At 32.8% G+C, this 57,671-nt stretch carries 47 protein-coding genes and 1 pseudogene (2 of these 48 cut by a window edge); 14 read left to right on the forward strand and 34 right to left on the reverse strand.

Annotated features, from left to right (window positions below):
• The 19 genes from BOW55_RS02115 to BOW55_RS02205 form a co-directional block, all read right to left on the reverse strand.
• Position 1, reverse strand: a 1-nt sliver of a protein-coding gene (locus BOW55_RS02115) for a glycoside hydrolase family 2 protein (protein ID WP_241686447.1). The gene continues 1,910 nt to the left of window position 1, outside the view; only 1 of the gene's 1,911 nt is visible here; its start codon straddles the left edge of the window (only 1 of its three bases is visible, at position 1); its stop codon lies beyond the left edge, outside the window.
• 518 nt (positions 2 to 519) lie between these two features.
• A complete protein-coding gene (locus tag BOW55_RS02120) occupies positions 520 to 2,034 on the reverse strand; it encodes a SusD/RagB family nutrient-binding outer membrane lipoprotein (RefSeq protein ID WP_129022766.1) in 1,515 nt (504 codons plus the stop codon).
• 16 nt (positions 2,035 to 2,050) lie between these two features.
• The gene (locus tag BOW55_RS02125) at positions 2,051 to 5,140 is read right to left on the reverse strand and encodes a SusC/RagA family TonB-linked outer membrane protein (RefSeq protein ID WP_241686448.1); all 3,090 of its coding nucleotides are present in this window, start codon (positions 5,138 to 5,140) and stop codon (positions 2,051 to 2,053) included.
• A gap of 298 nt (positions 5,141 to 5,438) precedes the next feature.
• Positions 5,439 to 6,440: a LacI family DNA-binding transcriptional regulator gene (locus BOW55_RS02130; protein WP_129022767.1), complete on the reverse strand. Its 1,002-nt coding sequence runs from the start codon at positions 6,438 to 6,440 to the stop codon at positions 5,439 to 5,441.
• A gap of 312 nt (positions 6,441 to 6,752) precedes the next feature.
• Positions 6,753 to 7,721, reverse strand: a complete 969-nt coding sequence (locus tag BOW55_RS02135) for a type I phosphomannose isomerase catalytic subunit (RefSeq protein ID WP_129022768.1) — start codon at positions 7,719 to 7,721, stop codon at positions 6,753 to 6,755.
• Positions 7,722 to 8,020: 299 nt separating this feature from the next.
• The gene (locus tag BOW55_RS02140; protein WP_129022769.1) at positions 8,021 to 10,123 is read right to left on the reverse strand and encodes a glycoside hydrolase family 97 protein; all 2,103 of its coding nucleotides are present in this window, start codon (positions 10,121 to 10,123) and stop codon (positions 8,021 to 8,023) included.
• Positions 10,124 to 10,293: 170 nt separating this feature from the next.
• Positions 10,294 to 11,169, reverse strand: a complete 876-nt coding sequence (locus BOW55_RS02145) for an AraC family transcriptional regulator (RefSeq protein WP_129022770.1) — start codon at positions 11,167 to 11,169, stop codon at positions 10,294 to 10,296.
• Between the two features lie 192 nt (positions 11,170 to 11,361).
• Positions 11,362 to 13,302 carry an oleate hydratase gene (locus BOW55_RS02150; RefSeq protein ID WP_129022771.1) on the reverse strand — a complete coding sequence of 647 codons (1,941 nt, stop codon included), beginning with the start codon at positions 13,300 to 13,302 and terminating at the stop codon, positions 11,362 to 11,364.
• 308 nt (positions 13,303 to 13,610) lie between these two features.
• On the reverse strand, positions 13,611 to 15,653 hold the full coding sequence (locus BOW55_RS02155; RefSeq protein WP_129022772.1) for a thioredoxin family protein: 2,043 nt from the start codon (positions 15,651 to 15,653) through the stop codon (positions 13,611 to 13,613).
• 146 nt (positions 15,654 to 15,799) lie between these two features.
• On the reverse strand, positions 15,800 to 18,610 hold the full coding sequence (locus BOW55_RS02160) for a pitrilysin family protein (RefSeq protein WP_129022773.1): 2,811 nt from the start codon (positions 18,608 to 18,610) through the stop codon (positions 15,800 to 15,802).
• Between the two features lie 12 nt (positions 18,611 to 18,622).
• Positions 18,623 to 20,005, reverse strand: a complete 1,383-nt coding sequence (locus BOW55_RS21200; protein ID WP_241686450.1) for a TlpA disulfide reductase family protein — start codon at positions 20,003 to 20,005, stop codon at positions 18,623 to 18,625.
• A gap of 27 nt (positions 20,006 to 20,032) precedes the next feature.
• Positions 20,033 to 21,505 (reverse strand): aspartyl protease family protein, encoded by a 1,473-nt coding sequence (locus BOW55_RS02170; RefSeq protein WP_129022774.1) that lies wholly within the window; start codon positions 21,503 to 21,505, stop codon positions 20,033 to 20,035.
• 6 nt (positions 21,506 to 21,511) lie between these two features.
• Positions 21,512 to 22,432 (reverse strand): thioredoxin fold domain-containing protein, encoded by a 921-nt coding sequence (locus BOW55_RS02175; RefSeq protein ID WP_129022775.1) that lies wholly within the window; start codon positions 22,430 to 22,432, stop codon positions 21,512 to 21,514.
• Positions 22,433 to 22,455: 23 nt separating this feature from the next.
• Positions 22,456 to 23,946: a PKD-like family lipoprotein gene (locus tag BOW55_RS02180; RefSeq protein ID WP_129022776.1), complete on the reverse strand. Its 1,491-nt coding sequence runs from the start codon at positions 23,944 to 23,946 to the stop codon at positions 22,456 to 22,458.
• Positions 23,947 to 23,980: 34 nt separating this feature from the next.
• A complete protein-coding gene (locus BOW55_RS02185; protein ID WP_129022777.1) occupies positions 23,981 to 24,742 on the reverse strand; it encodes a DUF4843 domain-containing protein in 762 nt (253 codons plus the stop codon).
• 26 nt (positions 24,743 to 24,768) lie between these two features.
• Positions 24,769 to 26,214, reverse strand: coding sequence for a RagB/SusD family nutrient uptake outer membrane protein (locus BOW55_RS02190; RefSeq protein ID WP_129022778.1), 1,446 nt, complete (start codon positions 26,212 to 26,214; stop codon positions 24,769 to 24,771).
• Positions 26,215 to 26,224: 10 nt separating this feature from the next.
• Positions 26,225 to 29,605, reverse strand: coding sequence for a SusC/RagA family TonB-linked outer membrane protein (locus BOW55_RS02195; RefSeq protein WP_129022779.1), 3,381 nt, complete (start codon positions 29,603 to 29,605; stop codon positions 26,225 to 26,227).
• A gap of 112 nt (positions 29,606 to 29,717) precedes the next feature.
• Positions 29,718 to 30,869, reverse strand: a complete 1,152-nt coding sequence (locus BOW55_RS02200) for a FecR family protein (RefSeq protein ID WP_129022780.1) — start codon at positions 30,867 to 30,869, stop codon at positions 29,718 to 29,720.
• Between the two features lie 170 nt (positions 30,870 to 31,039).
• The gene (locus BOW55_RS02205; RefSeq protein ID WP_164974991.1) at positions 31,040 to 31,630 is read right to left on the reverse strand and encodes an RNA polymerase sigma-70 factor; all 591 of its coding nucleotides are present in this window, start codon (positions 31,628 to 31,630) and stop codon (positions 31,040 to 31,042) included.
• Positions 31,631 to 32,039: 409 nt separating this feature from the next.
• Here BOW55_RS02205 and BOW55_RS02210 point away from each other — a divergent pair, with 409 nt between their 5' ends.
• The 3 genes from BOW55_RS02210 (at position 32,040) to BOW55_RS02220 (ending at position 34,218) form a co-directional block, all read left to right on the forward strand.
• Entirely contained in the window at positions 32,040 to 32,918 is an 879-nt protein-coding gene (locus BOW55_RS02210; protein WP_129022782.1) for an AraC family transcriptional regulator, read from the forward strand.
• A 72-nt stretch (positions 32,919 to 32,990) separates the two neighbouring features.
• Positions 32,991 to 33,821: an NmrA family transcriptional regulator gene (locus tag BOW55_RS02215; RefSeq protein WP_129022783.1), complete on the forward strand. Its 831-nt coding sequence runs from the start codon at positions 32,991 to 32,993 to the stop codon at positions 33,819 to 33,821.
• 4 nt (positions 33,822 to 33,825) lie between these two features.
• Complete coding sequence (locus tag BOW55_RS02220) at positions 33,826 to 34,218, forward strand: DUF5367 family protein (protein ID WP_129022784.1); 393 nt, start codon at positions 33,826 to 33,828, stop codon at positions 34,216 to 34,218.
• A gap of 51 nt (positions 34,219 to 34,269) precedes the next feature.
• Here the strand turns inward: BOW55_RS02220 and BOW55_RS02225 are convergent, their stop codons facing one another.
• The 3 genes from BOW55_RS02225 to BOW55_RS02235 form a co-directional block, all read right to left on the reverse strand.
• Complete coding sequence (locus BOW55_RS02225; protein WP_129022785.1) at positions 34,270 to 35,709, reverse strand: glycosyltransferase family 2 protein; 1,440 nt, start codon at positions 35,707 to 35,709, stop codon at positions 34,270 to 34,272.
• A gap of 425 nt (positions 35,710 to 36,134) precedes the next feature.
• Positions 36,135 to 36,551, reverse strand: coding sequence for a lipocalin family protein (locus tag BOW55_RS02230; RefSeq protein ID WP_129022786.1), 417 nt, complete (start codon positions 36,549 to 36,551; stop codon positions 36,135 to 36,137).
• A gap of 105 nt (positions 36,552 to 36,656) precedes the next feature.
• Entirely contained in the window at positions 36,657 to 37,628 is a 972-nt protein-coding gene (locus BOW55_RS02235) for a hypothetical protein (RefSeq protein WP_129022787.1), read from the reverse strand.
• A 344-nt stretch (positions 37,629 to 37,972) separates the two neighbouring features.
• Here BOW55_RS02235 and BOW55_RS02240 point away from each other — a divergent pair, with 344 nt between their 5' ends.
• The 8 genes from BOW55_RS02240 to BOW55_RS02275 all read left to right on the forward strand — a co-directional run bounded on the left by BOW55_RS02240 (position 37,973) and on the right by BOW55_RS02275 (position 44,473).
• Positions 37,973 to 38,170: a hypothetical protein gene (locus BOW55_RS02240; RefSeq protein ID WP_129022788.1), complete on the forward strand. Its 198-nt coding sequence runs from the start codon at positions 37,973 to 37,975 to the stop codon at positions 38,168 to 38,170.
• Between the two features lie 54 nt (positions 38,171 to 38,224).
• Positions 38,225 to 39,919: a tetratricopeptide repeat-containing sensor histidine kinase gene (locus BOW55_RS02245; protein ID WP_129022789.1), complete on the forward strand. Its 1,695-nt coding sequence runs from the start codon at positions 38,225 to 38,227 to the stop codon at positions 39,917 to 39,919.
• Between the two features lie 6 nt (positions 39,920 to 39,925).
• On the forward strand, positions 39,926 to 40,594 hold the full coding sequence (locus BOW55_RS02250; RefSeq protein ID WP_099719428.1) for a response regulator transcription factor: 669 nt from the start codon (positions 39,926 to 39,928) through the stop codon (positions 40,592 to 40,594).
• 140 nt (positions 40,595 to 40,734) lie between these two features.
• A complete protein-coding gene (locus tag BOW55_RS02255) occupies positions 40,735 to 41,790 on the forward strand; it encodes a type I restriction endonuclease (RefSeq protein ID WP_129022790.1) in 1,056 nt (351 codons plus the stop codon).
• 80 nt (positions 41,791 to 41,870) lie between these two features.
• Entirely contained in the window at positions 41,871 to 42,236 is a 366-nt protein-coding gene (locus BOW55_RS02260; RefSeq protein ID WP_129022791.1) for a DUF4359 domain-containing protein, read from the forward strand.
• Between the two features lie 42 nt (positions 42,237 to 42,278).
• Positions 42,279 to 42,695 (forward strand): hypothetical protein, encoded by a 417-nt coding sequence (locus tag BOW55_RS02265; protein ID WP_129022792.1) that lies wholly within the window; start codon positions 42,279 to 42,281, stop codon positions 42,693 to 42,695.
• Positions 42,696 to 42,702: 7 nt separating this feature from the next.
• Positions 42,703 to 42,912 (forward strand): hypothetical protein, encoded by a 210-nt coding sequence (locus BOW55_RS02270; protein ID WP_129022793.1) that lies wholly within the window; start codon positions 42,703 to 42,705, stop codon positions 42,910 to 42,912.
• A gap of 208 nt (positions 42,913 to 43,120) precedes the next feature.
• Positions 43,121 to 44,473, forward strand: a complete 1,353-nt coding sequence (locus BOW55_RS02275) for a GH1 family beta-glucosidase (protein ID WP_129022794.1) — start codon at positions 43,121 to 43,123, stop codon at positions 44,471 to 44,473.
• 86 nt (positions 44,474 to 44,559) lie between these two features.
• Here BOW55_RS02275 and BOW55_RS02280 read toward each other — a convergent pair whose 3' ends face one another.
• Positions 44,560 to 44,916, reverse strand: a complete 357-nt coding sequence (locus BOW55_RS02280) for a hypothetical protein (RefSeq protein ID WP_129022795.1) — start codon at positions 44,914 to 44,916, stop codon at positions 44,560 to 44,562.
• Between the two features lie 1,063 nt (positions 44,917 to 45,979).
• On the opposite strand from BOW55_RS02280, the gene BOW55_RS02285 reads away from it, so the two are divergent.
• On the forward strand, positions 45,980 to 46,180 hold the full coding sequence (locus BOW55_RS02285) for a hypothetical protein (protein WP_129022796.1): 201 nt from the start codon (positions 45,980 to 45,982) through the stop codon (positions 46,178 to 46,180).
• A gap of 56 nt (positions 46,181 to 46,236) precedes the next feature.
• On the forward strand, positions 46,237 to 47,946 hold the full coding sequence (locus BOW55_RS02290) for an ATP-binding protein (protein ID WP_129022797.1): 1,710 nt from the start codon (positions 46,237 to 46,239) through the stop codon (positions 47,944 to 47,946).
• A gap of 81 nt (positions 47,947 to 48,027) precedes the next feature.
• On the opposite strand, the gene BOW55_RS02295 is transcribed toward BOW55_RS02290, so the two are convergent.
• Complete coding sequence (locus tag BOW55_RS02295) at positions 48,028 to 48,561, reverse strand: 5'(3')-deoxyribonucleotidase (protein WP_089053033.1); 534 nt, start codon at positions 48,559 to 48,561, stop codon at positions 48,028 to 48,030.
• 84 nt (positions 48,562 to 48,645) lie between these two features.
• On the opposite strand from BOW55_RS02295, the gene BOW55_RS02300 reads away from it, so the two are divergent.
• Positions 48,646 to 49,395 carry a DeoR/GlpR family DNA-binding transcription regulator gene (locus BOW55_RS02300; protein WP_089053032.1) on the forward strand — a complete coding sequence of 250 codons (750 nt, stop codon included), beginning with the start codon at positions 48,646 to 48,648 and terminating at the stop codon, positions 49,393 to 49,395.
• Positions 49,396 to 49,524: 129 nt separating this feature from the next.
• Here the strand turns inward: BOW55_RS02300 and BOW55_RS02305 are convergent, their stop codons facing one another.
• The 10 genes and pseudogenes from BOW55_RS02305 to BOW55_RS02340 form a co-directional block, all read right to left on the reverse strand.
• The gene (locus BOW55_RS02305; protein WP_129022798.1) at positions 49,525 to 50,595 is read right to left on the reverse strand and encodes a DUF2931 family protein; all 1,071 of its coding nucleotides are present in this window, start codon (positions 50,593 to 50,595) and stop codon (positions 49,525 to 49,527) included.
• Positions 50,596 to 50,625: 30 nt separating this feature from the next.
• Positions 50,626 to 51,645 carry a DUF2931 family protein gene (locus BOW55_RS02310; RefSeq protein ID WP_241686451.1) on the reverse strand — a complete coding sequence of 340 codons (1,020 nt, stop codon included), beginning with the start codon at positions 51,643 to 51,645 and terminating at the stop codon, positions 50,626 to 50,628.
• Positions 51,646 to 51,719: 74 nt separating this feature from the next.
• A complete protein-coding gene (locus BOW55_RS21205) occupies positions 51,720 to 52,082 on the reverse strand; it encodes a hypothetical protein (protein ID WP_241686452.1) in 363 nt (120 codons plus the stop codon).
• A gap of 189 nt (positions 52,083 to 52,271) precedes the next feature.
• Positions 52,272 to 52,718, reverse strand: a pseudogene (locus tag BOW55_RS21640) (phospholipase effector Tle1 domain-containing protein); the annotation flags it as partial.
• 17 nt (positions 52,719 to 52,735) lie between these two features.
• On the reverse strand, positions 52,736 to 53,125 hold the full coding sequence (locus BOW55_RS02320; protein WP_129022800.1) for a hypothetical protein: 390 nt from the start codon (positions 53,123 to 53,125) through the stop codon (positions 52,736 to 52,738).
• A gap of 4 nt (positions 53,126 to 53,129) precedes the next feature.
• Entirely contained in the window at positions 53,130 to 53,300 is a 171-nt protein-coding gene (locus tag BOW55_RS20760; RefSeq protein ID WP_164974992.1) for a hypothetical protein, read from the reverse strand.
• Positions 53,301 to 53,310: 10 nt separating this feature from the next.
• Positions 53,311 to 55,167: a phage baseplate assembly protein V gene (locus BOW55_RS02325; RefSeq protein WP_129022801.1), complete on the reverse strand. Its 1,857-nt coding sequence runs from the start codon at positions 55,165 to 55,167 to the stop codon at positions 53,311 to 53,313.
• Positions 55,168 to 55,179: 12 nt separating this feature from the next.
• Positions 55,180 to 55,572 carry a type VI secretion system tube protein TssD gene (gene tssD, locus BOW55_RS02330; RefSeq protein WP_129022802.1) on the reverse strand — a complete coding sequence of 131 codons (393 nt, stop codon included), beginning with the start codon at positions 55,570 to 55,572 and terminating at the stop codon, positions 55,180 to 55,182.
• A 341-nt stretch (positions 55,573 to 55,913) separates the two neighbouring features.
• On the reverse strand, positions 55,914 to 57,365 hold the full coding sequence (locus BOW55_RS02335; protein ID WP_129022803.1) for a TolC family protein: 1,452 nt from the start codon (positions 57,363 to 57,365) through the stop codon (positions 55,914 to 55,916).
• Positions 57,358 to 57,671: the end of an efflux RND transporter permease subunit gene (locus BOW55_RS02340; protein WP_129022804.1), read on the reverse strand. It continues 2,854 nt past the right edge of the window; 314 of the gene's 3,168 nt are visible here — the last part of the coding sequence; its start codon lies off the right edge, out of view — the gene reads right to left on this strand; its stop codon occupies positions 57,358 to 57,360. Before BOW55_RS02340 ends, BOW55_RS02335 begins: the two co-directional genes overlap by 8 nt.

Consider the following 57,671-nt stretch of genomic DNA (forward strand, 5'->3'; position numbering starts at 1 on the left):
TGTTTTGCGCATTTGCCACAAATGAAAAATTTGCCAGACAAATACTCAAAACCCAATAAAAGTTCTTTTTAAACTCCATTATAACTCAATACTTAATTATTATGCTTTTGCAACTTAATCGTTGGCAGTTTGAGAAGGAAAACTACGTTTCCACAATTCTCCCTCTCTTTTGGGCTTTTAATACGGAATAACAGTAACTAACAAAATATTCTGAAAATCATTTTCCCTTTTACAGCTGCCAAGTTTTATTTTTTAAATTGTTGATTTAGATTTACTACTACACTTCAATAATTAAAATATTTTAATCCTTCAATTATATGTTCTTTTTGAAAGTAATTCCATCTTTTTCAGCACAAGCTCTTTTGTCTTTTGCGAAAAAAAGGGTATTAAAACTATAGAACTAATTTGTGATACAAACCCTCTAATTTAATGAAAATTGAAATAGAAAATTAAAAATAAGCCGGGAGGTACTCATACTCCTCCCGAGCTTATTCAACTTAACTAACCAAAATTTTAAAACTACTTATCCCACCAAATTCTAGTTGTCATTAAATCCAACCCTTGGCGTTGTATTGCTTCTTTATAATTTGCATTATTAGTGATTAATTCTGACTGATCATAAATTAATCTTCTAGGAATTGTTCCTTTTGTTTCTCCCGTTGGATCATTAACTGGAACTAAAACTGGATATCCTGTTCTTCTGTATTCTGAAAATGCTTCAAAACCATTAAACAATAAAACAATCCATTTTTGAGTAATAATTTGTTCGATTTTTTGAGCTTCAGTTCCTGATGATTTAAAAGGATGAGCTGTCATGTAATCGTTGTATTCTGTAAGAGTAACTGCTGGTACTTTGTCTCCAAAAATAGTCAGTATCTGCATTGCAGCTCTTACTCCATCTTCATAATGCTTTTGTGCTGATCCGTTTACATTCCATCCTTTTACAGCTGCTTCAGCCAAAATAAATTCTACTTCAGCATAAGACATAATCAATGTAGGAGCGTCTAAACGTAATACTGTAGATGTATTAGGATCAGAGAAAAGTTTTTTGTCTCCGCCTGGAAATTCTCTTGCATCATTTGCAAGACCTTGCTGGCTTGCAGGAGAATTGTCTCCAGTTGCTTCAAGTTTTGCTAAAATTCTTAAACGTGGATCATTATTGTTTTTCAAATTATCAATAAACGTTTTACTGAATTTTGTATTTGCATCTCCTTTATTCAAGTCATTTATAACCCATGAAGAAGTAATTGGATTTGTTTTAACCCCTTGTGGTCCTGAATCATGTCTTAAAACTAAACTGTCATCATTTGATGTAAAAACACCTTTAGCAACAGCTTTCTCAACATACTGTTGTGCTTTTGCAGGGTTTACTTTAGATAAACGCATTGCAACTCTTAACATCATTGAGTTAGCTAATTTTTTCCATTTAGCCACATCACTTTGATAAAACAAATCAGCATTGCCTACAAATGCTTTATTTGCATCTAAAGCGTCACCTGCTTCATCCAATTCTTTTAAAAGATCATTGTAGATTGCCTCTTGAGTATCATATTTTGGAGCATAAACTCCACCGTTGTACCCTTTTCCAGCTTCAAAATATGGAATTTCTCCATAAGTATCTGTTAACTTTTGAAACAAGAAAACTTTCATGATTCTTAAAGCCTGAATAGCATTAGCATTTTCTGGTGTATCTTTTATAACAGATAATAACTGGAAAATTTGATTTAATCCTTTACCATACGTTTCTCCAAAAAGTGCTCCTGAATATTCAGATGAATAGGTATATTTTGACCCTGAACCACTTAAGGATGAAAATTGCTGTACAATTTGCGCAGCATAAATATTATTTCCTCTTGTATTAGAAAAGTCTTGTCCGTCAACATAAATCTCAGCAAGTGTAAACATAGATTTTACAGCTGGATCTGTCAAAGCATTTGGATTCTGATTCAATTCTTCGAATCCTTTGTCGCATGAAGCTAGTGTCATTGCACCAACAATTGCAACACAGAATATTTTTATAAATTTATTTTTCATCTTTCAATTTTCGTTATTAGAATTTAACATTAAGAGTTAAACCAAAATTTCTTGTCAACGGCATAGATGCTCTTTCAAGACCTTGTGCATTACTATTAGAGTAGTTAGACTCTGGATCAATGTTTGGCACTTTATCATAAATTGTCCATAAGTTATGAGCAGAAAATGCTAAACTAACCGATTGGAATGGTGTTTTTGCAAGATTTGCTTTTGGGAAATTATAGCTGAAAGAAACTGCTCTCAACTTGATAAAATCAGCATCGTACACAAAATTTGATGTCACCTCTGCATAACTTCTCCAGTAATCATATGCAGAAACTGTAGTATTTACAGGGTTACCGTTAACATCTGTACCGCTTACTGCAACTCCGCCTTCACGACCGCCAAGTGTTTGCTCTGTTAATCCGTAACGAGTTCCTAACTGGTTTGTCGCTGAGTAGATTTCTCCACCAAATTTAGCATCAACAAAAATCGAAAGTGTGAAATTTTTATAAGAGAAATCATTTGAGAATCCCATAGACAATGGTGCTACACCTTGTCCTGCATTTATTAAATCTCCTCTCATGAATCTGCCGTTTGTATCAAGTACAATATTTCCTTTAGCATCTCTTAAATAATCGTAAGCTTTGATTATTCCAAATGGCTGTCCTTTTTCTAAAACTACAGAAGCTTTTGAGTCTCTATTTCCTTCAAGTGTTTTTGTTGTAATTTTATCAGAAAGATTAAGTACTTCACTATCGTTGTAAGCAAAATTATATCCAACATTCCATGCAAAACTTGGTGTTTTAATAGCTTTTACATTGATTGCAAATTCAACCCCTTTGTTCAGGATTTCTCCCACGTTGATTTTTGTTGTTCTGTAACCAGATGCTTGAGAAATATCAGCATCAGTAATGTCGTTAGTTGTCTTCTTGCTGTAGAAAGTTAAGTCTGTACTCACTCTATTATTGAAGAATGTATTTTCGAAACCAAATTCGATTGTACTAACGTTGTAAGGTCTTAAACCTCTGTTTGGAACTGTATCTCCGTTTACTCCTAAAATTGGCTGACCTAAAGAATCTGTTTGTCCATCAGGTGCAGAATACGTTAATGCTAAAGCATAAGCGTCTGGCAAAGCTCCACCAACATTACCCCAACCTGCTCTAATTTTACCATAAGACATCCATTCTGGCAATTGAATAATTTCAGAATAAATTAAACTGGTACTTACAGATGGGTAAAAAGTACTGTTACTTGATGGATCTAAAGTTGAAAACCAATCTTGACGACCTGTTAAACTAACATATAAGAAATCTTTGTATCCTAAATCTGCAGAATAGAAAAGTGAGTTAACTTCGCTTTCTGAGAATAATTTTTCTGTTTTTTCAGGTTGTGTATTTCCGTAGAAATATTTGAATGGAACAATAAAATTATTTCCCTTCATTTTAATTCCGCTAAATCTGTTGTGTTGACGGTTAGCTCCAATGAAAGCATCTAATGAAAGGTTTTCTATTATATTACCTTTGTATCCTAAATAAGCAGAAGCATTATATTCTGTACGTCCTTCTACTCTATTCTCTAATGCACCTCCAGTTTTGTAGTTAATTCCTGTAGGTTCGATTTCAGTGTATTCGTAATTGATATCATCCATACCAATAACACCTTTTGCGTAAATTTTTTCAGTAATGTTATAATTTACTTTTGCAGAACCGATAAAACGTTTTCTAAGATCACTATTTAAATCTTCTTGCGTTGCAAAATATGGATTCGTTTGGTAAGTATTTGATCCAAAATAATCAGCTTCACCTCCATTTTCATCGTAACCATTACTTAACCATCTGATATCTGCTCCTGGATTTAAGAATGTTGTAGTATACGAAGCATTTCTTGGAGAATCGTTCAAATAAGGTCTATTTTGACTTTTCTCTGTAATATATTGTGCATTCGTTTCGATACTGATTTTTTTGTTCGGAGACGAGTTTAAACTTAAAGCCACGTTGTTTCTTCCAAAGTTTGTTCCTGGCAAAATAGACTCGTCTTTTGTATTTCCGAAAGACAATCTAAAATTTGTTGTTTCGTTTCCTCCAGAAATTGCTAAAGTATTACTGAAAGAATATCCAGTTCTGTAGAAGTTTTTTACGTTGTTTTTCCCATTTGCTTGATATGGTCTAGTAGTTCCATCAAGTGCAATAGTTGGTTTTCCGTCATATTTGTCTCCCCAAGCCAATACATATTTTTCTCTAAGCTCTGATAAACTGCCAAATCTTGAAGGGACTCCATTAATAGGCTCACCTGATCCGTATTGATCTTGCCAATCTAAAAGGCTTATTGGTGTATTGAATGTAGAGTTTGTACTAAAATCTACACCAAGACCAGTTCCGCTTTTTCCTTTTTTAGTTGTAATCAAGATAACACCATTTGATCCTCTGTACCCGTAAAGAGCAGAAGCGGCACTACCTTTAAGTACTGACATAGAAGCGATATCGTCTGGATTGAAAGAAGACATACCATCTCCTTTATCAGCTCCACCCCACATACCAGCATTACCTTGCTGAGTGTTATCGATTGGAATACCATCTACAACATACAAAGGCTGGTTTGATCCAGAAGCCGAAGTTGCTCCACGAATTACAACACGGCTAGAACCTGAAGGTCCAGAAACTGGCGCAGAAACGTTAACACCGGCAATTTTACCTTGTAATGCGTTTCCTAAGTTAATTTCTTTGTTTTTTGTTAGTTCTTCTCCTTTAAGTTCCCCAACAGCGTATCCTAAACTTTTCTTTTGTTTTTTAACACCAAATGATGTTACAACAACATCTTTTAATTCTTGTACATTTTCTAATAATACAACTGATATTTTATTTTCACCTGGCTGAAGTACTATCGTTTTTGATGTAAAACCTATTGAAGATACATTTAAAGTAACTGCTCCTTCTGGAACATTCATTTTAAATCTACCTTCTGTATCTGTAATTGCACTAAACGGTTTTCCTTGAACCTCGATAGATGCAGCAATAACTCCTCTGTTTTGTGCATCTGACACTACGCCTGTTATTAATCGATTTTGCGCCACAGCACCTAAGCTGCACAACAATACCATTCCTAACACTGCTAATATTCGTTTCATAAGCTTTTTTTTTGGTAATTGGTAATTTGTTTTGTTTTAACGTGATTGTTTTTAAATAATTAATAAAAATTTGAACTCAATTTTAATATTGCACTCATAAGGTCTACGCCTAACAAATACAATGCTTTAATAGCAACGTAAACATTCCTATAACTCTTAGCAATCGATATAGTGAACAGCTCAAAAAAATAACGCAATGATCGAATATTTTGACCTTAAATTACTAAAACGATTTAGTAAAATTCCTAAAAAAAAACGAATCGTTTTTTTTCTTTTTTTATGATTATGCTCTTAAAAATTAAACTGATTCTCTCACAATCAATTCTCCTTTTTTGAGACTTTTTTCTATTTCAAATTTCTCCATATTGGTCATCTGACTCAATAACAATTGTATTGATTTGACCGCAATATCGTTAATAGGCTGCGAAATAACTGTTATTTTTGGTGTATGAAGTTTAAAACTGTCATGATCATCAAAACTAATAACCGAAACATCGTCTGGTATCGTTTTTCCAACTTTTTTAAAAGCTTGTAAACCTGCAAGCCCCATATAGTTTGTTAAAAACAAAACGGCATCAATTTGCGGATTTTTTTCTAAAAAACTTACAATTGCTGCAACTCTGGTTTCTTCAGTGCTGTTGTACTCCATATGAAGCACCAGCGAATCATTATAAATACCAGCTTCTTTTAATGCATCTCGACATCCGTCTTCTCGTGATTTCATCTGAATCATTTCAGAAGTGATGTTTACAATAGCGATGTTCTTACGGCCTTTATCGATCAAAAATTTTGCTGCAGAATTTGACGCCTCATAATTATCCATTACGACATGGCTCACATTTTGTCCTGCAAAATATCGGTCAATTAATACTACAGGCTTTTTTAGTCTCAAAAGCAAATCAATACTGCTTTCAATATTTTGTGTCGGAGTAATAATAAATCCATCCACATTTGCCTGCAGTAAACTATGTATTAACTCCTCAGAACGTTCATCATTACCGCCTGTACTGCAATAAAAAACGCGATAATCAATATTTCTTGCTTCATCCTCTATCACCCGCGCAAGATCAGCAAAAAACTGATTCGAAATATCCTCAACAATTAACCCGATAGATCTCGTTTTACCCGTTCTTAGACTTGTCGCTATCATACTTGGTCGATAATTAAGTTTTTCAGCAACTTGCTGTACTTTTTTAATCACCGCCGGGCTTATTCCCATCTTCTCTCCTTTATCATTAATAACAAAAGACACCGTAGATATAGAAACCTCAGCTTCTGTTGCAATATCTTTAATAGTTATTTTTTTTCATTTAGAGAGTTAATTTTACATTAAGCTGTTATTAACGATATCACAAATATAACTAAAAATAGTTACTAAAACGATTTTGTAGATATTATTTTAAACAAATCATTATTTTAAAGCCAATAATAATCATATTTAACAGTAATTGTATGTGTTTTTAGCATTAATCGTTATTTTTAATCAGATAAAAACGGCATAATTTTAATATTAATATCCTTTTATTAAGAATCTTTACTGAATTTATGAACGGGCAATTTAACTCTTTTTTTTGGTTTGCAGTTATTTTAAATCAAATTAACACTTATAGTTTTACGAAATATAAACTTCTAAAATTGAAGCTTCTCCTTCTAACACATAATTACGCATTCCTGCAGGAATTAAAACGGTATCTCCTTTTTTATATTGATAACTTACATTTTCATATCTAATCTCAAAAGCTCCTTCAATACACATATAAACAGTAAAAGTTTCTCCATTTTTATTTCCTTCAATCTTGCCGTCTAGCGGAATAATATTAGTTGTAAAATAAGGACAATCTACAATTACATTCGATTGATTAGAAACCGTTTCGTATTTTTTATGTGTATCTACTTTATTGTAATTGATTGCATCAAGTGCTAAATCAACATGTAATTCTCTTGTGTTTCCTTGAGCGTCTTTTCGGTCAAAATCATATAAACGGTACGTAATATCAGATGTCTGCTGAATCTCTGCAACAACCAACCCTGCTCCAATTGCATGCACAGTTCCTGTTTCTAGAAAAAACACATCGCCTGCTTTTGCTTTTACATCGTCAAGAATCGAAACCAAAGTTTTATTGTTTAGATTTTCTAAATATTCTTCTTTGCTTGAATCTTCTTTAAAACCAACAATAATTCTTGCATCAGCATCAGCCTGCATAACGTACCACATTTCGGTTTTACCAAAAGAGTTGTGACGTTCTTTTGCTAATTTATCGTTAGGATGTACTTGTATTGATAAATCTTCGCGTGCATCTAGATATTTGAAAAGCAACGGAAATTGATTGCCAAATCGAGCATAAACGTTTTTTCCTAAAATATCATTTGGAGACTTATCAATAAGTTCTGTCAATGATTTTCCTTTTAATTCTCCATTTGCCACCACACTTACATCACCTTCTACTGTAGACAATTCCCAGCTCTCTCCTGTAATAGAAGAAACAATAGGTTTATTAAGAACCGTTTTTAATTTTTCGCCTCCCCAAATTCTTTCTTTCAAAATTGGTTCAAACTGTAAAGGGTACATTTTTGTATTCATTTTTTATATTTTTTACTTTTTATTTTTTTTCGTCACTAATTTACTTCGTCTATTCGCTGTGGCTCGAGTCACTAATTATCACTAATTAATTTGTACTTAACTTAAATCTGCTTAATCTGCGCGGAATCTTTTTTTTGCCACAGATTAAAAGGATTAAAATGATTTTAAAAAATCTGCTCAATCTGCCAAATCTGCGTGATTTTTTTTTCACAGATTAGAATGACTAAAAAAATTCCGTATTTATCTGCGTTTTCGCGATAGCTAATCCGTGTCATCCGCGTGTCATTCCTCCAACTTTTCTACTTTATAGAAATCGCAGCGCCGCCGCTTGATGCCAGTTTTTGTTTCAGTTTTGTTTTACTGTTTACTGTAACTTTTCGAATGTTGTACGATTGCGGATTAGTTTTGTAATCTGCCGTTTTTCCATCTTCATAAATTGTTGCTGTAAAGTTTTTTCCTGCTGGAAGAAAACTAAAATCAATTAAAGCTGTACGTGAATTTTCATCTGTAATTGCACCCACAAACCATTCTTGTTTGCCTTTTGTTTTTCTGGCAATAGTAATATAGTCACCAGGTTCAGCTTCTAGAATATAAGTTCGATCCCAATCTAAAGCAACATCTTTTATAAACTGAAAAGCGTCATTAAATTTTATATAATTTTCTGGTAAATCGGCAGCCATTTGCAACGGACTGTACATCGTAACATACAATGCCAATTGCTTAACAAGTGTTGTGCTCAATTTATTTTTCTTTGCTCCGTAAACAGATAAATCACCTTGAAAAATTCCTGGAGTATAATCCATTGGCCCGCCCATTAACCTTGTAAAAGGCAAAATTGTAGTATGATCCGGATGAATTCCTTCCATCGATTCAAACTCAGTTCCACGAGCTGATTCTTGCGCAAACCAGTTTGGATAAGTACGGTGTAAACCTGTTGGACGAACGGCTTCATGTGAATCTACCATAATTTTGTGCTTAGCAGCTTCTTGAGCTACATAAGTATAATGATTTACCATTTGCTGTCCGTCATGATGTTCTCCTCTTGGAATAATTGGTCCAACGTATCCTGTTTTTACAGCATTGTAGTTATTATCAACCATAAAAGTTAAAGCATCTTTCAACTGTCTTTCATATTCAGAAACAGATGATGTTGTTTCGTGATGCATGATGATTTTAACGTTTTTCTTTGCAGCATAATCGCTTAGTTCTTTTACATTAAAATCTGGATATGCTTTGGTAAAACTATAAATGTGTTCTTTTTTAAAAGCAGTATTATCTTCCCAGCCTTCGTTCCAGCCTTCTACCAAAACAGCATCAAAACCATTTGATGAAGCAAAATCTATGTATTCTTTTACATGTTTAGTATTCGCTCCGTGTGTATTATTTGGTTTTAACTTAGAAAAGTCTGTTTTCCCAATTACAACATCTTGATTGTCTGAATACGCCCAAGTTGATCCTCCGCCTGTAAAATATTCCCACCAAACACCAATATATTTTACTGGTTTTATCCAAGAAACATCTTCAAAAGCACAAGGTTCATTCAGATTTAAAATCATTTTTGAAGATAGAATATTTCTCGCATCATCGCTTACAACAATAGTTCGCCATGGCGTGAAACTTCCCGTTTGAATATATCCTTTATTACCAACTGCGTCTGGAACTAAATGCGAACTTAATGAATACGTTTTGTCATTTACATTAAGACACATTGCTGGGAAGTTTTTTAGCGCGGCTTCGTGAATATTAATATAAAGTCCCTCATTTGTCTTCATCATTAAAGGCGTTTGAGCGGCTAAGTTTTTAATTGTTGCTTGCGCAGCTAATGGAACATGTGTTGCATCATAAACCAAAGACTGCATTTCTGATATTTTTGAAGTATTGTAACTATATTCATTTGTATCATAATCGCCCGGAATCCAGAATAGTTTATGATCTCCTGTCAAATTAAACTCAGTTGTTTCTTCTTGAATAATAAAGTGGCGCAAATTGTCTTGCACCGGAAATTCATATCTAAAACCTAAACCATCATTAAACAAACGAAAGTAAATAGACATTTTTCGTTTGCTCTTTTCTTGCACAAGATCAACTTTTAATTCATTGTATTGATTTTGTATTTCTTTTTGCTCTCCTAAAACGGGTTTCCAAGTACTATTTTCTGACTGAAATTTCGTTTCGGTAACTTGAAAACCTTTATTCAATAAAATATCAGACTTTATAACAAAACCCATTTTGCTTTCTTGAATTACTGCTTTTTGTTTAAAATTTAAAGCATAAACTGGCGTTCCGTTTTGGTCTAAATGAAATTTCATTGTTAAGTTACCATTTGGAGACTTAAGGTCTTGCGCAGTAACAAATCCGACTAAAAACAATATAAAGAAGCAGCTAAAAAATGTATTTTTCATAAGATAATTTGAGAGAGTAAAAATTCCTAAATCGATTTAGTAAAAATAATAAAATAAATTAAAAAGCAATACTTTGTAGAAAAAAATAAATATAATGGAATAAAAACGCGGTTTAAATTAAGAATAATCTTTCGCGTAAAAAGTAAAAAAGAAATGTAATCTGTTGATTTCTATAAATTTTGAAGTCGGCGGTAATCTGTGGGAGAAATAGAAGAATGTTTTTTAAAAAAGCGTCCAAAAGCAGAAACTGAATTAAATCTAAGTCTATAAGCAATATCACTTATATTGATTGCTGGATTTCCTAATAATACGACGGCTTCTTTTAACAAATGGGCATCAATAATTTCGTGCGGCGTTTTGTCTACCGCTTTTTTGACAATCTGAATCAGGTATTTGTTTGAAATGTGCAATTTCTGAGCATAATAACTTACTCCCTTATGCTGCGTAATATTATTCATAACGAGATTAAGAAATTGGAAATAAGTATCTTTCGGATTATTAGCAATTGAAACTGTTTCAGGTGTTTCTTTTGGCAATAATTCTGCGGTTTCTAAAAGCAAATTGAATATAATGGTTCTTACAATTTCATCTTTAAACTTCAAATCGGCCTCAATTTTACTTTCAAGGTATTTCATTAATTTAATCAGCTTTTTGGCATCTTGCTCTTTGAGTTGAATGAGTTCAAATGATCTGTCTTTAAAAAAAGCCAATCTTTCAATGATAAAAGGATCAGATATATATTTAAGCAGAAATTCCTTTTCAAAAAACAGCAATTTCATCCTAAAGTCTTCGCTGTTATTATGAAAAGCAATAATGGTTGCTGGCCTTGCGATTAATAAAGTAAATTGTTTGATATAATGCTGATGTCCGTCAATGGCAATATCGATATCTCCTTCCGTGCAAATACACAACGAATAATAATCCATCCGAAAAGGCTTCTGAGGATATTCCATTTGTTTTTTGCCCGAAGAAACATAATAGGGTAAATTATTATCAACCTCAAAATAGGCCAATGTATCTCTTATTTTATCGTAAGGTTGATCCATCCTATATAAATCCTGCTTAAATATTGTTTTTGGAAAACTAATTTACGTATAAAAATAAGCATTTACTAGGTATAATTCCTTATAAAACTTGACCTTTTAATAATTAACTAAACTTAATTCATGCAAAAATGACGCTAAAGCAAAAGCCTTAACGTCATTTATTTGAATTATGCTATTATATACAATTATGTTTTAATCTCTGATTCCTCCTATCCAATGTTTTAATTTATTTAATTGTTCATTAAAGAAGGATTCGTGTTCTTGTCCGTCATCAGCATTTTCAACAAGCAGATGTTCGTAGTAAGTTCCTTTTAGAAATTTTCTTAAAAGTCCTTCGCCTACTATTGGCTCGTAATCATTTAATGATTGTGCTGCTTTAAGCAAATGACGAATATCGTATTGCAGCGGATTGATGTCCGGCACTTGTTTGTTTAGATTCAATAAGTCGTAAACCGCTATTCTGGCAGTTCGCACAGAACTTTCCATCGTAAATACAATATCATTATTGGTTTCTACAAATTGCCCTACTAATCCTAAATTGGTACAGCCTTCTGGCACTACTTGCGGACGATCGCCTTTTGCTCTCGGCATAAACATAGACGTGATGTATGGCATATAAGAACTTCTAACTATAGTATTTTCTATAATATTATCTAGTTGATCAATGATTCCTAAATGATATGCTAACTCAGCCAAAATCTCATTCCCCGTACATTGCGGCATTGTTTTTTTGACATAATCACCTTCTTTGTCCATAAAAAGGGCATAGACCCAAATTACTAAAATATCATCCGGCTGATCTGGAAAATGAGGTTGTCTGTTACAAGTAAAACTCATTAACCATTTTGAATCGCTGATGGTTACAATTCCTCCTGTTGCCGTTTTTCCTGAGTACGGATCGTTGACACAAAGTTCTTTTACTTTTTCTACAAAGGCAGAAGGTTTACAAGTAAGTGTAGCCGATTCCCAAGAAGATTTTGCAATATTACCACAGAATTTTTCAGGTTTCCCGAAAACTGGTGATTTAGCTGCCAGGTTTTTCCATAATTTCCAACCAGCACTTTGCCCGCTGGTACTGTTGTCTAAACCTATAATTGGAGCATTTTTATTGTCTCCATAAAAGGTATCTTCAGTCATAGAACCTGTTGTAGCAATTACATAATTATCTTTACCTACAGGAATTCTTTCTTCTTTTCCATTTTTTTCGGTAATAATAGCTTCCACCACCTTACCTTCGGTATTACTGTGAATATCTAAATCTTTAACGAGTGTGTTTAAGTCAATTTGTACACCTTTACTCTGAAGAAATCTTCGAAGCGGTGTAATAAAGGTATCATATTGATTGTATTTTGGAAAAACAAGACATGAAAGATCTTTCATTCCGTCGATTGCATGCAGAAAACGGTGCATATACAATTTACATTCTAATAAACTGTGCCAGTTTTCGAACGCAAACATAGTACGCCAAAAGAACCAAAAATTACTTTCTAAGAACGATTTACTAAAATAATCTTCGATGGTTAAATCGTCTAGATCTTCTTTCTTTTTAAGGAGCAATTTTATAATCGCAAGCTGATCTTTTTTCTCCAATCCAAATTTGCTAAAATCTTTAATTTGTCCTTTATTATGAATCAATCTCGCTTTAGAGTAATTAGGATCATTATCATTAACCAAACGGTATTCGTCTAATACGCTATACGGTTCAGGAAGTTCTAAAGCGGGGATGTCCTGAAAAATATCCCAAAGGTTTTCGTAAGTCATATCCATTTCACGTCCGCCGCGAATAATATAACCATCTGTAGTATTTCCGGCGCCATCAAGCGATCCGCCATCTACATGAAGCTGATCGAGAAAAATAATATTCTCACCCGGAACGTGACCGTCACGAATAAAATAATAAGCCGCTGCCATTCCTGCAATACCGCTTCCAACAATATAAATTTTACTGTCTTTATACGATTTTGAAGGAATTCCTTTGTTTCGCTGATAGTTTCCAATTTGATCTGAAAAAGGCATCGTTTTTTCAGGTGTGTTAATTTGAACCTCTTTACTAGAGTCCGGTTTGTGGTTCACATTTCCATATTCTTGAGAACCATTAAGTAATTTATCGAATTTTGAAGTGGTAGAACTCATAACTAATCTATTTTTGATTTACCCAAAGTTAAGACTAGCCTGAAGATAATGTGCATCCCGAAACTCGCTATTACTATCCCCAAATTCTTACTTTGTAAAACGCACTATAATTTAGTAATAACAATAAATTAAACCCGTTAGACGCAATTACTCTCAACACATAGTCCCGATAACTATCGGGACTATGTGTTAGATTATTATTTTTTACAATTACACTCAACGGGTTAAATTAGTATATAAAAACGTAGTACTGTACTAAAACTCCTTATGCATATTAAAATCTCTGTTCGATAAAAAAATTAACCAAATCAACTTTTCTTAAAATTAGAAATTCCAGTATTCAGCCATTCTAAATACTCATCAATATCAGGATTATAAGCTGAAGTTTCATTTAGCTTTTCTCCTTCATTATTCACCAATACATAAAAAGGCTGTGCATTTGTTTTATATTTTATAGTTTGAAATTCGCTCCATTTCTGACCAATATATTTTATTTTTTTACCAGTTAATTCAGAAACCTTTTGTTCATGTGAAGCTAATTCTCTTTTATCATCAACATATAAAGAAATCAAAACCAGATCGCCTTTTAGAATTTTCTGAACCTTATCGTCAGACCAAACGTTATCTTCCATCTTACGGCAATTTACACAAGCATGTCCCGTAAAATCAATCATAACCGGCTTACCCATTTTTCTAGCATACTGCATTCCTAAATCGTAATCTCTAAAAGCCATAATATCGTGAGGCCCCAGCTCAGCTCCTTCTGGCAGGTTTTCTGTTATTTCACGAGATTCGGAATTACTTAATCCATTCGGAATTTCGCTATAATGCATTGGCGGTGGAAAACCACTGATCATTTTTAAAGGTGCACCCCAAATTCCAGGAATCAGATAAATAGTAAAGGCCAAAACCAAAACTCCTAATCCAAGTCTTCCAACACTAATATTCGAAACCGGACTATCATGAGGAAGCTGAATTTTTCCGAATAAATAAAAAGTCAATGTCCCGAAAATTGCGATCCAAATCGCTAAAAAAGTTTCTCTTTCCAGTAAATGCAATTGCAAAACTAAATCGGCATTCGATAAAAATTTAAACGCTAAAGCCATTTCCAGAAATCCCAAAAATACTTTAACTGAATTCAGCCAGCCGCCAGATTTTGGAAGTGAATTTAACCAACCCGGAAATGCGGCAAATAAAGTAAAAGGCAATGCCAAAGCCAGAGAAAAACCAAACATTCCAACAAAAGGTGCAATCCCTCCGCGCGAAGCAGCTTCAACAAGTAAAGTTCCAACAATTGGTCCCGTACAAGAAAAGGAGACAATCGCCAATGCTAAAGCCATGAATAAAATTCCAACAACTCCGCCTTTATCTGCCTGCGAATCTACTTTGTTTGCCCACGCATTTGGAAGCATAATTTCGAATGCTCCTAAAAATGAAAAAGCAAAAAACATTAAAAGCACAAAAAATATAAGGTTAAACCACACGTTCGTTGAAAGTGCATTTAAAGAATCTGCACCAAAAAACCAGGTTACAACTGCGCCTAAAAAAATATAAATAGCGATAATTGAAATTCCGTAAAAAACAGCTTTTCTAATACCCTGAGACTTAGTTTTACTTTGTTTGGTAAAAAAGCTTACCGTCATAGGAATCATTGGAAAAACACAAGGTGTTAACAAGGCCGCAAATCCAGAGAAAAAAGACAGTAAAAAAATCGACCTTAAACTTCTTGATTCCGTTTCAGGCTGTTGTTTTTTCAGCTCTTTTTTGGGCGTTTTTTCAGCTTCTGTCTGAATTATTTCTTCTGTCTTTTCTTTTACAACAGTGGCAGAAGAATCAATCTCTGCTGTTTTAATTTCTTTCTTCGCATCACTTTCTATTAATGTTACTGCTTTCGCAGACGGACTAACGGTAAACTCCAGTTCGTCTGAACTTGGCGGAAGACAGTTTTCATCATTGCAAACCATAAATTCAACTTCTGCCTTTATGGTGAAAGGCTTTGATGAAAGTATTTTAACTCGCTGTCTAAAAGTGGTTTCTTTTTCAAAAAACTTAATCAGCATTTTAAAAATCGGATCGTTGATAGTTTTTCCTTTTTCTTCTTTTACGGCACCAATTAGCTGAAATTCGGGTGCTTTTGTAAAGGTAAAACGAGTAGGAATCGGACCTCCGTCTGAAACTTCCTGACTGTATAAATGCCAGCCTGATTCGATTATTGCTTTTGCCTGCAACTCGTATTCCGTATCGGAAATTTTCTCGATACTGGTTTTCCATTTTAACGGATTATAAATTTGAGCCTGTGTTATTATTGAAAACAACAACAAAAGACTCCCTAAAAATATGTTCTTGTTCATGGGTTATTTTTTTTAAAAAAAGAGGGTTGAATAGCAAAAAAACAACCCTCTTGACAATCCTCTATAACAACTAATTTGCTTACTAATTCAAAATAATAATTGATAGGGAAAACAATTAAACTCTATTATTAAAAAAACTGATGAAATTATTTTAATGGTTTGAAAACAACTTCGTAAGATTTTGCATTTTTAAAAAAAGTATTTGCAAAATCCTGAATGTCTTTTACTGTAACTGCATTTACAATATCAATGTAATTTTTTGGATCATCCATATTAATATTATTTTCAAAATAATTGGAAATTAGATCCATGCTGTTAAAATTAAAATTTTGCTGATCTGCTTTTGCTTTGATATAGTTCTTACTTGTTTTTTCAATATCTTCGTTCAAAATATCTCCTTTTCGGATTTTATCAATTTCCTGATATACAATTGGCAATAAATGTTCTACTTTATCTGCGTCACAATCAAATGCTATATTAAGATTAACAGTAGGTTTAGGAAGCTTCACTAAACTTCCACTAACCTGCGCTCCATATGTTCCTCCTTCTTTTTCTCTCAGGCTTTCAGTATATCTTAAAGTTAAAATATCACCTAAAAATGAAGCCAAAATTCTATTTTTTTGAGAGTAAGTAAAGTTGTCCTGAAACTTAATTTTAACGGAACTCTTTGGCGTTTCCATTTTTATAAAAACATCTTTGTCTATTTTATTAGAAACCCATTCAACTGTATTATCCTTAAACTTTTCTTTCCTTTTTATTCCAGGTATACTTGCAATATATTTTTCTAATAAAGGTTTTAAAACTTCAGGTTTAATATCACCCACAATATAAAATGTAAAATTGCTTACATCTGAAAAACGATCTAGATAGAAAGATTTCATTTTATCAAAAGATAAATCGTCTATAAATTGTTGGTTTACTATCCTAACTTCTGGATTATTTTTACCATAAACAGCAAAACTTAAACTGTCGCTCATTTTAGATGAAATATCATTTTGTCTGTTTTTTAAAGAATTTTGCATGTTTTGTTTAAACAAATTGTACTGGTTCTGATCAAATCTTGGTTTGACAAAACGTAAGTAAACCAATTGCATCATCGTTTCTGTATCCTTTGTATTTGCATTACCCGTAACTCTTTCTGACAAATTATCAATATCAGCCAAAACATTTACAATCTTTCCTTTTAGTACTTTTTCTAAGTCGGTACTCGAAAATGATGCAACACCTGACATCATTGCCAGATTTGCAGCACCAGCTATTGAGGGTATGTCTTTAGAGGAATATAAAGAAGATCCTCCAAAACTTTTTGCATTCAGCGTGACCGATTTTTTATTCTTATCAGCAAATTTATAATGCACTTTTATACCATTACTTAATATGTAAGTAGTTGCTCCAATTTCTTTCGCTTCTTTTTCAGAAACAATTTTGCCGGGTTTTAAATCTGCTCCATCCATAAGAGATTTAGCAACAAAAGCATCTACATAAGGTTGTAACGAAGCATCATTTTCTGCTTTCTCAATAATATCAAAAGCTTTTTCCTGATTCAGATTTTCTTCACCTTCTACACCTGTTACGGTTACCACTCGATTTTGTTTAGTGTATAATTTTAAAATTTCTTCTTGAAGAATTTTACTGTCCAGATTTTTCAAAATGTTTTTTGTCATTTCAAATTCTGCCGCAGGATCAGCAATAACTTCGTGATTTAAATAATCATCTTTCACCATTCCGATTACTTGTTTATGGGAAATCTCATTTAGTTTTTCTAAATAGTTTTCATAACCAGAAATGGTTTCGGTAACTGCTCTCTCTATTTCTCCTTTTGAAAAACCAAATTTGTAAGCACGAACCCATTCGTTCATCACAGCCGTAAAAGCTTCTGCTTGTTTTCCTGGTTTTGGGCTTATACTTAATACAAAAACATCATTTAAACGAGAATATTTTTGATATCCTATTTGTGCGCCTTTAAACGGGCATTCTTGTTTTTGAGCCATTTCTCCCAAACGGTTATTCAAAATAGAAAAAGCAATACTTCTTTGTGTTGATTTTTCTAAATCGACATAAGTTCCTGTTGGTTTTTCAGCATTATGGCGAATCATGAAGCTGATATTTGAAGCTGAAATTTCTTTATCTAAAGCCAATTTAAAAGTCGGTTCTACTCGTTCTGGAATGGCAATTTCAAAACGCTTTTTAGGATTTACCGGCGTCGGAATATCAGCAAAAAGCTTTTTTATTTTGGCTTCAATTTCGTCCGCATTAATATCTCCAACAATAGCTATTGCCTGTAAATCGGGACGATACCAATCTTTATAAAAATCTCTTAAAACTTGGTATTTAAAGTTCTTTACAATATCCATATCTCCAATCGGCATACGGTCTGCATACAGCGAATTGTTGTAATAATATGGTGCTAATTGATTGTAAATTCTTGCTCTTGCATTTTGTCTGGTACGCCATTCTTCAGTAATTACACCGCGTTCGGCATCAATTTCTTCATTGGTCAGAGACAAAAAGTTAGACCAATCGTGCAAAACCAATAAACAGGTATCAACAACGCCTCCGTCTTTTGACGGAATGTTGTCTAAGTTGTAAACCGTTTCGTCTGTACTGGTGTAGGCATTGATATTTTTCCCGAAAACAGCACCTTGCTTTTGAAGTGTATTCAGAATGCCTTTTCCTTCAAAATTTTTGGTTCCGTTAAACGCCATATGTTCCAGAAAATGCGCCAAACCTTTCTGCTGATCGTTTTCTAAAATAGAACCTACATTTTGAATGATATAATAACTTGCTGTATTTTTATTTACCTCAGTAGGGTAAATATAATACGTCATTCCGTTTGGTAAAACGCCCTTTTTTATTTTTTGATTGACTGCGATTGGATCTGTTGCTTTATAATTCTGTGCAAATGTCAAGCTTCCGATGAAAAGCAGTAAAACTGATATTTTTTTGGTGTACTTCATAAAGATTATGTATTAACTCTTCAATAATTTATCCAGTTGTTCTCTCAATTCAGGATTAGATGGACGCAAAGCATCGGCATTGATAATGTTTCCTTTTGTGTCAAATAACAAAAATCTCGGAATTGCATTTACATCGTAATTTTTAGCTACATCAGAACTAAAATCTTTATCTGCCATTAACTGAATTCCTTTTAATTGTTCTTTGGTAACAAAATCTTTCCATTTTTGTGCGTCTTTTGGTTTATCTAATGAAAGACTTACGAATACAATATTTTTTCCGTGATAATCTTCTTCAATTTTTTTCATGTGCGGAATTTCAGCCTTACAAGGTCCACACCAAGTTGCCCATAAATCGATGTACACATATTTTCCTTTGAAATCAGAAAATGAAACTGGTTTATTATTAATATCATTATATGTAAAATCCAGTCCTTTCTGACCTACATTTTTATGAAGTACTTTTTCATATTCTAATAAAAATGATTTGCTTGTCGCAGAAATCATATAAGGTTTTATGCTTGGTGCAATTTTTTCATATTCTTCAATTTTCATTCTTGAATTTGCTACTACATCACGTAAATACACATCTTTTAGCGCAGGATCTGTAATATGATCTAATGTTTCAACAATATCTAAACGCTTTGGAACTGCTGCACCGCTTACACTTACATAAAAGAAATAATTCGACATTAAAGCAACTCCGTTATGTAATTTTAACAAATCTGGATCTGTAAACTTTTTATCTGTCTGCCAAGTTTTTATAACCGCCGGACGATCGTCTTTATCTGGAAATGCAGTTCTAGGCATTCTGAAAAAAGTATAAGTAGATTCTTCAACGTCTGTTGCTAATGCTAGTTTTAATAGCTTATTAAAATTAGCATCTTTTGTATTTATTGTTTTAGAAAATTCATTTGCTTTTGCAACTCCTTTATCAAGCCAAGGATAAAAATCTACGTAAGTTACATTTCCTCCAAGTCTTGCAAATGGAGCAAATTCGTTATAAATTTCATTTGCTTTTTGAACCAGAACATTCTGACCCACATTTTTTCCAGTCAAAACATAATGTTCTTTATTAATAACCAAATTGATATCTAATTTTGGTTCTAAATACAAACGAATTAACTGACTTCTTGATTTAAATTGTCCATAATCAACATAATAAAAGCCAGCAGCTGAAACTGGTGTCATAAAGCCAAACTCCCCAAGCGGATTAACTTTTGCGGTCGCTGCAACGGCTGGCTTTCCATCTTCAACATTGTAAAGTGTAACTTCTTTAGCCTGAAAATCTGGAATCGAAATTGTTCCTTTAATTACAGCATATTCTGAAATGCTGCCTGCAAAACTCATTTGAACCGTAATAAAGGTCAAAATGAAATAAAAAATGTGTTTTTTCATGATAGTTTATTTGTTTTTTGATTGTTTTTAAATTGAAATACGCATCGACTGATCACCTTGTTCGATAATCAGGTCTTTACTTTCTTTATTGTCTTTTAGTTTTTTAAGATTTTCTGGTTTCAATAAATCTTTGGCTTCAAAATCATTAATCTGCGTGATTTTTGCTCCAATTTTGATTTTCTTCAAGTCTTCATTTTGCTGGTCTATAATTCGTTTTACTATAAGATTCTGATTTTCGTCAAAATCCAAATTAAGTCCGGCGATATAAAATGAAGGTCTCTTTTTAAAGTTTTTATTTGGTTCTAAATAAACGGTCTTATGGAGTATATCAATTGTAAAATTGAAACGTTTTATTAAATCAATTCCCAAAGATCCATCGGCAAAAGCCCAGTTTTTATTAGCTTCGTCATATTCTTGAACTGCAATTGTTACATCTGAAAAATTATTTCCGTTAATAACAACATTTGGTATTGCTCCGCCTACAATTTTAGTTTGTTTTCCTAAACTGTAATTAACAGATGTATATTCGGTTTTTAAACTGGCTTCCAGATTGTTTTTATGATTAAAAGGTCCGTACGCAATTAAGTCATAACCCGCGCCGGTATCAAAAGTAAAATTGCCTTCGACTGTTTTTTTATCTTCAAATGTCAGATTCATTTGTACGACCGGAAGCCCCGATTTATAATCAAAAACTAATGGTTTTGCTTTTCCCCAATAATTGAAATTTCCAAAATTGTACAAATCAATTGTCATCGTATCAAAATTGACAGACGTGATATAATTGCGCAGTAAATTGGCGCCAAATAATCCATCATAAACACCATGTTTTGGAAAAATAACAAGACCTTGATTTTTTAAAACCTGATCGCCAATGTAAATGGTATTGTCTGCGGAGTATTGTACTTGCTGACTTCCGCCAACCACAGATGCCGATTTGCTTTTTGTAACTACAACTCCTGCTTTATAAGCACTGTCTGGATTTAAAGCCATTCCGTCTGCGCCTGTATCAAACAGCATTAAAAATTCACGATCAGCTTTGTTTAACTTTATTTTTATGGCAATTCCGTTTTCTATAATTTCAAACGGAATGCTGGCCATTTTTTTTACCTCAGCATTTCGATCTACTCTGTATAATCCGTCAAAAAAAGTAACATAGCGTATTTTGTTTTCTTTATTGAAAACTATTTGTGTGGGTTTCTTTTCTTTTCCTTTGAAACAAAAATCAGCCGAAACAAAAGTTTCGTCTTTAATTGTTGCCGATTTTCCAATTTGGATAGAATCTAAAACAGGAAAAGCGTTAAAAATAGTATTTAAATAAAATTCATTTGAAGATGAATCTCCAGCGCCTACTGTAAATTCGGGCGCCAGAAGATTTTTTATATCATTATAATTTTTATTTTGAAAGGCTTTTTCAAAAGATTCAATAGATTTTTGAGCGCTGTTTTGAGCGCAAACTGAATATCCAAAAATCAATATTGAAAATAAAAATATCTTTTTCATTTCGATTTACTTTTGTAAAGAAGAAGGATTAACAACCACTTTTTCTACTCCAAAATCTTTCAATAAAATACCCTCAAATTTTGTCCAGTCTTCCGTAGAATAAAGTGGTTTCATTTCTTCAAGTAATTTTTTGAAAGCTGGTAAATCATTCGCTTTTTCGAATTCTTTTTTCTTACGCTGTAAAATGGTAAATACATGATTGGTCACACTTCCAGAACCGTAATCTTTATAAAGCTGTTTTGCATTCTTTAAATAAAAATCATCGTATTGACGTCCGATTCTTAAACCGCTAATAATAACGAAAGGAACTTCGGCACTTAATGAAGGCTGTGCTTTTAAATAGGCATCCGCAGTTTCAAAAGAAACATTTCTTTTTCCGTTCAAATAAGCCTCTTTGTAAAAATCAGGATACTCTTTTTCCTTGATTTCCGTACTGTACTTTTTGAAAATTCCTTTTTTAACTACTTCCTTTGCATTTTGCAGTAAAGTTGTGAATTGTTCTACGTTTTGAAAACCGCTTTCAATATCAATTACTTTTCCATCTGCATTCATAAATAAAAAAGTCGGAAATCCGGTAACACCATACTTCATACATAATTTTTTACCGATTTCTTCTTTAAGAATATCGGATTTGAAAGTCACAAAATCAGCACTTAAAATTGCGGCAACTTTAGGATTTGGAAATACGTCCTTGTCCATTTGCGCACAAGGCATACATCCGGTAAAATACAAATCGACAAAGATTAATTTTTTCTCTGTTTGGGCTTGTTTTTTGGTTAATTCCCAACTGTCGTCAGTTGATTGTGTCTGTGCTTTTAAGGCAATAGAAGAGTAGGCAAGCAGCAAAACTGCACTTGCGATTTTAAAAAAACGTTTCATAAGATGTGGTTTTAAGAAACCGAATGAAGAATGAATTTCGCTCTTCATTCGGTTTTATTTAAGGTTTTTAGTTATCTACCGCGGTATGCAACATCAACAATTTTGCATAAACCCTCGTATTTGTTTAATAAAATTAAATTGCCATTAACTGGAGGAACTTCATAGAGTTCTAACTTTCCTGTTGTTCCATAACTTCCAACAATCAAATATTTGGTTTTATTCGTCGCTCTTGGATTGAAATTGATATAGGTAATTTCTTCGGCTCCTTTATCCAGCATCAATTTAGCCGTCTGAGTTCCGTTATCATACTCATATAATTTACCTCCAACGGCATAAAACAAATATCCAGAATCTGGACTGACAGCAAATTTTGTGGCCTTACCAAAATCAGGCGCATTCAAAATTTCTTTGTAATACACTTGTGCCAAAGCTCTGTTGAAACGAAGCAAATTGAATTTTCCAGAAGTCAGGTTTTTCAAAACTGCAAAGTTCTCATCTTGATTAAAGGCAGAAGTGGTCATATAAACCAAATCAGAATTGGTATTATTCCAATCTAAAGCGGTGTCTGAACCTGTAACAGGAGGCATTGGCGCACATGTTCCTTTTGAAGTCGAATATCTTACAAAACGTCTAGCGGTCTGATCATAAAAAACTGGCGTTCCAAACGTACCTCCGTTCTCTGCAATAAATGGCGCTGCATAAAAAGTTTTAGTTTCAGATTCTAATTTGTTTTGGGGTAGACCGTATTTTATTTGCAATACCCTATAATAATAGTAAATATCTCCTTTACTATAAATCAAATTTTCTCCGCTTCCATTAGATTTCATAAAATCGACTCCAAAATTGGTAGGCAGCGATCCTCCTACGGTTTCGTACGCTAAATTTTGTGCTAGTGTCCATCCAAAAGAATCCGGATCTAATCTTGCCGTTCCGTTTTCTGTTGTAGTTACATAAATTCCATAAATTAATGGTGAAGATATAGGTTGATTAAAACATTCTACATCTACTGCTTTTCCTGTTAACTTAAGAGCTGAACCTGCAGCATCTAATACATCTGTAATAATACGCGGCGTTGCTACGCCAGGAAGAATTGATATCATATCCAGACGTGGTTTTCCGTCAACATCACCAATAATCATCCAACCTTCATAAATGGAAGAAACAACATTTAAAGTAAAAGGTTCATGCTTCCAGGTTATTCCGGTCACTTTGTCTTTTACAAAATAATAAACCGTATATTTTGCAGGTGGTAACTTTAATTCGGCATCAAAATTTTTATTTGTACCGATCACAGTTTTAGAGTCCATTACAAGTTTTACTGGATTGATAGCTACCCATTCATATGTATACCGGTCAGGATCAGTACTATCGTCTAAGGTCGCATTTAAATTTGGTGTAATTTTAAGTTTTTCACCCGTATAAGCGGTATACGATGCTTCTATTCCAGTTGCTTTGATTTCGTTAATTTGGTTATAATTGTAATTTCCCTCATCATCGGTACAACTGCAAACCAAAACAAGCAATGCCGAAAGAGCTAAATAAATTTTTATAATTTTTAACATTTTGTTATATTTTTTAGTTTAAAATAAATGCGTTTTAAGGAAAAATCATTTCTTTTCCATCCTCTTCATAAATAATATTTCCCGCTGCTTTTTGATCTGCCAGATAGCGTTTCATATAGTTTTGATAATACTGAATATCCGGAATTGACAATCCTGTTGATCCCAATTTCTGATTAAACATACTTGGATCTAAATGCATTAAATCGCACATTAAGAAAAATTTCTTTGCTGTAAAAACGCCTAAAAAACCTGCAAACCATCCTGGCGGCTGCGATAATTTATCATCAAATGTTAATTTGTATGAAATATGACTCATGGTTTTGTTGGTAAGCGAATTGATTACTTTGCTTTTCATATTAGTAGTAAACAATTCGTTTTCTTCTAAATTTAAGATCAGCAAAAAGCTATTCGTTTTCATATCAGCAGTTCTGAACACTTTCACTTCAATTGAATCAACTTCTTTGCCGGCATGCATAACAATATTATCCGGAAGCTTAAAATGAGTACCTTCTATAGCTGTACTTTTTGAATCGATTACAACTTTTACTTTTCTGTCGACATCACTTACCTTTCCCTGTACTCTAATGGGAATTTTGTAAATACGATCTACTACTGCTGCTTTATCCAGCGCAAAACTAAATCCTGTACTATCTGTAGTAATTAACATCCCATTTGCCGGAATTGCAAAAACAGATGGCGAAAAATAAATATTATCTGTATCGTGATAGGTTTCTATTTCTTCCTGATTGCATGAAGTAAATCCTAAAAAGAATAAAAATGCAAAGCTTAAAATCAATTTTTTTTCATGTTTATCTTTTTAAATTATTGAAAGTTGATTTCGGCATCCGGCAAAGGCACAACATATTGAAGTGCTCCCATTGCAATATTTCCAGAAGCTGCTGAGCCATTTGGTATTGCAGTGGTATTATTTCTTTTGTAATAAAAAAACAACTGCCCCTCACCCATAAATTCTTTCCTGTATTCTTTTGTTACTTCTGTTGCTAAAACTGCTGTAGCAGCCAGGTTTGTTAATCCTCTGTTATAACGAAGCGTATTTAGTAAAGCAATACCATCTGCGGGTACTGTTGCCGTTTCTGCTGCAATTAAATACATTTCTGAAAGCTTGAACATTGGAATTTGCAGGCGAAAAACCATTCTGCTGTCTGGCACATCTGCATATTTAAAAAATGTTTTTTGCGTTTTTCCACCCACAACAGGAATCTTCCAGCTTGGCAAGCTTCGGTAATCGTTATCATTTGACTCAAAAACGGTATTTAATCTGTTCAATAATGGAGAATAAATCATAGCATCTCCTAACTTAGAATCAAACAAATCTTCTTGTGTTTTATACAAAGTGTAATCACTTAAAGCAAAGAAGTTCTCTGAAGAAAAAATTTTGTCTGGATTTGCTGAATTTGTAGCATCTAAAAATGAAGTCCAAGGGAAAAACGTCGTCGATTTTGCAAAGGTAATCACTTCATTTGCAGCTGTCGATGCTCCTGTTTTATCTCCAGCGTATAAAAGTACACGTGCTTTTAAACATTTTACAGCAAGATAATTCATTCTCATACCTCTATTTTGAGAATAATAAGGATTTGCATCATAATCATTAGTGGCTTTGTACTTTCCTGTTGTCAGGATTGGGTCTTTTTGTAACAACGTCAATGCTGCATCAATGTCTGCCAATATCTTACTCATGGCATCTTTTGCTGACAAAATTGGATTATTTGAAGTCACAGGTGCGTCATAATAGGGTATTGAAGGCATAGAAGGATCTACTTTGTAAATTGGACCGTATAGTCTCAGCATATCAAAATGCAGCATGGCACGTATGGCAATTGCTTCACCTCTTAAAAGATTTGCTTTTTCCGGAGAAGCAATTCCACTATGTTCTTCCAAACTTTCCAAAAATTTATTGGCCGACAGAATTGTAGTAAACGCTTTTTGCCAAATCTCTGTGAAAACTTTTTTGGGATTGGCTTCTGCATAAGCGTATAAAGCCATTTTGGTTTTAGTATGCGAAGCCGGCATGTTATACTGCTGCCCTAAAATATCTACCGCATCCATAGTAAGCTGTCTGCCATAAAGCTCATCAGATGCAAGCATCATATAAAGTCCATTATGCACATTCTGCATTCCGGCTTCATCTTTAAATATTTGAGATTCTAAAATTTTATCCTGAGGCACCACATCCAGAAAATTACTGCAGCTTACTGCCGAAAATGCTATCAGGATTGATAATGCAATTTTATTAAAATACTGATTCATAATAATGGTATTAAAATGTTACGCTTAGACTTAAAGAAAAAATTCTTGAAAAAGGATAGCTAATCCCTCGTTCGACTTTCATAGTCGAAACTTTGAAAAAATCATTGGCATAGGCATTAAATCCTAATCCGGCCATCCCCGATTTCTTCAGCCATTCTCTGTTGGTTACTCTGTACCCTATGCGAAGAGCTTCTCCGGCTATATAATCATCTTTTTGAATAAAACGGGAAGAAATAGGAGTTACACTCGTTAAATCGATTGCCTTAAACTGAGCCATTTGCCCCGGTGTAGTCCAACGATCCAAAAATGCTCTTGCATCCTGATTTTCAAAAACATTATCTGAATCGATATTTTCTACTTTATTGTACAATGCAGTATTAAATCTGTCTGCACCAAAACTATAGCGGATGAAAACTCCGATATTAAAATTCTTATAATTAAAAGTTGTAGAAACAACTCCTGTGGCTATTTCTCTCGAATTTCCCATTACAACCTCATCTTTTTTATCTAATATAAAAGTGGTTTCTCCATTTTTCTTTAAGAAAACTTCTCTTCCTGTTCCAGGATCAATTCCTAATGAAGGTACTGCCCAAAGATCATTTGTACTTGCTCCATCATAATATCTGGTAAGACTAGTAGTTTTTTTAGCGGCGTCATTTAAAGAAGCCAATGCATTATTAAAACCTCCTAATTCATTTTCGTTTGTGGTTGCTGTTAATCCGAGACCCCAAATAATATTCTGTTTTAAGTTGTTGATGATATTATAATTTGCTTTTAGTTCTAATCCGCGGGTTGTGATATAACCTACATTTAACGGATAAGCAGTTACTCCAGTAGAAGCGGCAAGATCTATAGCAACAATTTGTGGTGAAGTCTGACGCTTATAAGCTCCCAAAGTCACTGTAAGCCTGTTTCTAAACATTGCCAGATCTAATCCTAAAGATAAATCTTCTGTTTTCTGAGGTTCTAAATCAGCATTTGATAATTGGGTAATATTTAATCCTGCTCCAAAAATATTAGTGTTAGGATCGTATTCGTAAATATCATGGGACGCATATCCTACTAAATTTTGATTTCCAGTTTGTCCAAAATTGGCACGAACTTTAAAAATATTGACAATATTTTGATCCATTTTAAACTCGTTGTTGATATTCCATCCTATACCAACACCCCAATACGGCGAATATTTTTTGTTTGTCCCAAAGTTTGTCGCTCCTGAAATTGTCTGGGTAAAGTCGAACAAATATTTTCTGTCGTAAGCATAGTTCACCTGATTAGTTAAATCGACACTTCTAACTAATTCATAATCGACAAACGGCTGTGAGTTTTTTTCAAATCCAAAAGCAAAAGATGGGTTTCCTGGAACTCCTAAAGGAAATCCTCTTAAAACAGAGCCGTAAGCATCATAGTTTGTTTCATATGCCGAAGCTCGCATGGTATAATTTATAGAATGAACATTATTAAAAACATTTGAATAGGTACCTCCAATATTTGCATTCCATTTATTAGTCAAATAATCTCTTCTTCTATATTTTCCTTTCTCAGATGGAATATCTAATATATATCGCGTATCATCCGGCGAAACAAATTCTGTTTTCTGTTTATCAAGTCTTGTAACAGAAATTGCGGCAGTTGTTTTTATATGTGGATTGAAATCGTAATTAAGCGCAAAGTTGTTCGTGAAATTAAATTCACCGCTCTTGTTAAAACTATTCAATCTAACATTGTACAAAGGGTTTTCCGGCTGATTAATAACCAATTCATTTGGTGGCAATGGTAATGAAGATCCGTCTAAATAGCGGGTTGCCACACCATTTTCATTATATTTTTCATAGTACGGACTCACCTTTGCCCAAGTAGCAAAATCACCATAAGGAGATTCCTGATTGTCTGCTCCTGAAACCAATAGATTATTATTGATACTTAATTTTTTACGTTTGTATGTGATATTGGCACTATAACCCCAGGTATTGTGCTCAGTACCTTTCATGGTTCCTGAAACAGTTTTGTAATTTCCGGCCAAATTAAATCGAAGTTCTTCTGATCCTCCGCCAATGGTCAAACTGTGTCCAGATGTTAATCCCATTTGAATGGGTTCATTAAGCCAATAGGTATTAACACCACGACGTACTGCAGCCAAACGCTGGTTATAAACATCATTCCATTTATAAACGGTTTGCAAAGGAGTTCCCGGGTTTGGGATATAAGCTTTAGAAATTCTTTCGAATTCTAGTTTTTGCTCTGCATTCATTAAATTATAAACACTCAAATCTGCAAATTCGTAAGAGGAATTATAAACATAAGAAAGTTGCAGTTGTCCAGGAATGGGTTTATTAGTTTCAACAACAACAACTCCATTTGCTGAACGTGAACCGTACAATGCTGTAGAAGCCGCATCCTTAAGCAAAGTAACGCTGGCAATTCTATTAATATCTAAATCAACAATCTGTTGTAAAGTAGTTGGAAACCCGTCCAAAATAAACAACGGCTGGTTTGGATCTTCTTTAAATTGATCATCTACCTGATTAACTGATAAACTCGTTTGTCCTCTCACCTCAATTACTGGTAATACATTTGGATTAGACCCTGCAATATTGTTACTCAAAACAATAAAAGAAGGATCTAAAGTTTTTAAAGCTTGAACGACATTTTGTGTAGAAATCTGTCTTAATTCTTCACCTCTAAAAGTTGAAACTGCTCCAGTAATCAATTCTTTTTTACGTACAGTAACTCCGGTATTAACAACAACGCCTTCTAATTCATTTCTCTCTTCAGAAAGTTTAATGTTAATTACTTTTCTTTTATTAACATCAACAACCTGCGCACGATGTCCAATATAAGTAAACAAAACTTGTCCGTCTTCTGGAGCTGTAATACTATATTTTCCGTCAAAATCAGTTTGAGTGGCTGCACCTGTACCTTTTACTTTGATATTTACACCTGGAATAGGATCTCCTTTATCATTGGTAACAGTACCTTTTATTTCAATCAATTTTGACTGAAAGACAAGTTCATGTTCTTTTGGTACTTTTCTAACTATAATGGTATTTCCATTTGAAAAACTAAAATCAAAATCTTTACTGGAAAAGGTGTTTTCTAAAAGGTCATTCACACGGATTTTTCCTTTTTTAAGATGTACTTTAGGCAATTTTTTAAATAAATCTTCCTGATAAATAAAAGTATAATCTGTCTGCTTTTTAATGATTTCAAAAACTTCATCTACAGACACTGTTTTATCAGCGGCAATTACAACTTTTGTGTTTTGTGAAAATAGATTTACGGGCGAAAAACCAAAAATTGTAGTACAAAATAAGAATACAAAAGTTCTCATAATGTTAATAATTAGCCCTTTTCTAAGATAGAAATAGGCACTGGTTAATTTAAATTTCATAAATTTACATGTTAATTGGTTGGTTGGTTATTAAAACTGATCAATGGATTGATACATAGAAAGGGATAAAGTGCTGTACGGTGAGAGGTCTGAACTTTAATCCCTTTTCTTTTTACTTGATAATAATCTTATCGTCTTTTTTCTCATAGGCATTAATAAAATTAATATTCTTAATTGTCGTTAATATGTCTTCTAGTTTTTGATTTTTATTTAAAACCCCATTAAACTTAACATTGCCAAGCGCTGGATCTGCAAATGCAATATCTACATCGTACCATCGCGACAGTACTTTTGCAATCTCCTTAAGCGGCATTCCTTTAAAAACAAACAAGCCTTTTCTCCAGGAAATTTCATTATACACATCGACCTGAGCAATAGCAATATGATCGTTGTTGTTACTAATTGTTGATTGCTCGTTTGGCGTTAAAATTTCTTTATTGTTTGAATTGCTTACGGCAACCTTACCTTTTACCAATGTGGTATAAATTGCGGCTTCGTCTTTGTAGGCTTTAATATTAAACTCGGTACCAATAACCTCAACATTTTGCATTTGGGTTTTTACTTTAAATTTGGACCCTTTGTGTTTTGTACTTGGTGACACTTCAAAATAGGCTTCTCCATAAACCAGTTCTACTTGTCGGGTTTCTCCATCAACAAAAGCAACTGGATATCTTAATTGTGATTCTGAGTTTAACCAAACTTTTGTGCTGTCTGCCAGCTGTACAAAAAACTGCCCTCCTCTTGGAATCGTTAAAAAGTTATTTTTAATTCCTGCAGGTCTATTTTCTTTTGAATTGTAAACCAGTTTTTCTCCATTACTTGAAGCATTTCCTTTATTGTAAGCTTTACCTTTTTCTAATGTAATTACTGAACCGTCTTCTAACGTCAAAGTTGCTTTATCACTTCCTATCAAAATTTCTTTGTGAGCCACAACAGGGGTTTCAATTTTGAGTGGATTGGTTTTATTGACAATTATCGAAATGGAAATCAGCAATAACAATGACGCTGCCATGGCAATAAACTTAAATCGGGTTGTAGTATAAAATGGTTTAAGCGGAATTGTTTTTGTTTCGTTCGACTGAATTGCTTCTTGAAGACGCATTCTCATTTTGTGCTCCAATTCGTCTTTAGAACCCAAAGAATCATCCCATTCTTTTGAAGTCTGGAAACTTTCGTAAAAACGCAGTAATTGTTTATTCTCCTCCCGATTAGTATCACCAGAAAGATATCTGTTTAATAACGTTAAGAATTCTTCTTTTTTCATTTTTTTTACTATTAATGCGGGAGTATATTAAGTAAGTATCTAAAAAGATATTTACCCCCTAGTCCAAATCGTATTTTTTTTATCTTTTTTATCTTTTTAAGAAAAGTCTCGTTGTAAATAAAAAAATTCAACGGTTTAAACTTGTAATTGGTAATCATTTCAGCTTTCTCCTAAAGATTTTTAGAAAGCCACAAAATCATTGCAACACTCAGAATATTGCCCATTGACAAACGAATACTATGAAGTGCTTTTGTTATATGATTTTCGACAGTTTTTGTAGAAATATTGAGGCGCTCAGCAATTTCTTTATGACTTAACTGTTCTTCTCTGCTTAATTTATAAACCAATTGGCATTTTTCAGGAAGATTCTCAACTATAGAATTAATGTGATACACCAATTCATCATGCATCAATTGGGTTTCTGGTGTGGTATATTGAAAACGTTTTTCTAAATCATCAAAAAGTTCGACATGAATTTTGTCTTTATTCCTTCTTATATGATTAAAAACCTGATATCGGGCACAGGCATACATATATCCTTTTAACGAAATATGAATTTCAAGTTTCTCGCGATTGTGCCAGATATTCATAAATATATCCTGAATAATATCCTCACACAATTCCCTATCCTTTAACACATTATAAGAAGACATAAACAAAGACTGCCAAAATTTATTGTACAGTTCATTCAACGCAGTTTCATCCCCATTACGTAAGCGGTCTATTAAAATGACATCTTGATTTAGGTCTGGTTTTGACAATTGTTTATTAGTTTGAATAGGTAAGTTTCAGCAAACATAATAAAATATTTGAATATTTTTAATTTGTTATGAACCAAGAACTTTTGTTATGTTTTTAACATTTATTTTTGATTTAAACCAATTTTACATCTCTTCTAAAATAACTTAAAAATGCATGCCTCAAAATATAAATTTGTCAATCCTTTTGAAATAAAAAAAAGAATTTATTAAAAATTTTAGCAAAACATTAACAGATTTACCCTTAAAATAAAAATGTTAAATCTAATTTTCATGCAGCTAATTTCTTTAAAACTATAAAAACAAATTTGTTGTCATTTCTATTTTGTTTACAAAGCAAGAAAGTACAAAATACAGGATTAAAAAATAAATAGTACCTTATCCTACTTTTTCAAAACTGTATCTTCCTGCTATGACAACAGATATTTTAGAATTACACGATTGTATTGTTTTAATCGAACACTCGAATACCACAAAAACAATAGTTCAAAAATGCGAAATTGACGGTGATGCTCTAGGTTTTGCCTTTTATGGCTCTGGCAATGTCGAGTTGGAAATTAAACACAATAATCAGACAAAATATTTGGTAAACACAACAGGTTTGGCAATTTGCTTTTTTGGAAATCAAAAAGTAGAATTCTCTCATAAAATAGAACCTGATAAACCGCTGCAGTCTATTAGTATTTTTACTAAACTCAAAAATTTAAATTCCCTTCCGCAGGCAGAAAAAGAAATTTTCGAAAATCATTTACCACAGTTATTGAACCCTAAAGAACATTTTGTAAAAGGCCCATCGTTTTATATGACTCTCGAAATGCAATTGGCAGTTCAAAAAATATTTAATACTTCCTATACTGGAAATACACGTTTATTGTTTCTAAAAAGCCAGGTAAATGAACTTTTAGCCCATTTTTATGCACTTTTAGCTTCTGAGAAAAAATCGGAGTTGTCTGAAGTGGATAAAAACAAACTTTTTCAGGCAAAAGAAATCGTCACCACTCAGTATTCAACACCGCCATCAATTACTCAATTGTCACAAATGGTGGGACTCAATAGTAATAAATTGAAAAAGAATTTCAAAGAGCTTTTTGGAATTCCAGTTTTTAAATATGTTCAGGAAGAGCGATTAAATAAAGCGTATGAATTACTCCGAGAAAGCGAAAAAACTGTTCAAGAATCAGCATGGGAAGTCGGTTATGAAAGTCTAAGTTCGTTTTCAAATGCCTTTCAGAAAAAATTCGGTCAACGTCCAAATGATGTAAAACAGCAGTTCTTTTCAAACAAATCATAATTCTTTTCAAACAAATGATTCCTTTTTAATCTAATCAACTTTGTATCAGTATTCATTTAAAAAGATATTGATATGAAAAAGAAAATTTTAGTTCTGGGTTCCAACGGAAAAACAGGACGCAGAGTTGCCGCAAGATTAGAAAATAATCCTGAAGTCGAAGTTCGTTTAGGTTCGCGAAACGAAAAAATTCCATTTGATTGGGAAAACTCACAAACTTGGGAAAATGTCATAAAAGATATTGATACCGTTTATATTACTTTTCAACCAGATTTGGCTGTGCCTTTCGCTGCAGAAGCGATAGAAAATTTCACCAAACTTGCCACAAAAAACGGTTTACAAAAAATAGTTTTACTTTCTGGAAGAGGCGAAAAAGAAGCTCAAGTTTGCGAAGAAATCGTAAAGAAAAATGCCAGATATTGGACGATTATCCGTGCAAGCTGGTTTAATCAAAATTTTAGCGAAAGCTTTTTCTTAGATCCAATTCTTTATGGAATCGTTGCTTTACCAAGAGCCGAAGCACTTGAACCTTTTACGGATGCCGATGATATTGCCGATGTTGTAACGACCGCACTTTTGAATGACAGCCACAACGGAAAAACTTATGAACTAACTGGTCCAAGATTACTGACTTTTAAACAGGCTGTAAATGAAATTGCGGAAGCCAGCGGCAGAAATATAACTTTTCAAAGTTTATCGCTGGAAGAATATACTCAGATGTTACGAGAATATCAGGTTCCTCAAGATCATATTTGGCTGGTAAATTATCTGTTTGAACACGTTTTAGACGGAAGAAATTCTAACATTACGCAAGATATTGAAAATGTTCTTGGTCGAAAAGCAAAGGATTTCAGCCTTTATGCAAAAGAAACTGCAAAGACTGGAATCTGGAATCCAAAAAACTAAGATCATGCGATTTTTTAGAGCCGTTTTTTCGGGAATTTTAGTTTGGATCGCAGTAAGTCTTTCCTTTTATGCATTAGAAAAAGTTTATTTTCTAGAACAGTCTTTTTTATGGCAGTCGATCCTTACCACAATTTTTATTGTATTCTTTGCCATTGGAGCTGCAAAGTTTTATTATCTGAAAGAATATAAAATGAGTGGTTTGCAATTAGGCATCATAATGTCTGCTACAGCATTAATTCTAGATATTTTTATAACAGTGCCCTACGTTGAAATTCCAAACGGCAGGAGTTACGAAAGCTTTTTTACAAGTCCGGTTTTGTGGATCTTAGCTTTTACAAATGCTTCTACAGTTTATATCTGGAAAAAAAGACAAGACATAAAAAAAACTCCTGTTTAGTGGTAGACAGGAGTTTTCAGAATTAAATATAAATAGTAGTTTGTGGAAATATTAACCTCTGGTAAGCCATCCTTTTTTACGAGCGGTAATTATTGAATATGGAGCGATCCAAAATAATCCGAAAGTATAAAAAACGCTGTATGAATAAGCCCAAAATGATTCTGCAAAAGAATATCTTTTTGCATAGAACAACATTGAAAAACTAGACACAATCAATATTCCTAATAGCGTTGCGCTTATAAACAATAAAGGATGTGTTGCTATAAAATAAAACATAAAAATCAAAAACGGATAGGTCATAATGATTCGCAATGTTTGATCTGTACACAATAATCTTGCTCCAAATTTAGACTCTTTTCTAAAATCTTTAAAAACATATTTCAGCATCATAATATTTTCACGAACATTACTTCTGCCCCATCTTATAAACATTTTATACAATCCAGTATAATCTTCTGGAACATTTGTAAGTACAATGGCATTTCGTTGAAACAATACATGTTTTCCTTGTTTTAAAATCATGTTTGTCATAGCACGGTCTTCGCCAATGTCCGACGGTTGTCCCATAAAAGTTTGCTCTATCCATTCTGGCAGACATTCAAAAACTGCCGTACTGCGATATGCAGCCAAAGCTCCAGGCGTACAAAGAACAGAACCCAGCATACTTTCGGCAGAACGCATAAACTCAAAACTCATTACAAAACTTACATTCAGCATTTTTGGCAAAATTGCTTTTTTGTTATTCAAAACCTGAACATTTCCAGCAACTGCACCACATTTTTCATTGGTTACAAACGGACTTACTAAATTTCTTAAAGTATCTTTTTTAACGATCGAATCGCTGTCAACAGTCACAAAAATTTCTCCAGTTCCCAAATTAAAACCACGGTAAAGTGCGTGACGTTTTCCTTGATTTTTAGGCTGCTGAAAAATCGCTACACGATCACCCAATTTTACTTTTGCTTGCTGAATCCAGTACCAAGTATCATCTTTACTTCCGTCGTCGATTGCCAAAAGCTGTAATTTATGCTCAGGAAAATCACTATTGGCTAAACTCATCAAAGTATCATAAACCAATTTACCTTCGTTGTATGCCGGCACAATTACCGTACAAGTTGGCAATAACTCATCAGATACTGATTCTACTGGTTTGTATTTCAAGTACAGAAATAAATTATAAAGAAATATACCGCCTTTAAAGACAAATAGAAATACGGTGATTCCTAAAAATATAAGTCCGCCAGTCGAATTTATTCTTTCAAAATGAAGCTGATCAAAATCAGGTTGAAACTGAAATACAAAAAAAGCGCCCGTAAGCATTAATAAAAAAGTCCCTGCAAGTACCATCAATCCAAATAGACTTGTTGGTCGTTCGATATGTTTTTTTGTTTTAGTATTGTTGCTTTTAAAAATTGAAGTGCTTATTTGTGCGTCCTTGCTTATATCGCTGCCAGCATAAAATTGCTTTGAAATAATTGATTCACTTTCCATGTCTTATTTGTTGTATTAATTCTGTTTATTGGCTTTTATTAAAATGATATTGATTTTGTGCATTTACTTAAATAAGCGCTAAAATTTATTTTTTATAAAAGATTGACATGTACCCAATTTACAAGCCGCGTGCCATAATGGCTTTTGACTGAATTTTAGGATGTTACAAATTAGGACACAAAAACGAGGTGTGTATTTTTTTTACACATGTAAACAGTTTACACACTATTTGTGCGCTGAAAGTGCTAAAAATAAAGGGAGTTTATAATTACGAAGAGGTGTAATCTAAATAGCAAAACGAAAAATCTATTATAAAATTGTCTAGACTATTTAGTAAATAGAATAAATTTTAAAGCATTGTTATAAAAATAAAAAAACGGAAATATCTTAAAAGTTATTTCCGTTTTTATTCAAAATAAGTGATGTTATCTGGTATAAACCGTTATTTCACCCGTAGTTTTATCCTTCAATTTTAGTTCTTTATTAGTAAGGTTCATAATGTCGCTGGTTGTACTTAAATTACCAATAGTAATTGTTAAATCATTATGTGATCGTACGTAAGTTCCGCTGGTTTCTGTTAAGCTGCAATCAGTTCCTTCATAATCACCTATAACTGCCGTATTACTTAATCTAAGTTCTAAATAATCCCTAGTACATCCTGCTGCATTTTCTGGAGCATCAATTAATACTTCCTCTCCACCAACAATTTTTCCTGTTTTGCTTAAGTTGTATTTTCCTTGTATCGGAATTATTGTTTCTCCTTCATTATCATCGCTGCTGCAAGAGACAGCGAACATTCCAAAACTTAAGGCTAGTGCGAATATTATTTTTCTATTTTTCATGTCGACTTTTAGTTTAAAGTTATAGTGACTAAATTAAAAGTATATACTTACAAAAAGTTTCACGATTATAAGAATGATTTACATAAATCGCATTTTAACAAAAAGTTACTTTTTTACATATTTCTTCAGAATATATGGTGTTACAGGTTTAAGAGCATTATTATTTTCAGGATGCCTGCCATGACCGTTAAAAAAGTCAATTCCGTTTGCTGTCTTTGCATACCAAATAATTGCTTTTCCATTTTTATCAAAATAAGTTGTGGTATCAGAAACATTTACTTTTTTTAGATGAACAAGGCTTTTATCTAAAAGTTCAATACGAGGAGCAATTCCTAAGCCTTCAATCTTTAAATCGCAATCAACAATTTCATAATGATCATTTGACCATTGCATACATTGCTTTTCCGGTAATGCCAAAAATACTATTGCTGCTAATAAGACTAGTACCAAAGCAATTGCGATATATTTAAATTTATTTCCTTTTGGTTTATCAACTAAACTAACCATAGGCTGTATAGATGTTGATGTAGTTTTTTGTTCTGGTTCTTTATTTTCTACTGGTTCTGGTTCCTTGGCAGCAAAAGGCATATTAAAATCTGTAACGTTTTTCAATTCCGTTTCCTCTTTCAATTCATCAACAGGAACATCTTTAGCAGAAAAATCCGTATTCCTTAATTCATTTATCAGCTTCATTTCTTCTTCCCCAATTTCTTTTTTAAACTTGTTAAAAGGTCTTGGATGAAAATCTACTAAAATGGCAGCTAACTCTACTGTGCTGATATTTGCAGGATCTATATCTCCTCTATAAAATCCTCCAACTTTTTTAAACTTATTCGTATACGGAGTTGAAGTATTTTCTTCTCGAGTAAATTCAGTTCTAAAAAAATTACGGTAAACACTTAAGTCATCGGTTTTAGGATCAGAACTAAAAATTTCCCAACATAAATCTCTCAAAAGTGCCTGTGAAGGGTTATTTAAATAATGTGAGTGTTTCCCTTCGACTCTTTCCACTCTAAATTTACTTCTAATAGCTTCTTTATAATTTTTTTCAATCTCTTCTAAAGTATTTTTTTTCATAAGCCTTCAGGATTTTCAGGATTTCACATCGGATTTCTCAGGATTTTTCGGATTAAACAGGAAAGTTAGAACATCCCGGAATTCCGTATAAAAATTGAAAAGAAACCACCTTTACTTTGCCCTATCAAAATCAGTTATCGTTCTAATTCGCGGTTAAAACAAATGTACAAAACTGGTTCTATTAAAAGTGCGGAAAACCGTAAAACGGAGTTTATTCCGGGAAGTATAAACAAAGTTTTATAGTTCTACGCACTTCACTTCCCAAACAAAATGGTCTTGCCTTAACAAGATTCAGAATGGTTCTGAACAGCAATTCCTATGTCCAATTTTTAAACAACAAAAAAATGAAAACATTATATCTATTGGGAGCGTGCGCTCTATTGTCAACTACATTATTTTCTTGCACTGCTGACGAATTTGAAACAGCTGTTGAAAAAACAGAGGTAAAAAAAGAGATTACACAACCAAATGAAACACAAGCCACTGGTGAAGACGAAGGACCTGGAGATGATCCTATAAATGTTAAACCTCCAAAAAAATAACAAATAAAAATTGTAATCTTTAATTAATTACTAAATTCGGGGAAAGTAACAATTATGCTGCGGTCCCCGTTTTTTTTTATAATTATTATCCTTTCTTTTATTTCCTGCAAAGAAAAAATAACAGTGTCGGCTAAACCCGATAACTCAAAAAAAGAGCCCAAACTCATACAAGAAAAAGCAATAAACGAACTTCAAAAAAGCAATTATAATAGTGCTTTTTATTACTTCAACAAATCAAAAGTAACATTTGAATCTTTAAAAGACAGTTCAAACATTGTCTTCAACTTACTTCAAATGGCGACCATACAACAAATAAATGGTGATTATTATGGAAGCAAAGAAACATTGACTGAGGCACTGCCTTACATTAAAAAAGATGATGATTATATAGCTGCCATTAACAATCAATTTGGTATTGCAGACAAAGAGCTTTCTCTTTATAACGATGCTCTTTCTTATTATAATCTGGCTCTAAAAGACGCTAAAGATGAAGCGTCTAAACAATCTCCCTTAAATAATATTGCTGTTATCTATATTAAACAGGAGCAATACGATAAAGCCATTGAAATTTTAGAATCAATTCTAAATACAAAAGCACTTGATGAATTTGTAAAAAGTAAGGCTCGAGTTATAGACAATCTTGGTTTTGCCTATTTTAAGAAAGGACTAAATGAAAAAGGGCTTCAGTACATGAACGAAAGTCTGGAATTAAGAATAAAGGCTGATGATTTTTATGGAAGTCTAGAAAGTTATTTTCATTTGACCGAATTTTTCTCAAAAACTGACATCAAAAAATCAAATGATTATGCAAAAAAGGCTTACGAAATTGCAACCAAACTTAATAGTGTAGACGAACGCCTGAGAGCATTATCTTTTTTAATTTCAGGTAACTCAGGATCAGCATATGCTCAAAAATACATTTCTATAAATGACAGCATTATTAAAGTAAGGAACAACTTTAAAAATAAATTTGCTAAAATAAAATACGATTCTAAAAAAGAAAAAGACGAGAACCAAAAACTTCGTTTAGAAAAAGTAGAGAATGAATTTGCGCTGCAAAAAGCCGAAAATCAAAAAATATTATTTCTTTCAGGATTCATTATTCTTTGCATAGTTCTGTTTTTTGTAAAGAAAAATCATCAAAGCAAAACCAGAGCCGTAAAAATAAAAACGGCTTACGATACCGAAACTCGAATTGCCAAAGACATTCATGATGAGTTGGCAAATGATGTTTTTAATACCATTACTTTTACTCAGACACAAGCGCTGGAAATTGCAAATGTAAAGGAAACTTTAATTCAGAAACTCGATCATATCTACGCTCGTGTACGCGGAATATCGAGAGAAAATAATGATATAGATACTGCCGCAAATTTTGCCTCGAATTTAAAAGATATGCTTTCGACTTATAATACCAACAATACTAACGTTATAATAAATAGTATTGAAAAAATTAATTGGGATATAATTGATGATATTAAAAAAGTTACAGTACATAGAGTTTTACAGGAATTAATGGTGAACATGAAAAAACACAGTCAGGCATCATTAGTTGTTGTAAAGTTTGACAACACTGGAAAATCAATTTCTATTGATTACACTGATAACGGAAAAGGCTGTAAAAAAGAACAAATCGTTAAAAATGGTTTGCAAAATATGGAAAACCGTATTATGGCCATAAAAGGAACTCTTATTTTTGACACCGAACCTAATAAAGGTTTTAAAGTAAAAATAACACTGCCTAAATAAAAAACTATGTTTAAAAAAGTGATTATAGCCGAGGATTTTGAAGAATTCAATTTAGCCGTAAAACAAACTTTGAGTGATTTCAATATTGTCAATTTTCAGCATGCAAAATATTGTGATGATGCCTTTCTTAAAATAAGAAAAGCGATTCAGGATGGTGAACCATACGACTTATTAATTAGTGATCTTTCTTTCAAAAAAGACCATCGTGAAGTAAAAATTACCTGCGGTGATGAACTTGTAGAGAAAGTTCGTGAACTTCAACCCGATATTAAAATAATAGCCTATTCTGTCGAAGATAAAAGCTTCCGTATTAAATCACTTTTTGATAATGCCGAAATTGACGGTTTTGTTTTAAAAGGCAGAAACAGTATTGAAGATTTAAAAAAAGCAATTCATATTATTTCAACATCAGATCAAAAATTTATTTCTCCCGAAGTAGCTTCCGTTTTACAGGAAAAAAACAATTTTGAAATTGACGATGTCGATATTAAAATTCTTAAACATTTATCTGACGGAACTTCGCAAGACGAAATAATAGAAATTTTTAAAACCTCAGATATCAAACCCAACAGCAAAAGTGCTGTAGAAAAAAGATTATCTAAACTTAAAGACTTTTTCAAAGCGAATAATACTGTGCATTTAGTTTCTATTACAAAAGATATGGGAATTATTTAATTCCTGATAATTATACTTTTTCAAGCTCCATCTGGGGCTTTTTTTATTTCTAACTTTTAAATTTTAGAGATTACGGATTTCCATAATATACTGTTTTTGATTGGTCATACTTTTGAAATATTAATTTAAACTATAAACCAATGGAAATCAATATTCAACTAAAATCGTTAGCCGATAAAATAAATCAGCTGAAAAGTAAAATTGAAACAGAAGAATCTACAAAACACGCTTTCGTACTGCCATTTATACATATTTTGGGTTATGATGCTTTTAATCCGCTCGAAGTAGTTCCTGAATTTACAGCAGATCTTGGTTTAAAAAAAGGAGAAAAAGTAGATTATGCTATTTTTCAAAATGGAGAACCAATTATAATTGTAGAATGCAAAAGCTGGAAAGAGAAACTGACTGTTCATAATTCGCAGTTATTTCGCTATTTCCATGTTACCAAAACTCGATTTGCACTTTTGACAAACGGAATCAATTATCAATTTTTTACTGACTTGGATGATCAAAACAAAATGGACGAAAAGCCCTTTCTTGAATTTGATATTTGCAATCTAAAAGAAAATACGATAAACGAAATTGCCAAATTTCATAAAGCCAATTTTGATGTAAATAATATCGTAAATAACGCCAGTTCACTTAAATACATCAAAGAAATTAAAAAACTGATAAATACTGAATTAGAAAGTCCTTCAAACGATTTTACAAAATTATTTGCCAGTAAAATATATACCGGAAGATTAACCGAAAAAGTAGTGGATGAATTTAAAGATTTAGTCCAAAAATCGGTAAGTCAATTTATTAATGATAAAATTAATGATCGACTTAATGCGGCACTTACAAAGGAAACCATTAAACAACAAGATGAAGAAACTACAATTGTTGAAGACGACACAAAAATCAATACGACCGACGAAGAAATTGAAGCTTATCGTATAGTTGTTGCGATTTTACGTCGAAAATTACCAACAAATAGAATTGTATACCGCGATACGCAATCTTATTTTGGAATTTTATTAGATGATAATAATAGAAAACCTCTTTCTCGTCTTCATTTAAATGGAAGTAAAAAATACATCAGTCTATTTAATGAAAATAAAAACGAAGCTAAAATTGCCATTTCATCTATTGACGAAATTTATCAATATGAAAAAGAATTACTTGAAACTGTTGCTCTTTACGAAACGGAATAAAAACACGTGTAAATACTCATTTCAAAAAACTTAATTCTAATTAGATTTATTGCAACTAAAAAATCTGTAAACTTAAAACTATGAAAACAAAAAATTATGTAATTATTGGCTTTTGCTTATTTGTATTAATTACTGCACTGACAAATCCTGGAACCGAAAAACATAAAGAGGAAGTAAAATTGAAAATGAATGCTTTTCTAGAAAAAGAAATGAATAAAGAAAATACAGATCAAAATGACAAATGGTCAAAAGCTGGAGCAGTAATGGGAAACACTCTTGCCAAATCAATGATAAATATGATGGTAGATAATATCGTTTCTTCCTCAAATTACATTCTTTTTTCAACCACTAATGCCACTATTGATGGCGAAACAAAAACAATTGGTTTTGGATTGTTAGGAAACGTTTTTTTATCCAATAAAATTGACGAATCTCTAAAACAATAAAAAACAGCAGACTTTTAGTCTTAAACATACATCACAAAGCCTATGTTCAAAAACTACTTAAGTTTATTTTCTCTTTTCGCTATTATTCTATTTTCCTGCAAAAAAGCTTCAGCTCCGCCTCCGCCGCAAATAAATTCATTTTATAAAACGGTAATTACAGCAGATGACCGTAAAACAATTACACCTGAAGAAGCAAAAACCTATCACGTCGACGATGTTTATCAATATAAATACAGAACAGGAAATCCTGGTCATTATGAATACAATTATGATGTAAAAGGCATCGATACAAAAGGTGATTCTGTTTTTGGGAATATTAATACTGAGGGTAAATATGGCGCAGGAATTTTAATGCTCGATACCATTCCTAATATTGAAATTAACACCGAATGGGTTTCACACGGAAAACTAAAAGCATGCGACAAAAAAGGAAACGAATATTTATTAATTGTTAAATAAAAAACTGATGAAATACGCTTTATTGTTTTTACTTATTTTCTCAACCTCTTTTCGACCAGTAGAAAGCAATGTTTTTATTTGTGGTTCTACTGGAGCTAAAAAATATCATTATAAAGAAACCTGCCGCGGCTTATCGGCATGCCGTCATGAAGTAACAAAAACAACACTTAAACAAGCTCAAGGATACGGCCTTACACTTTGCGGATGGGAAGATTAAAAAATCTTCCCATTTTTATTTAATCATTTGATAATAATCACTTTACAATAAATTCACATTAGTTTTATTAATTTGATTAAAACTAAATATCATGAAATTCTTTAATATAAATTTTCTAGTTTCATTCAAAGAATGGCTTTTTTTAAGAGCAATGCAGTCCTCTTTCCTTCATTAATAAATAAACTTTAATAAAGGAAAATCCGATTGAATGAATAAAGTTGAAAACTCATTTCTAAACAAAAACCAATTTGGTGAAGATTTCTTGTGGGGTGTTTCTACCGCCGCTTTCCAAATTGAAGGCGCACACGATGCCGATGGTAAAGGTTCTTCTATCTGGGACGTTTTTACTTCTCAAAAAGGAAAAATAAAAAACGATCATCATGCCATAACCGCCTGCGATTTCTATAATTCGTATCAAACGGATATTGATTTAATTCGCGAATTAAACATTCCTAATTTTAGGTTTTCTATTTCTTGGCCCAGAATCATGCCCACGGGTGTGCATCCTGTAAATCAAGCTGGAATCGATTATTACAATAAAATTATAGATTCGCTTCTTGAATCTGGAATCGAACCTTGGATTACGCTTTATCACTGGGATTTACCACATGCTTTAGAAATAAAGGGAGGTTGGACGAACCGAGAATCTGTTACTTGGTTTTCGGATTATGCGGCTGTTTGCGCTCATTATTTTGGAGATCGGGTAAAAAACTGGATGGTTATCAACGAACCTTCAGTATTTACTGGAGCTGGATATTTTTTAGGCATTCACGCACCCGGAAAAAAAGGAATTTCCAATTACCTAAAAGCCATGCATCACGTAACACTAGCAACCGCTAAAGGTGCTAAAGTATTACGAAATGCAATTCCTGACGCTAATATTGGAACTACTTTTTCTTGCACACATATAGAACCTGCAACACAAAATGCTAAAGATATTGAAGCGGCAAAACGTGTAGATACTTTACTGAACAGAACTTTTATAGAGCCTATTTTAGGACTTGGTTACCCGCAGAAAGATCTTCCAGTGCTTAAAAAACTTAATAATTATATTCTGGAAGATGATTTAAACAATCTCGATTTTCATTTTGATTTTATTGGTCTTCAATGTTACACGCGCGAAGTTGTAAAATCGTCTTTATTGATTCCTTACATTGGTGCAGAATTAGTAAGCGCTGACAAACGAAATGTTATTTCAACCGAAATGGGTTGGGAAGTATACCCGCCTGCATTGTATCATGTTCTAAAAAAATTCAATGAATACAAAGGCATCAAAAAAATAATTATTACCGAAAATGGCGCTGCTTTTGCCGATACGGTAACCAACGGAAAAATTTTTGATATTAAGAGAACGCATTATATTCAGGATCATTTAGAACAAATCTTAAAAGCAAAAGAGGAAGGTTTAAATGTAGAAGGCTACTTTGTTTGGAGTTTAACCGATAACTTCGAATGGGCTGAAGGTTACAATGCCCGCTTCGGATTAATTCATGTGGATTTTAATACTCAGAAACGAACCATTAAAAACTCAGGTTTATGGTTTAAAGATTTTTTATCGTAAACCTCATATTAGAAAATAAAAAGGCTTTCGCAATTTAATTACGAAAGCCTTTTTCTATTTTAAATAAATTCAACGATTTATCTAATCTAAAAGTTGTATTGCCTTTTTAAGATTCCAACATGAAGCTTACCATCCTTTTTTAAATGCGATACTACGCGAATATACTGCTCTTCGGGATATTTTATATCATAACTAAAAGTTGTATCTCTTGCTTTAATCTGAAGCAGATGTTTCCCTTCTTCAGATATTAGCAGTTCTACCGTTTCATAACCCGGAATTCCGCTTGCTGCTTTTAAGTTAATTTCTTGAACTTTCTCTTTATCCAAAAGTATTTCCAGCTTTACGTTATCAAGTTTACTATTTGTAGGCTGTTCGAACGAAACAACATATTTTTTACAACCAAACGTGCATAACACAATTAATACTACTAGAAGTTTTTTCATAAAAGATGTTTTTAAATTGAGAGAGACAAGAAACTAAGATCTCGATTATTATTTTATAAATATAAATAATTTTATGACAATCAATCCGTCCTAAAAACGAGTTTTACTGCTTTGAAAAATAAAATGGTTAAAAGGGAAAAATCCAGAAAATTTATCGCTGAAAAAGCAAAAAAAATCACTTATTTTACTGGTTTTTATTAGGTTTACTGATTATTTTTTCTTATCTTTATAGTATAAATAACAGATAATATATGCCAAAAAACAAACCATTTACACGCCTTATTTTCCCTTTAAAAAATTACACTTTTACACATTTTACTCTTCAAAATGCTTTTCGATTTCCTTTAGAAAATATGCTGCCTAATCTTTCTCCTGCACAAAGTTCAAACTTGCAGAAAATAGCTGAGCGATTGCTCCCTTTTCAACCTTAATTTTTTTTCTCGGATATATTTTCTGATTCATTTTTCTAGAAAATATAAACGTACAATTTAGAAAAGATTTCCCTTTTGGGAATGTTCTTTCGACGCCTCATTTTTATTATTCACCAAAATATTTTTTTATATGCCATTATTTTTGACTTCTACAAGTAAACTCTTATCCTCATTTTCAATTTTTGCTTCAACTCTATATTATTTCTGCATTTTTTAATCGTTCGAAACCAACTTTTATCGGACTTTTTGCATCTATAATATTATAGATTTATTTGAACTTAAATACCATTTAATAATTTAAACTAGACTTTGCAAACTTTTTTTCTGGGAATTCTCGGGAATCTCAGGAATACGCGGGAATTCTGGGAATCCCTTGCCAGTAAAGGCTTCAAAGCGCCTTTACTTTGCACCAAGAAATTAGTTCAAGTTTTGTCTGCAGACTAAAACAATATTAAAAACTAGTTCTAATTACAGCGTGAAAAACTGTAAGACCAAGTTTATTCGGGAAGTATAAACAACGTCTTACTGTTCTCCACACTTTACTTCCCAAAACCTATATGGTACTGCCTTAAAAAATTCTGGATCAACTCTAGACGGCCATACCTATGTCTAATTTCTAAAAATAAATCAAAATGAAAAAACTTATACTATTTATCGCTTTCGCGTTATTATTCACGATATTTTCTTGTACTCCAGACGAGTACGAAACGCAGCCAACTAAAAAAACAGAAAAAAAAGATGGTTTTGCTGCAGGACCTGGTGAAGATCTTCCTCCTGATGACGCTGATGGTCCTGGAGATACTAACACCACTCCACCACCACCAAAACCATAATAAAAATATATTTTTAGTATCTAATTAATTACTATTTTCGGGGAAAGTAAACTTATATGTTGCGGTCCCCGTTTTTTTATTTTATTATACTTCTTTTTCTTTTTTCCTGTGAAGAAAAAAAGACCATTACTACCAATACCGACTCTATACGAAAAGAGGCGCTGACTTTAAGAAATCAAGGCATTAAAAATTACGAAAAACAGAACTTTAATACTTCTTTTTATGAGTTTAATAAATCCAAACAACTTTATGAAACTTTAAAAGACAGTGCTAATATTGGGTATGTACTTATTCAAATGGCATTCATTCAGCAGGTCAATGGTGATTATTATGGCAGCAAGGAAACTGTAACCGAAGCGTTAACTTATGTTAAAAAAAAGAGCATTTATACCGCGATTATAAACAATACGTTAGGCATTGCTGACAAGGAACTTTCTCTTTATAATGATGCTATTCATTACTATCAAGAAGCTACAAAAGATTATAAAGATCCTGTTGAAAAACAAATCCCTTTAAGTAATATTGCGGCTCTTTATATCCAACAAAAAAAATATGACGATGCAATCATTATTTTAGAATCTCTTTTAAACAAGAAAACATTAAAAGAAAAAACTCCTGAAATAAGCAAATCTTCATTTCAAGATAATTTAGGTTATGCCTATTTTAAAAAAGGAATGGATGAAAAAGGATTCCAGTTAATGAATGAAGCTCTTCAAATAAGAAACGAAATCAAGAATACATATGGAAGTATAGAAAGTTACCTGCACCTTGCCGATTATTATGCTAAAAAAGACACTCAAAAATCAAATAAAAATGCTTTAGCTGCTTATAATACAGCCACAAAATTAAATAGTGTCGATGAAAGATTAGAAGCACTACAAATTCTAATTTCTAATAATCACGGTGCTCAAAACAGCAAATATGTGCAAAAGTACTTTTCATTAAACGACAGTATTATTAAAGTCCGGAATAACTTTAAAAACAAGTTTGCAAAAATTAAATACGATGCCAAAAAGGAAAAAGATGAAAACGCAACGCTTCGTTTAGAAAAAGCAGAAAACCAATTAGCGCTGCAAAAAGCAAAATATCTAAGAATTGGATTTGTAATACTTTTTATTTTTCTAGTTCTACTAATAGCCATCTTAATACGCTATTATAAAAATAAAAATAAAGCGATAGAATTTAAGACTTCCTATAATACCGAAACCCGAATTGCTAAAAAAATCCACGATGAATTAGCAAACGATGTATTTCATGTGATTGCTTTTGCGGAATCTCAACCTTTATCTGCCGAAAGCACCAAAGAAAATCTGCTTCAAAAATTAGATGATATTTACGGTCGTGTGAGAGGAATTTCTAAAGAAAATAATCGAATTGATACTGGAACCAATTTTACCAACAGCATAAAAGAAATGCTTTCGATGTATAATACCAACTCCATAAATATCATTGCGTCTAACTTAGAAAATATAAACTGGGAAAGTATTGATGATGTAAAAAAGATCGCCATCAGCCGAGTTCTACAGGAATTAATGGTGAATATGAAAAAACACAGCAACGCAAGTCTGGTGGTAATAAAATTTGAAAATGATCCAAAATCAATTCTAATAAATTATACAGACAATGGTAAAGGCTGTGAAAAAACAAAGATTTCTAAAAACGGTCTCCAAAACGTTGAAAGCCGTATACTAGCTGTTAAAGGAACTATTAATTTTGAAACGGAGCCTGACAAAGGATTTAAAGTCAAAATATCGATACCTAAATAAAAACAATTTTATAAAAAGCCTTTCAGAATTTATTCCGAAAGGCTTTTATCTTCAAAAAACAACTATTATAACCTTTTAAGCTTATAATGTTTCGTTTAAAACCGCAACCGCTTCTTTCCAGTTGTTCACTCTTAAGTGATGCGTTTGGTTTATATTGTGAAATGCCGTAAACATGATAGGTTTACCCATGCAGTAATCTAAATTTTTGCTGTGATCATCAATCAAATAATCTGTATTGATGATTCGTTTGCTGCCGCACAAAACAATGTTTTCCCATTTAATAAAAGGAAAATGTTCGCCAAGCCAAGCAACTTTTTCAGCAAGTGAAATTGGGAATTCGGTCGCAGCCGAAACTATAAAAATTTCAAAATTCTCTTGCAGCTTCTGCAAACTTTCAACAGCATCCGGCATTACAGGAAGACTTCTAAAAAAGTTACCTTTATTTAAAATTCCGTGTAAAAGCTCTCTTCCTTTAAAAGCTTCTTCTTCACTTAATCCCTGAATTCCTTCTTTCGAAAGGTTCATTCCGTATTCTTTATTAAATTGTTCAATCATTTGTGATTCTATATCGGCAAGTACGCCATCCATGTCAACGGCAATAGTTTTCTTTTTCATAGTTTTAATTTTGCGGTAAAATTATGCAAAAATTGCAAAACTTTGCAATTTTTAACTTATTTTTGCAATATAAATTTGCAATAAATGAAAAAAGAAGAACGTCAAAAAGTAATTTTAGAGTACTTATCAAAAGAACATCGCGTTACTTTACAAGAACTTAGCGAGTATTTGAACGTGTCGGAAGATACAATTAGACGAGACGTAAAAGAACTTTCGGATCAAGGTTTATTAAAAGCAGTTCGAGGTGGTGCAGTTGCACCGTCACCAATTCCGCTGCACTTTAGAAATAGAGAAAAACACGATCTTGAGAATAAAAAGATTATTGCAGAAAAAGCGCTTCCTTTATTAAAAGACGGACAGGTTGTATTTATAGATGGAGGAACAACTTCGTTGGCTTTAGTGGCTAGTTTTCCTTATGATTTAAAGTTAACAGTTATAACAAATAGTTTTCCTGTTGCGGCATTAATTGAGGATTTACCCAACATCGATTTGATTTTTGCTGGAGGAAAAATGTGCAAAACTTCTTTTGCAACTTCGAGTATTGAAACCATAGATTTCTTTAGGAATTTTAGAGCAGACGTCTTCATTTTAGGAATCTGCAGTATTCATCATGAACGAGGTATTACGGGAATTTTATACGATGATTCTATGCTGAAAAAAAATATGATTCAGAACTCCAACTTTGTTATCGCCTTAAGTTCTATTGAAAAAGTAGGGACTGCAGAATCGTATTTTGTGTGTCCAATTAAAGATATTAATGTTTTAGTAACCAATGTTTCACCCGAAGAAGAATCTTTGAAAGCATACAAAAACGCAGGAGTTACTATTGTTTAAAACAAAAAAGCCTTTCAGAACGTCACTTCCGAAAGGCTTTTCTCTTTTTTTGACGATAACTAAACTGCATGCTGCCACACGAAAGGATTCGTGCGGTAGCGGGGTTTTGTTTTTTTACAGTACATTTTATTATTTACAAATGCAAGGAGCATTTTTTACTATTTTTCTAGTCTCTTGACTAAATTTAGGAATATTCAATTGCATACCATTTTGCTCTAAAAATGCATAAGCAGTTGAATCATTATCAATTTTTATTACTACCGTTGTAGATATTTCGCTTTTACTTTTAAACTGATTTGTTATAAAACCTTTATCAAAGTTTAATGGTAATTCTTCGTTTGTAAAAGCATTATCTTTTTGCCAATATTCATTACCTTCTGAAAAAACGATTTTTGTTATAAAATCTTGATTTTTGCTGTCTTTCCATTTTACAATAAAAAGATAAGGAATAGCCTTTTTTTCACTTGGATTAAAAATTGGTTTGCCAACGAGAGACTGACATTCACCATTACACATTCTTGCTTTTACACTTATTATTTGTCCACCCTCAGGAATAGAGATATCTTGATTCCAAGTATATTTTTGTCTATATAAATTATATACATTAGGAGTTGGATACCCATATTGCTTTATATTTTCTCTTGTTTCATTTGAAAGAAATTTTGGATCAGATAGTTTTTTCTTTGAGAATCCTTTTTCAAACATAAATTTTGCACTGTCATATACATCATCTTTATTTAATAGTGTTTCAGAAGCTTGGAATCTGCCAATTTCAATTTGTGCATCATCATCTCCTATCAACCATACTAAAACCACTCCTTTTGGAGCAAGACCAAGTTGAATGGTTTTACAATTAAACTTATCATTATTATTATTCTCTTCTTGATTGAGATATCTTTCAATAATATTTTCTGGTAATTGCCATTTACCTTTATAGAATTTTTGTTCAACTAGAGAAAGCCAAGTTATTTCAATAGTTTCAGGGAGTGTATAAAAATCTTTTTTAGCAACTTCTACACCAATTCCCCAACTTGAATTTATACAAGATGGTCCAAAAAAAGATTTGCCCACAAATCCTCGCTGTATTGCAACAGGGTATTCTTTTGGAACAGAAATACGAACAGACCATTCTTGTTTTTTTTCTACACATGAACTTACCGTAATTGCCAATAACAATAATGCAACTATTTTTTTTATCATTACTTTTATATATGTTTTTTTGTCTTTTAATTAATAAGGTTTAGATTTCGTAAACGATTCTTGCGATAAAATTGCATCTTTCATTTCAACTTCACTAGATGCTGTTTTTAATTTTATGGATATTCCTTTAGTTTCTCTTGGTTTGGTGTTTCTATCTATTTCTATTATAAATTTTATATTTTCACCGTCTTTCAAGTTCTCAAAAATGGCTTTCGATTTCTTTTCATCAAAGAAAATGTCACTTTCCATACGTCTATCATTTATATCATGCCAAACGATATTTACTTTTCTTGGAATAGCACGTTTTTTAATAGGCATCATATTTCCGTTTAAACTCAAGAAAATAGATTCAAATTCCCCATTTATATAATTTATAAGAATTGTTTCTACTTTATCTTCTGCCTTAACTTGAGGAGTTAAATTATATTCTCTAAACAGTGTTTCCCAATATCCAAATGGAATTGTACCGTTTTTAATCTGGTCTAATATTTCTTGTGGCAGGTCTTTAATGTTAACTCTAATTGTTTCATCAATTCCTTCTTGGGTTTTCATTATTTCATGTGCAATTCCCCAATCTACACTTTTGTCTTCATGTGCTTGATATTTCCCTACAATGGTCATATTAGATTGGCTAAATACATATAGAACAACCATACCTCCAGGAAACAAGCCTGCATTAATTACAAAATGCCTGTCGATAAAAATTTCACTTTTTTTAGTTTCTTTGTTCCAATATGGTCTTTTACTGCCATTGATCATTAGGGATTCTATTTTATCTGAATCGAGTTTAAAAATTCCCGAATAGCTTTTATTTTCAATATAAGAAAGCCAAGTAATATCTAAAGTTTTAGGCGATATTCCTTCTGCTTCGCCTGATGAAGAACCGTCATTGTCTCCCAAATTATAACTATTTATAACATCATCAAAAGGCATATATACATACCCACTTTTTGGAGTGTTCCCAACTATTAAGTGTCCTGAAAAAATTTCAGCAGGGTAATTTTTTGGCGTGCATACTGCCGCACCCCAAGAATATTGTTTTTCTTTCATATTATTTTGACATGAGATTAAGGTGAAATTAAACAAGATAATGAGCGTAATGCCTTTAGTTATTTTTTTCATATTTATCCAGATATTGTTACTCTTTTTCTAATAATATTACTTAAATTATCCATTTGGGGTTCCATACCTACACCATCCATATTTGCAGAGCAATGCAAAAATTTATTACGCAAATCTGGCAATATGTAGTAATCGGCAACCATAGTATTAAAATCATCAATTTCTTTTTGGTTTTTCCATTCTTTTTTTCGTTTTGATTCTATTTGTTCTTTAGTATGGAATTTTAATTGAGGTTTATCATAAAAAGCATAATCATCTATTCTTTCTTTGACTTTTTTTAATTCGTGTGGAATTTTATAATAATGATTTAATTCTGTATCATATTTCCATGGAATATTAAATTTTCGTCTTCCAAATTCTGCCATTAAGTGAAGAATTACAAAACTATATTTGTTACTAAGATTTTCACGTTTTCCTCTTAAATAATAAGGAACTAAAGGAGGTAATTCTTTTAACTCTCCAGGCTTGAACCATCCTTGTTCGAGTACATGCTTTTTTTCTTTTTCAATTATGGGCGCAGATTCTGTAAGTATGACAATTTCTGTTTCACCATTTTTATAGCCTCCTCCAATATCTGAGTGACAGCCAGGCAGTAGTAATTCTATACTATTAGATCCAGCGCTGGCAATGGTCGTTAATGGGAAATTCTCACGAAACTCGTCTTCTGCTGTTAAATGAACTGTAAAACCAACAGTAGGTATTTTTAATGGTACTTTGTCCTCCTTAATATCATCAAAAACATTATTACCATACGATGATACAGTATCATAAATACCTAAAAACCTAATTTTTATTCGATGTGGCAGAACATTATAACCTAATTTTTTAAAAGCTTTGCCTAAGTATCCTAAATTGTAACTTTCTTTATCACTTATAACTTTCTTTTTATACAGTTCGTTAACAAAAATACGGGCGGCCGCAGCTCCACGGCTAAAACCAAAAACATCTAGATATAAGGTACTTATATTTTTCTCATTTTTACCTTGCAGTTTCTCAACAATATCAAAACACCCCTTTTCTACTTTTTCATATAGTCCTGTTTCGCCTTTACCGTATCCCTGTCCGCGTGTAAAATCACCGTAATAATCGAGTGTTCCGTCATCATTTTTTTAGGGTTTTTGGTACCAATACCTTCAACATATACAGAATAGTAATGAGAATCACTATCTTTCAAATAAGCTTTTTCTAATCGATCGACATTGCTATTGTCATTACCGTAACTGGTATTGGAACCATCATTATCTGATACAGAACTATTTTTTAAGCTGGGATCTTTTCTTCTTCCTTCAATATTTTCTCTATTGTTTGAAGTTCCATCGAAAAAAACGCCCATGTAAACATCGTTTGCTTCTTTATCATCTTCTTTAGGAGGCGCAAAACGTGGCTCTCCAAATATTATATTCGACATATTTTTATGATTTATTACCTCTAATATTTATTCTTTTATTCGATGCCAAAGTCAAATTTTCTTTGGTAGCAACAATCACTATTTTTCCACTTTCTTCATAAATGGTTTTGGCTGAAGAGATATAGCTGTTTTTAATTTTTATATTTAGGTTTCGAGCTGTTTTATTAATAGCCATAAATTATTTTTTAAAAGAGATTAGATTTTTCGGCACTATTTATTTCTACTGTTTTTTGAGAACTTTCTAACAACATGTTTTCCTGAGTACTAAAAATTTTAACCTCATCGGCAAACTGAGTTGATTCATGAGAACTTCGTTTATAGTTTTCAGTTATATTTTCAGTTTTATTGTCTCCAAATTCATTAATATCCCCTTGTGCTACTATACCAATATTATTTCCTGCTTCCTGATTTATATTATTTCCTGCTTCAATCTCAATATTTTCTTTGGCTTCTGCTTTTATGTCTCTTCCCGCTTTCATGATAATATCTTCCCCTGCTTCAAGTTCTATATTTTTTGGAGCTTTAAACCTAATGTTTCCGTCTCCATGAATCACGGCTATTGTTTCGCCTTTTTGGCTTTCTATTGTTATGTCGCCCGTAGCATCATCAGTAATAATTCTGTTTCCGCTTCGGCTATGCATTACTGCCTTTATATCATTATTAGGCGTACTGTAACCGCTTTTTTCTTTTCTGCTGGTCATGGTTCCTGTTACAATTGGCAGTTCGGCATTGCCTCCTTGAAAATCTACAAAAACGGTATCGCCTATTTCGGGTATAATGTGAGAGCCTCTGGCATCGCCTCCATAATATTGCACTAATGGTATATAAGGAGTTGTTTCGCCTTTTGCTTGCTGCCATGGCATTTGTACTTTTATACCGCTGAGTCCTTCTGGATCTGCGTTTGCCGTTACCACTGCGGTCTGGCTTTTGCACTTTGCAATTAAATCAGGATTTGTTTTGGGTGAGAATGTAGAGCCTGCAAGATTTACGGCTGTAAAATGGTTATGATATCCTCCTCCGTCATCACAAATATGCCTTAGTTTGGTCACTCGGTAACTGCTTTCGAGCTGTTTGTCTAAACCTTGTATCAACACATCGTTTCCTATTGTAATGCCGGGAACTTCGCTTGATGCTTTTACCTGCATCAAACCGCTCATTACAAATCGCATTTTATTTTTCGTATATTTTTCTACAGAACTTCTTCCGTTTGCTCCTGCCGAATTTTGATTGAGCTGCAAGACTGTCTCTTTGGTAAAAACCTGATTGGATTTGTTGACGAAGTTTTGATGAAATCCTTCAGCTTCTTTTCTGTAAACAAGCGTATTATCTGTGTAATATTCTCCAGCTCTGTTGTCATTTTCTATGGTTTTAAACTGTGTGGGCAGCACTTTCATCTCATAACTAAAATCATGCATATTAATTCCATAAATTAATTTGGGCTGTAATCGTCCGCCTGCATCGCCAAAAGTTATTTTTCGTCCGTTACTATAAAACCATTCTCCGTTTTGCATAGCCAGACGATTCAGGAAATCAAAATCGCTTTCGTTATACTGCACAGTATAAGCCAGATTGTTTTCATGTAAAGGAATAACTTCCATATCAATATCGTAACCTGTTTTTACTTTATTGACAATATCTGCCATTGACATATTGGTAAACGAATTGCACTCTTTTGCGCCATCTAAAAGTATCGTTGTACTGTTTCCTTTTATCAACATGATTTTTTCCATGTCTTTGTTTCTGGATTTTTGTATTCTTACATTGGTTACAACTCCATAAAACTGCATGATATAATGGTTAGGATTTGTATCAATCATAAGATCATCCAGACCAGGAAGCGGCTTTATTTCTATGCTAATCTTTTCGCCATATAATCGCTGCGAAGCCGGCATGACACTTTTAAATTCTTCTACCAGCAGATCCTGTCTTACTGCGATCGAAAAACTGTGATGATCGTGTATTTTTTGAATAATTTTTAATTTACTGAAATTGGTAATGGTAGTTTCACCAATTTTTATAGTCGTTACTGTTTGAAGAGCCATGTTGATTGTGTTTTAAGAATTTTTCCAATTGTTTTCAAATAAAGTATTACCAACTTTTATTTCATTGGATGTAATTAAAATTTCTGTGGTCATAGGAACCGTTCCTTCGCTTCTAAAACGCTTCTGGAAAGAAATACAATAGGCTTTTTTAAAAATTACATTTTTCATGGTACTCATAGCATCACGACGATAAAAAATAACTTTACCATCTTTAGTGCTGGTGTGTGAAACCATCCAATCTGAAAATAAATCGGTGTGTGTGCTCTCAACAACAATTCTAACTTGACCACCTTTTACTTTGTTGGCTGGTTTACCATTATTATCTACACTTTGATTGAAAGTGACATCAAATTCTAAAACATTAAACACTTCATTGTTTAATTCTAATTTGGCTAAAAAACTCATATTTATAGGTGTTGATTATTTTACAGGTTTTGTAGATTTACCTTAATCAAAATATGAGAAGTGGTATTTAAGTAAATAAAATATTACATATTTGTAATGTAAATATATTAAATAGTTTAAAATAAATAAGAAAAACATTAAATTTAACAATAGGAAGAAATTTAAAAGGCATAAAAAAATCCCGAAAACTACTAATAGCTCCCGAGGTTTAGGCTCACTTTTTCAGACCTGAGAATTGTAAACAGAAGACATTTTTCTTAAGAAATAAATTGTTTAAAACAAAAAAGCCTTTCAGGATTTCACTCCAGAAAGGCTTTTTCTCTACAAATTAACAGGCAATATTATTTCCATCCGCCGCCCAAGTCTCTGTAAACATGGACTGCAGCATTTAATTGTTCTTTTTTAGTATCTACCAATTCTAGTTTGGCTTCTAGTGCATCACGCTGCGTCATCAAAACTTCGAAATAATCTACTCTTGCTGACTTAAACAAATCGTTTGAAACGTCTATTGAAGTATTTAAAGCGTCTACTTGTTTTGATTTAAGATCATACCCTTTTTGAAGATTCTGAATTTTAGACAATTGATTTGACACTTCTAAATAAGCATTTAAAACCGTTCTATCATAATTGTATAACGCTTGAAGCTGTCTTGCATTTGCACTCGCAAATTCGGCTTTAATTGCATTTCGGTTAATTAAAGGCGCCACAAGATCACCTGCCAATGAATACAAAAGCGATTCTGGCATGGTAAACAAATAAGAAGGTTTAAATGCATTTACTCCAATTGCCGCAGTAATATCCAATGAAGGATAAAACTCAGCACGAGCTACTTTTACATCTAATTTTGCAGCTACCAATTCTAATTCTGCTTGCTTAACATCTGGACGATTCGCTAACAATTGCGATGGAATTCCAGAACTTACAGCAGCTGGCAATAAACTTAAGAAATTAGTATCGCTTGTTCTTTTAATTTCTTGTGGATATCTACCCAGCAAAAAGTTGATCTTGTTTTCAGATTCTTTTATTTGCTGTAAAATGTCAAACTCCATACTTTGTGAAGTTAAAACCTCAGCTTCAAATTTCTTAACTCCTAACTCAGTTGCTCTTGCCGCCTGCTTTTGAATCTTTACAATTTCTAAAGCATTTGTCTGCAATTTGATCGTTTGTTTTACAATATCCAACTGATTATCTAAAGCCATTAATTCATAATAAGAATCAGCAACTTCAGCGATGAGGTTTGTAATTACAAAGTTTTTACCTTCTACAGTAGCTAAATATCTGTTTAAAGCTGCTTTTTTAGAATTACGCAGTTTTTTCCAAATATCTACTTCCCAGTTGGCATAAGCCGAAATGGTAAAATCTCCAAGCGGATCTGGCATTTCTTTTCCAGGCTTAATTTCTGTAGAAGCATCACCAGCACCTTGACTCGTATATCTACCCACTTTTTCTATTCCAGCTCCGGCGCGAACACCAACTGTTGGTAATAAAAGTCCTTTTTTTACACGAATATCATTCTTTGCAATCTCAATTTCTTGTAAAGTAATATTTAACTCTTGATTGTTCTTCAATGCAACATCAATTAAATCTACAAGATTCTGATCTTTAAAGTAATCTTTCCAAGCTAAAGCTGCTGTATTATTATTTGCATCCTGAGTTGGGGCTGTTGTTCCAAATGACTCAGGAACCGGCGTGCTTGTAGTTATTGCTGCCTCAGGCGCAGGGGCTTTACACCCTGCAACCGTAAGACAAATACCTAATGCAATACCATATTGATATGATTTGAATTTATACATGATTGTTGTCAATTTCTTCTGTTAATGGATTCTCTTCTTCATGTTTTACCAATTTGTGTTTCTCGGCAATTTTGGCAAAAATGAAATACAAGCCCGGAATTACAAATACACCGCAAATGGTTCCTATAAGCATACCTCCAGCGGCTGCAGTACCAATGGTTCTGTTACCAATTCTACCCGGACCTGTTGCAAATGTAAGCGGCAATAATCCCGCGATAAATGCAAATGAGGTCATCAAAATTGGACGGAACCTTGCTTTTGCACCTTCCATTGCAGCATCTAAAACTGATTTGCCTGCTGCGTGCC

This window comes from Flavobacterium sp. YO12, from assembly GCF_004119495.1.
In the GTDB taxonomy this organism is placed as follows: Bacteria; Bacteroidota; Bacteroidia; order Flavobacteriales; family Flavobacteriaceae; genus Flavobacterium.

Coding starts and splice junctions, on each gene's coding strand:
- BOW55_RS02120 (WP_129022766.1), bottom strand. CDS start 2,034: ATGAAAAATAAATTTATAAAAATATTCTGTGTTGCAATTGTTGGTGCA.
- BOW55_RS02125 (WP_241686448.1), bottom strand. CDS start 5,140: ATGAAACGAATATTAGCAGTGTTAGGAATGGTATTGTTGTGCAGCTTA.
- BOW55_RS02135 (WP_129022768.1), bottom strand. CDS start 7,721: ATGAATACAAAAATGTACCCTTTACAGTTTGAACCAATTTTGAAAGAA.
- BOW55_RS02140 (WP_129022769.1), bottom strand. CDS start 10,123: ATGAAAAATACATTTTTTAGCTGCTTCTTTATATTGTTTTTAGTCGGA.
- BOW55_RS02145 (WP_129022770.1), bottom strand. CDS start 11,169: ATGGATCAACCTTACGATAAAATAAGAGATACATTGGCCTATTTTGAG.
- BOW55_RS02150 (WP_129022771.1), bottom strand. CDS start 13,302: ATGAGTTCTACCACTTCAAAATTCGATAAATTACTTAATGGTTCTCAA.
- BOW55_RS02155 (WP_129022772.1), bottom strand. CDS start 15,653: ATGAACAAGAACATATTTTTAGGGAGTCTTTTGTTGTTGTTTTCAATA.
- BOW55_RS02160 (WP_129022773.1), bottom strand. CDS start 18,610: ATGAAGTACACCAAAAAAATATCAGTTTTACTGCTTTTCATCGGAAGC.
- BOW55_RS21200 (WP_241686450.1), bottom strand. CDS start 20,005: ATGAAAAAACACATTTTTTATTTCATTTTGACCTTTATTACGGTTCAA.
- BOW55_RS02170 (WP_129022774.1), bottom strand. CDS start 21,505: ATGAAAAAGATATTTTTATTTTCAATATTGATTTTTGGATATTCAGTT.
- BOW55_RS02175 (WP_129022775.1), bottom strand. CDS start 22,432: ATGAAGAGCGAAATTCATTCTTCATTCGGTTTCTTAAAACCACATCTT.
- BOW55_RS02180 (WP_129022776.1), bottom strand. CDS start 23,946: ATGTTAAAAATTATAAAAATTTATTTAGCTCTTTCGGCATTGCTTGTT.
- BOW55_RS02190 (WP_129022778.1), bottom strand. CDS start 26,214: ATGAATCAGTATTTTAATAAAATTGCATTATCAATCCTGATAGCATTT.
- BOW55_RS02195 (WP_129022779.1), bottom strand. CDS start 29,605: ATGAAATTTAAATTAACCAGTGCCTATTTCTATCTTAGAAAAGGGCTA.
- BOW55_RS02200 (WP_129022780.1), bottom strand. CDS start 30,869: ATGAAAAAAGAAGAATTCTTAACGTTATTAAACAGATATCTTTCTGGT.
- BOW55_RS02210 (WP_129022782.1), top strand. CDS start 32,040: ATGACAACAGATATTTTAGAATTACACGATTGTATTGTTTTAATCGAA.
- BOW55_RS02215 (WP_129022783.1), top strand. CDS start 32,991: ATGAAAAAGAAAATTTTAGTTCTGGGTTCCAACGGAAAAACAGGACGC.
- BOW55_RS02220 (WP_129022784.1), top strand. CDS start 33,826: ATGCGATTTTTTAGAGCCGTTTTTTCGGGAATTTTAGTTTGGATCGCA.
- BOW55_RS02225 (WP_129022785.1), bottom strand. CDS start 35,709: ATGGAAAGTGAATCAATTATTTCAAAGCAATTTTATGCTGGCAGCGAT.
- BOW55_RS02230 (WP_129022786.1), bottom strand. CDS start 36,551: ATGAAAAATAGAAAAATAATATTCGCACTAGCCTTAAGTTTTGGAATG.
- BOW55_RS02235 (WP_129022787.1), bottom strand. CDS start 37,628: ATGAAAAAAAATACTTTAGAAGAGATTGAAAAAAATTATAAAGAAGCT.
- BOW55_RS02240 (WP_129022788.1), top strand. CDS start 37,973: ATGAAAACATTATATCTATTGGGAGCGTGCGCTCTATTGTCAACTACA.
- BOW55_RS02245 (WP_129022789.1), top strand. CDS start 38,225: ATGCTGCGGTCCCCGTTTTTTTTTATAATTATTATCCTTTCTTTTATT.
- BOW55_RS02250 (WP_099719428.1), top strand. CDS start 39,926: ATGTTTAAAAAAGTGATTATAGCCGAGGATTTTGAAGAATTCAATTTA.
- BOW55_RS02255 (WP_129022790.1), top strand. CDS start 40,735: ATGGAAATCAATATTCAACTAAAATCGTTAGCCGATAAAATAAATCAG.
- BOW55_RS02260 (WP_129022791.1), top strand. CDS start 41,871: ATGAAAACAAAAAATTATGTAATTATTGGCTTTTGCTTATTTGTATTA.
- BOW55_RS02265 (WP_129022792.1), top strand. CDS start 42,279: ATGTTCAAAAACTACTTAAGTTTATTTTCTCTTTTCGCTATTATTCTA.
- BOW55_RS02270 (WP_129022793.1), top strand. CDS start 42,703: ATGAAATACGCTTTATTGTTTTTACTTATTTTCTCAACCTCTTTTCGA.
- BOW55_RS02275 (WP_129022794.1), top strand. CDS start 43,121: ATGAATAAAGTTGAAAACTCATTTCTAAACAAAAACCAATTTGGTGAA.
- BOW55_RS02280 (WP_129022795.1), bottom strand. CDS start 44,916: ATGAAAAAACTTCTAGTAGTATTAATTGTGTTATGCACGTTTGGTTGT.
- BOW55_RS02285 (WP_129022796.1), top strand. CDS start 45,980: ATGAAAAAACTTATACTATTTATCGCTTTCGCGTTATTATTCACGATA.
- BOW55_RS02290 (WP_129022797.1), top strand. CDS start 46,237: ATGTTGCGGTCCCCGTTTTTTTATTTTATTATACTTCTTTTTCTTTTT.
- BOW55_RS02295 (WP_089053033.1), bottom strand. CDS start 48,561: ATGAAAAAGAAAACTATTGCCGTTGACATGGATGGCGTACTTGCCGAT.
- BOW55_RS02300 (WP_089053032.1), top strand. CDS start 48,646: ATGAAAAAAGAAGAACGTCAAAAAGTAATTTTAGAGTACTTATCAAAA.
- BOW55_RS02305 (WP_129022798.1), bottom strand. CDS start 50,595: ATGATAAAAAAAATAGTTGCATTATTGTTATTGGCAATTACGGTAAGT.
- BOW55_RS02310 (WP_241686451.1), bottom strand. CDS start 51,645: ATGAAAGAAAAACAATATTCTTGGGGTGCGGCAGTATGCACGCCAAAA.
- BOW55_RS21205 (WP_241686452.1), bottom strand. CDS start 52,082: ATGGCAGAATTTGGAAGACGAAAATTTAATATTCCATGGAAATATGAT.
- BOW55_RS02320 (WP_129022800.1), bottom strand. CDS start 53,125: ATGTCGAATATAATATTTGGAGAGCCACGTTTTGCGCCTCCTAAAGAA.
- BOW55_RS20760 (WP_164974992.1), bottom strand. CDS start 53,300: ATGGCTATTAATAAAACAGCTCGAAACCTAAATATAAAAATTAAAAAC.
- BOW55_RS02325 (WP_129022801.1), bottom strand. CDS start 55,167: ATGGCTCTTCAAACAGTAACGACTATAAAAATTGGTGAAACTACCATT.
- tssD (WP_129022802.1), bottom strand. CDS start 55,572: ATGAGTTTTTTAGCCAAATTAGAATTAAACAATGAAGTGTTTAATGTT.
- BOW55_RS02335 (WP_129022803.1), bottom strand. CDS start 57,365: ATGTATAAATTCAAATCATATCAATATGGTATTGCATTAGGTATTTGT.